This is a genomic window from Streptomyces sp. NPDC045287 (assembly GCF_056432325.1).
Genome location: NZ_JBWKJG010000032.1, coordinates 1 through 42,826, shown reverse-complemented (window position 1 = coordinate 42,826; position 42,826 = coordinate 1). Strand labels below are relative to the sequence as shown.

Sequence of the window (42,826 nt, the reverse complement as noted above, 5' to 3'; positions counted from 1 at the left end):
CATCGCCAACCTCGTCTCCGACCGCAACACCACCGCCTGAAAACAGGCCATGAGCCGGCCAAACACACCTCACCCGCTATCACGCACCAACTCGTTAGGCCTCGGGCCTTGAGGGCTCGGGGTCCGGTCACGGCACTGGAGGTGGTCAGAGGCTGTCCGGGATCGTCACCGCGCCCGCCCATTCCATGCCCGGTGCGGCGCGCTGCTCCTGGTCGAGCTTGTCGCGCCTCGATTTGGTGTTCGAGAGCCATACCCCGAGTTTCACCGGCACCGGCTCCGTCTCGCCGTCGACTGTGACCTCGATGACCGCGCTGCGCGGGACGGGCCGCTTCCCCTCCTTCTCCACCCACTGGGCCAGGGTCGCGAGGCCCCGCTGGAACGCCGCCTCGGCCTTGCTTCCGGCCTTCTTCGGCCCCTTGAGGGCGGCGGCCAGCGCCGGACGGAGCTCCGTCAGGGCGGCGGCCGTCACGGGGAGGGCCGCGCCCTGCACGCCCAGCGTGGCCAGCCGGTCGCGCTGTTCGGGTAGGAGCTGCTTCCAGGTGCCTGGTTCTTGTTGCCGCCATCGCCAGGTGCCGATGTCGTCGCCGTCGAACAGTACGCCGGGTGCGATGTAGGGCAGTACTCCGTCGGCGTCGACGAGGTCGGCCAGGACCCGGTAGTGTCGTTGCCAGTTCAGTGGCCAGGGGCAGTTCCAGTCGGGGTCGATCGCCGCCAGCTGCGCCGCGCGCGCCCGGGCCCGTTCCGGGTCCTTCCCGAGGCCGCCCTTCCGGCGCAGGTTGGCCATGTGCTGCCCGATGGGCACCATCGCCTTGCCCTCGCCCCAGACCGCGTCCTGGCGGGGGGCGAGGTGACCGGTCGCCCGCCGGAACGACCGCAGCGCTGTCCGGGCCCCGCTCCGTTCCGCCGCTTCGTGCTCCTACCGTGCTACCGTTCCGCCGCCGCGGTCCCCTGACGGCCGCCCGTGCTGCCCGCCCCCGCCGCGTCGCTGCGGCGCCCCCGCCGGGCCGCCGTCTGTGCGCCCCCCGCCGCTGTGCCCCGCCGCAGCGCCGCCGTCCCCCGCGGCGCCGCCGGGGCCGCGCTGCCGCCACGGACTCACGTCGGCCGTGGCTGTCCCTCCGCGGCGGCTCCGTCCCGCCGCCGCGCCGTCCTGCTGCGGTGCCGCCGCCTCTGCTGCGGTGCTCGGGCCCCCCGCGGCACCGCCGGGCCACCGTCGCCGCGCCGCCCCTGCCGCCTTGACTGTCGCGAGCCTTGCTGCTGGCGCCGCCGTTTCGGCACCGCTCGGCTGTTCCGTCGTTGGCTGTTGTAGGTGGTGTTCGACCGTCCCGGCTATCGGGGCTCGCCCGTCGACCACCACCGTCGTTGACCTTCGTACGGCGTTCCGCTCTGTCGCCCCGCTGCCTCGTCGTCCCGTTGTCGGCCGCCGTCCTGGCGTCCCCGTCACCGCCCCCTCCCGGGTGCCGACGCTCGCCCGTACGGCCTTCGCCTCCTGGTCGACCGTGGATAGGGCCCCGGCAGCGCCGTCGACCGCTGCTCCGGCTGTCGCCGTCGCCCGCCTCCTCGCCTTGCTGCTGGCGCCGCCGTTCCACCGTCCCGTCGTTGGCGCGGACGACGTCCCCGGGTTCCGGGCTCTGGCTGTCGGTTTCGTTGCTTCGACCGCGCAGGGCGGTGCTCTGCTGTCCTGCCCCGTCGTCTTGCTGCCGTCGCTGTCTCGCTGGCTTCGCTGTGTTGGGTGTCCGGCGCAGTCCTGTAGTTGGCGCTTGGTGTCGTACGGGTTGTGGTGCGATGCCAGGTGACTGTCGGGTTCAGGGGTTGTGCCTGATGGTCTGCCGGATCCAACCGGCGTAAGCGGGCACGTTGGTGTAGAGGCCCGGCCCGGCTGAGCAGGGGACACCGGGGCTGCCCGGTCCCGAGGTCACTCCGATGAGCTCCCACCGCCCGTGTCGGCCCTTTTGGAGTTGCGGCCCGCCGGAGTCCCCGAAGCACGCCATGGCCGCGGGCACGCGGCTGACCGTGCACAACCGGGTCCGATCGGCGTGTCCGGGGGCGCATTCGGTCTCGGCGCCCCGGCGCGTCCAAAGCTCCCGCAGCCGCTTCGGGAAATGCAGCCCGGTGTCGGAGGTGGTGCCGAAACCCAGGATCCGCGTCGGGGTGCCGGGACGTCCCGGCCGTTTCGCGATCCGGACGGGCTTTTCGGAGACGGGGCGGTGCAGGCGGACCAGGGCGATGTCGTTTCGGTTGGCGGCCTTCCCGTCACCGTTCAGGTAGCCGGGATGGATGAAGGTCCGCGCGATGGTTCGAACGGTCCCCCCGGACTTTCGGTCCGTGCTGCCGATCCGGACGTAGCCGTCCAGCTCAAGCCCGTCGCCCTGCAAGCAGTGGGCCGCCGTCAGCACCCACTGCGGATCGATCAGCGAGGCTCCGCAGTTGCCGTCGTACAGCCCCTGCTCGGGCGCCGACTCCGGGATCACCGCCATGAACGGGTAGCGTTGCCTCGGCTCGGTCCCGTTGACGATGGCTCCCGCGCTGCCGGCCATCAGCGTGGCGCACGTGGTCACCGCGAGCGTGCAGACCGCTACCGTGCGGGCCGCCCGGCGCCGGACCGTCTTCATGCCGAACATTCGGGGTTTCCTTCCTCCGTACTTCCTGATGGTTCAACCCTGTTTGTTCCGGTGTCAGCCGGACCATCCGGTCGGCCCCCCAAGACGGTGGGGACGATCCCCCGCCCCTTGCAGGGGAGGACCCCCGGAATAAGACGGCGGGGGGCCTCAGCGCCCTCCGCGCCGCAACGCATGAAGATCACTGCATCGGCTCGGGGAGCCGCCGCACACGAGGAGTGATCACCATGTACGGGAACAGGAAGTCCATCGGCCGGCGAGGACTGCTCGCGCTCACGGCAGCGCTCGCCACCACGGCGGTGACCGCCCCGGTGGCCTCCGCGGCCCCGTCCCCACCCTTCGTACCCGGCGCCACCCCCGCGTCCCCCGCAGGCGTCGTACGCTCCCTGGAACGAGCCGCGCACCCGCTGCGTTCCACGCAGCCCGGCGGCTCGACGGCGGACCTGCGGGCGCTGGACGCCATGGTCGGAGACGCGAAAGTGGTGGGCCTCGGCGAGGCCACGCACGGGTCACACGAGTTTTTCACCATGAAGCACCGCGTCTTCCAGCACCTCGTCGAGGAACGCGGCTTCACCACCTTCGCCCTGGAAATGAGCTGGTCGGCCGGGCTCAGGATCGACGAGTACCTCCAGGGCGGCCCCGGTGATCCGCGGCGGATCGCACGGGAGACGCTGGCCGGATCCCCCTGGGAACGCGAGGAGTTCGTCCGTCTGATCGGCTGGATGCGCGACCACAACACCCGCCACCCCGACCGCCGGGTCCACTTCATGGGCGACGACCTCGGGGCACCGAAACTCGGCGACCACATCTTCGAACGGGTCCTGTCGTCCGTCGCTACGGCCAGGCCGGAAGCACTGCCCCGGCTCCAGGAGCTGTACGCGGGACTGCGTCCCTTCGACGACGTCTTCGCCCACCTGCGCAAGCCGCTTCCGGAACGCAAGGAGAGCGCCGCGCGGGCGCAGGAGGCCCTCGACCTGGTGGCCGGGCGCCAGGAAGCCGGTGGTGAGGACTACGCGTGGACCGTGCAGCACGCCCGGAACATCGCGCAGACCTTCGCCTTCGCCACCGTCGACCTCACGGACCCGGCCTCGGTCACGGCCGCGGAGCGCCTGCGCGACCAGGCCATGGCCGACAACGTGCTGTGGTGGCAGCGCCAGACCGGCCACAGGATGCTGCTGTCCGCTCATAACGGCCACGTCGGCTACCTGTCCACCCATCCCGACATGTACCCGCGCACCCAGGGCACCGTCCTGCGCGACTGCCTGGGCCGCGACTACGCGGCGTTCGGCTTCACCTTCGCCGGCGGCTCCTTCCTCACCAAAGACACCTCCCTCGACGGCGACTGGAAGCCGGTCACCGTTCCGGCGGCGCGCCCCGGCATGCACGAGCACACCCTGGACCAGATCGGGTACCGAGACTTCTACGTGGACCTGCGGGCGGTACCCGCCAAGGCCCGGACCTGGCTCAACCGGCCCCGGCCGGTCTACGACGCCGGCTCGACCTTCACCCCCGACCCCCTGCCCACCCTCGCGATCGGCCGCGCCTACGACGCCCTCGTCCACCTCCACCGGGTCCGGGCGGCCGACAAGCTCTGACCCTTCCCGGCCCCGGCCGACCGCAGGGAACCGCTTCGCGCCGTTGACGCCTCACGGTCGGGTCCGGCAGGGAGGGAGGCGGACCGGGGGCTATCGCTTGTTGTGGGCGTGCGGGCAGCCTGACCCCGCTGTCCTGGCGGATCCGTTTCGGCGGCACGTCGTCGCCGGGCGCCACTCGGCGCCCAGCGCCGTGACCGTACGGGCGCCTCGGCCACCAACGCTTGCCCGTCGACCACCAGCGCCGTCGACTCCCGTACGGCGTCCCGTCCCGCCGTACCGCCGTACCGCCGTCCCGTCGCCTCGTCTCCCTGCCGCCGCTCCATCGTCCCGACGTCCCGTCACCGCCCCGTCCCGGGCACTGGCGCTCGCCCGTACGGCCTTCACCTCCCGGCTGACCGTGACAGGGCCCGGCCTTGTCGTCGATCGCTGCTTCGGCCTGCCGTCGCCCGCCTTCTCGCCTTGCTGCTGGCTCCACCGCTCCACCGGCCGCCGTACGGCGTTCGCTCCGCCGGCCCGCCGCTTCGGAGGGCGGTGTCCGGCCGTCCCGCCGCACCGGTTTGTCGTCGGTGCGGACGACGTCCCCGGGCTCTGGCCGTCGGTTCCGTTGCTTCGCCGCGGAGGGCGGCGTCCTGCCCCGCCGCCGTCGCTGTCTCGCCGGCTTCGTCTCGCCGGCATCCCGGCTCCTCGCCCCGCTGCTGGCTGTCGACTGCTGCCCCGTCGCCCGTTGCCCCTGGCGTCGGTGCCGTGCGCGGTGTCCGGCCGCCCGGCCCGTCGTCGACCACCGCTTCGACACTGCTCTGCCGCTCCGTCGTCGGTTGCTGTCGGGGGGTGGCGTTCGACTGTCCCGGCCATCGGGGCTCGCTTGTCGATCACCACCATCGACCGACCGTCGTCTGCCCCGCCGTACGGCGCCGCCGTGCTGCTGCGGAGAGCGGTGTCCGGCCGTACGCCGTCTTCCCGCCTCCGCTGGCGTCGACCCGTGTGGCGCGCTGCTTCGGCTGCGATCTTTCGGTTTTGTGACAGTGGGGTGGGAGACAGTGGGGTCGGGGTGTGTTGGTGCTGGTCGGTGGTGGTTTCGGGGCGCGGGGTCGCTGTCTTGGCGGTGAGAGATCCGTGGGGTATTGCTGTCCCGGGGTGTTATCGCATTGGAGGTGACGCTGTCTCGGTTTGGTGAGTTCTGATCGTCGTCCTGCCGTCCTGCCGTCGCGTCCGGCGTCCTGGTGTGCCGCCCGCGGCACCGGCGTCCCGCCGCTTCGCGGTCCTGCTGTGGCGCCGCGCCGCTGCTGTCCTGCCCCTGCCGGGCCGCCGCGCCGACACCCTGCCGCCGCCCTGGGTCTCGGCCGTTCCGCTGCCGGGGTGCCGTCGCGGTCCTATGCCGTCCGCAGTGCCGCTGGCGCCCGTCCCGCGTTGCTGTGCCGTCTGCCGTCTGCCGTCTGCCGTCTGCCGTCTGCCGTCTGCCGTGCTGCCCGCGGTACCGCCGTGCCGCTGCGACATCCCCGTTGCTGCCCGCTGCTGTCGTGTCCCCGCCGGGCCGCCGCTGGTGCCCGCCCCGCGGCGCGGCCGCCCGGCGGCGCCGGCGCGCCGCCGCCATCCCGCCGTCGTGCCGCCCCCGCCGCCGCTCGGCCCGTCGCCCGGCCCGTAGCCCGGGCCGCCGCCGTGCGGCTGCGGGCGACCGCCGCCGCGCCGCCGCTGCCCCTGCTGCGGTGCCCGGGCCGCCCCCCTGCGGCACCGCCGGGGTGTCCCTGCGGCTGGCGCGTCGGCTCCCTGCCGTCGCGGGCTCGCCGCGGCTCGGCCCGCCCACCTCCGCCGCTGCGGCGCCCCCGTCGCCGCTCGGTCCGCCCTGTGCCTCGGCTGTGTCGCCTGCCCGTTCCGTCGTGGTGCAGGCGTCCCGCCGCCGTGCCGTCCCGCCGCTTCATGGCCCTGTTGTGGCGCCCCTGCCGCCCGCGGCTCGCCTCTGTGTCTCGCGCCGCGGCCGCGCCGCCCCTGCCGCTTTGACTGTCGCGAGCCTGGCTCCTGGCGCCCGTCCTGTGTCACCTCGCCCGTCCGCCGCGCCGCGCCCGCCCCGCGGCGGCGCCAGCGCGCCGCTGCGCCAGCCGTCGTGCCGCTGGCGTCCGTCCGGCTGCCTGGCGCTGTCCGCCGCCCTGCCGCCGCAGCGGGCCCACCCGCCCGGGGCGGCGCCGGGCCGCCGGGCCGCCGCTGCGGCGCCTCCACCGCTGCGCCCGCCGCCATCCCACTACCGCCTCCGCCCAGCCCGGCCCCAGCCGACTTCGCACAGGAGACGCTCGACTTCGGCTGACCCGACGACAGCGGGGCCGGGCAGGATCACCCTGTCCGGCCCCGCTGCTGGTTCCGGGCTGTTCACCGGCTGAGGCGGATGCGTGGCCCCCACGCGAACTCGAGGTCGTCCAGGAAGACGGTCTCCAGCTCCTTCTCCCACTCGCTGTGCAGATCGAACGGGTTGGCCTCCATCCGCTCTGGGACGACCAGGGTCTCCGGCTGCCCGATCAGCGCGTACCGGCCGTGGGAGGCGAGCCGACTGCCCCGGCCCGTACGCCCGCAGCAGCTCCTCCAGGCGGGCGCGGTGCTGCTCCACGAACGCCTCCAGGCGCTCGATGTACCCCTGGCGTTCCTCGGGGCGCACCGCGCTCAGCGCGACGTCCAGGAACTCCCCGTCCGGCCAGTGCCGCGTCCCGGTGCGGCCAGGGCCCACGGGAAGCTTTCCGCGGCCGCCAGGACGTCCTTCGCGTCCAGCGCCCAGACGTTCAGCAAGCGCTACACCGGCGTCTTCGGGCAGACCCGTGGCACCGTCACTGGCGGAGCCTGGCCCGACGACAAGGGGTTCCTGGGGAAGACCGTCGACACCACCACCGGGCTGACGCATGTCGGCGCGCGGCAGTACGACCCGACCATCGGGCAGTTCATCAGCGCCGACCCGAAGCTGACCCTGGACCAGGCGCAGTCGCTCAACGGGTACGCCTACGCCAACAACAACCCGGTCACGTATGCCGACCCGACCGGCGAGGGTGTGCCCGAGTGCATGGAGCCGCAGAAGTACGGGATCACCTGCAAGGGCGGCATCCCGGTCTCCAGCGGCGGTAGCGGCAACGGCGGCAACGGCGGCGGTGGCGGCGGCTGTGACGCCCCCTGCCAGCGCGCGCTCGACAACATCGCCAAGAAGTGGAAGGGCGGCCTCTACAAGGCGCTCGGTGTCGACCTGAAGAAGTACGTCCAGGTCATCACCCAGGAGACCTCCCCGTGCGTCGAAGGCGCCATGGTCTCCTCCGGCGTCGCGGCGGGCTGTGACGACCTCGCGGGCATCGGCTCCACCGACACCTGGAACGACCTGCTCAACGAGTGGCTGAACGGCAAGGGCGGCAACCGGGCCTTCGGCGCCGGCAGCCACATCACCCAGCAGCTCGCCACCAACAAGCACAGCCTGAACGTCCTCGCCCAGCTCCGACAGCAGATCCAGGCGGCCGACTACGACATCGACCCCGCCTCGATGGGCGGAAGATCCTCCTACAAGGACCCCAAGACCAACTTCTTCAACGACATCACCGGCATGCTGACCGACGGCGCGAAGGGATCCGGGGTTCCGGAGGCGTTCATGGGCTCCTACGATCAGATCCACCAGGTCATCAACGTCAACAAGCGGGAACGCACCTTCACGGTCGCCTTCGCCGCGTACAACGAGACCGGTACGGAGTCCCTGACCCACGTCGTTCCGGACATCGGGCAGGGGAAGCAGATGGGCACCCTGCACCAGACCTACTACTGGACGATGACGGTCGATTTCTGACCGTCGCCGACTGATGACAAGAGAGGGGACAGGAGTGGCCGTGCGTGCACTCGACCGTCTTCCCGTACGGGCCCGAGGCCCGGTGCACCGGTCGCTCCGGGCGCTCGCGCTGCTGCTCCTGCTCGCCGCGGTCGTCGACCTGCTGTCGAACCTGGTGCCGCGCCAGGCTCCGCTGCGGGATCTGCTCGACGACGTGCGCGCCGGCCGGACCTCGGTGGTCCATGTCTTCTACACCGCCCCCGACGCAGTGGGGGTGCGGTGGACCACCGGGTTCGCCGGCGACAAGGAGCTGACGCACCGCTTCGAGACCCTTCCGGGGGGCGAGGGCGGTGAGGCGGCTTTCGAGGCGTTGGTGCGGAAGGAACTCGCGGGGAAGGGCGGCGGCGGTGTGCCGGTCGCCTTCGACAGGGAGGATCCGCTGGAGAGGCTGGGCGGTCTCTCCGCCCTGGTGCCGGTGCTGTACTGGCGGTTCATCTCCACCGCCTGGCTCGCCTGGGCGGTTCTCGTGGCCGGGGCGACCGTCCTGGTCGACATCGTCGTCCGGGCGCGGCTCCGGGTGCCGAGCGCCGGATACTGGCTGACCGCGTGCCTGGTGTTCGGCGCCGGCTTCCCCGCCTACCTGTGGTCGGAGCCGGCGGCGCTGTGGCGCCCGACGGCGGACGGCCGCATCGGCGGCGGGGGAGTCGTGGGCCGTACGGCTCTGTGGGCGGCCGGGGTCGTGGCCCTGGCCGTGACCATGGCCGCGACGCGCTGACGCGCGGCTCGCTGTTCGTGTCGCGTTCCGTGTGAGGAGCGCCGTGGCCGAGGGTGGTTTCAGTCGCCCTCGGCCACGGCGTCGCCCAGACAGTCGGGGCACATGCCCTTGAAGACGATCTCGGCGTCGAGCGGCCGCCAGTCGGGGAGGGTGCCGCGGGGCGGCTTGGGGGCCGGGGTGTCGACGTTGTCCGCCTGTCCGCCGGCCGTCCCGCTGTCTCCGCGTCCTGCTGCGGCGCCCTCGCCCCGCCGTCGCGCCCGGCGTGCCGCTGTCCCGCGCCGTCCCGCTGCTGCTCGGCCCGCCCGGGCCGCTGCCGGGGTGCCATCGAGGTCCCATGCCGGCTGCCGTGCCGCCGGGGTGTCGTCCGGCTGGGGAAGGGTGCCGGGCCGGCGAGGGTGGGTGTCGGCGCTCGTGACTGCGCGGGTTCGTTCGGCGTTCCACCGCTGACGGCCGCCCGCCCGCCCGTCCGCCGCTGTGCCGCCGCGGCCCCGCCCCCCCCTGCCGCGCCCGGCGTCCCGGCGTGCCGTCCTGCGGCACCGGCGCGGCGCGGTCGTCCTGCCCACTTCGAGGTCCTGCTGTCACGGGCCCGCCGCCTCGCCGTGCCGTCCCGCCTTGCCGCCCCTGCTGCCGCCGCCCGCGGCCCCACGCCGCCCGTCCGTCCGCCGGCCGCTCGGCCCCCTGTCGTGTCACTGTCGTGGGTCTGGCTCTTGGCGCCCGCGCTCGTGACTGCGGGGCGGGCGCCGGTCCCACTCGCCCGTGCCGCCGCCGTCCCGACCATCGGGGCTCGCCCGTCGATCACCACCGTCGTCGACCGTCGTACGGCCGCGTCGTCGACCGCCGTCTCGCCGCGCCGTTTTGCCGTCGACGATGGCCGCCGTCCCGCCTGGCCGCCGTCCTGGTCGGCCGCCGGCGTGGGCAATGTCTCCGTCCGTCGCCTCGTCGTGGGTGCTTGTCCGTACGACTGCTGCCTTCCGGCCGGGCGCCGTCCGGCCCCGTCGTCTTGGCGCCGCGCCGCCCGTCGCCGTCGTCGACCGTCGCTTCGGCACCACTCCGCCATCCCGGCGTCGGCCGGCTTCGCGCAGGAGACCTTCGACTTCGGCTGACCCGACGGCAGCGAGGCCTCGCCGGTGAGCGTGAGGACATGCCCGTTCCAGGCGGGGGGAGGAGGCGAGCCTGGTTGCGTTGTGCGACCGGGTCCGTCGTCCCGGCCTGCTGCCCCGGCCCGCCATCGCCGCCGACCGGCCGTCCTCGACCGCTGTCTCGCCGCGCCGTCCTGCCGCCGACTGCTGCTGCCGACCGCCGTCGACGCCGTCTCCGTCCCGGCCGCCAGCACTCGGCCCTGCGGCCCTGCTGTTCGGGGATTCGTCGTTTGGTGAGCGGTGAGGGTAAGTGTGCAGTCTTTCGGGGCGGTCAGGGGCGGTCAGGGGCGGTCAGGGGGCGTGGGGTGTCGGGCTGCGCCACCTGCGAGTAACTCCGCACGCCCCTGCGGGTGCGCTTGTGGGGTTGGCATGTCCATCGAAGGATGTGGTGTGCCGGGCGCTCACCGCTTCAGTGATCCGAGTGCTTTCCGTCCCTTCCACGGGAGAGACCGTATGCGTTCCATACGCTTCGTCGTTGCCGCAGCGCTTCTCGCCACCACCGGCGCTGTCGCCTCGCCTTCCGCCTCCGCCGCTCCCTCTGCCGAGCAGGACCTCCTCACACTGGTGTCCTGTCCGCTCGGTGACCAGGCGGTGAGGTTCCAGCCGGGCCTGACCTACGAGCCCAAGCCGACCAACGTCCACATCGAGGGGACGATGGGGCCGTGCGCCTCGCTGTCCAACCCCGAGATCGCCTACGCCACGTTCACCGTGAACGGATCAGGCACGGCCAGCTGCCTGACCGCCCAGTTCGACAGCACCATGGTCGTCGACTGGAACGACGGCCCCAACAGCGTCATCCGCTACAACCTCACCATCAACGCCAAACCCAACGGCGAATCGGTCTTCATCAGCGAAGGTGAAGTCGTCAGCGGACAGTTCGAAGGCGCCCAGGTGGTACGCACGACCGTGGCCGCCACCCTGGAAGTCACCAAGTGCCTGACCGAGGACGGCCTGGAGCACGCCTCCGGCCCGGTCACCCTCACCCTCGCCGGCTGACACGCCCGCCACGAAGAACCACCATCGGCCCGGCCCGGCCACCACCGGTCGACGTGTGCACAGGCTCCGGGCGGGGCGGTGGTCGTCGGGCCTCGGGCCGAACGGCTCCGGCGCGTGCACGAGCTGAACGCTCCGCTCGGTTGACGTGCTCAGACGCCTGCGCAACGCCCTGGTCCATCACCGGCTTGAGTGACGCCCGGTCGAAGTCGGTGGCGCCGCCGCCGTGCTGTTCGCCGGCCGGCGCGGGCGGCGTCTTTGGTCGCACGTCGTTCTTCGTACTTCGGTCCGTCCTCTTTTGGTTTTCGGCTCCGTCCCGGCCCGCCATCGTCGTCGACCGGCCGTGCGTCGGCCGTCGTACGACGCTGCCGCCGTGTCCGGCCCCCGCGCGCGGTGTCCGGCCCCCGCGCCGTCCCGCCGTCGGCGCGGGTGCTCGCCGTAGGGCGCGCCGTGTCGGCGCCGCGCCGTGAGGACCGGTGCCGCATGCCGGGCACTCGGATCGGGCCCCGACACCCCTTCTCGAATCACCTGTCCGCGGCCCGCGGGCCCGCAGTGCCGCTGTTGGACTACTGAACAGGAGCAAATGCGTGACCGCTGATCTCACGGCCGTTCTGTACGAGGGGCGCGCGGGCCCGCATCCACGTCATCTACGACGGCCCCACCACCGTCGGCAGCCGCCTCGTCCCCGGCGTCCGCGAGTAGTTCGCCACCGTCATCCTCGCCCGGGTCAGCGCCGGTACCTGGCAGGGGCTCGCCCCGAGAGTCGACCTGACCGATGGGCGTGGTGCCGTTGAGGTCTGCGGCTTCACTGGTAACTGTTGAGCTTGCTCCCGTCAGCAACCGCCCGGGCCCACCCCGTCGATCCGGCCGCCGAAGTCGCCGAGGTAGCGGGAGCGCCAGTCCCCGTTGAAGACGTCTCGCTTCTGCACCGGGCTCCAGTTGATGAAACAGGCGCGGGTGGACGAGACGAAGGAGCCCACGTGGTCGCGGAGGGACGGCGGCATGTCGCGGTAGCCGCTGCTGGCCGTCCACTCCCAGTAAAAGCCGCTGAAGCCCTCGCCGCTCCAGAAGCAGACGGAGCCGACGGGGCAGGAGGGCTGGGCGGCCTTGGCGGTCGCGGTCTGGGTGGGCAGGAGTACGGCGGTCAAGGCGAGGGCGGCGGCCAGCGTCCAGGAGCACAGCTGCTTCATAGAGCTCTCCAGGAAAGGGAGTCAGGGGGCCGACAGGCGGTGCGTCGGGCATCCTCATGATGAGGGCGGGCTGGTTTGACACGCCCGGGGGCGCATCCCCCTTCCCTGATGTGAGGGAAAAAGTGGGACTAATAGGACTACACGTGTGTTCCCGGTCGCGGCCCCGAGGGTCAGTAGGGATCGTCCAACCGTTTGAAGACCACGCCCTCCATCCCGACCTACGCCCATGTCAGCCACTCACGCACCATGGCCGCCTCGGTGGTCGACGGGCACAGCGCCCCGGCGCCGACAGCCGCCGCGCGGCGAACACGAACTCCAGCGCCGCCGGTACGGCCACGTGGTCGCGTCGGTCCCTGACCACTTGAGCAGATCGAACGCGACGAAGTGCGCCGGTCACTCGCTCGCCGCCCGGGCCGTACCGGCACGAGTACATCCTGCAGCTGACTGGCGCCCCTCGCCCCGGCTCCGGCAAGGAGCCGGCCTCCCCGGCCGCCGACCTCGCCTCCGCCGCGGACCAGGTCCTCACCAGCGACTCGAGCCACTCGCAGCACGCGACGGCCGAACTCCTCCACTACATCGCGGCCACCTGGGACCAGAAGAACCCGCAGCTGCGCCAGCCGCCCAGACTGTCGCCCGCACCCTGCACACCCGGTAGAAGGGGATCGCCCCACGCTGGACACCGCCGCCGGCCACCCGTGGGGCTGTCGCCAGGGGAACACCGACGACCCCGGAGGCGAGGACATGCGCTACGCCTCCGTCGGCCAGCTTCCCTCACCTACTGGATCAACCGGCCCCTGCGCCGCCTGACCGCCCAGTCGACCGCGCCGTCCTCGCGCGGCAGATCGCCCGCGAGGAACAACAGCGCCGTGCCGTGGCCGACTTCTTCGGCGGCCGGGGCACGGCGGGCGGAACATCTGCCTGACCGACACCGGGGGCGGGGGGAGCCGGCCTGTCGGCCTTTAGGGGGGCGGAGCCCTCGCCGGTGTCGTCCATGGCGGTGCGGCACCATTGTGGTCCGGTGCCGTGAAGGACCAGGAGGTGACTGCCCGGGACAGCCGCGGCCGTAGTCATGGAGGACAGCAGTTTGTCGACCAGCGCGGTGCCGTCCTCCTTGGCTCCACCAGAGGCTTCGCATGTTTGTCTACCCGTCCGGCGTTGAGGTGCCCAGCTCTTCTTTGCGTTTCTTGTCCGCCCGTCTACGGCAGCACCCTCGTGCGATCGGCTCCCGCCGGCGGCGTCTGAGCCCCGGCCGCCGGGCCCTGTTCACCCTCGCCCACCTACGCAACGGCCACCCGTACGTCCAGCTCGCGGCTGGGTTCGCCATCAGGACCACCACCGCCTACCGGTGTGTCACCGAGGCCGTCGAACTTCTGGCCGCCCTCGCGGACGCGACTCGGACGGCTTCGACGAAGGCATTCGTGCTGCTGGACGACGCCCCGCTGTTCATCGACCGCATCGTCGCGGACCGTTCCTCCTACTTCGGCTAGCACAAGAAGCATGGGATGAACGCCCAGGTTCTCGCCGGTCCGTCCGGTCGGCTACTGGGGGCCTCACCCGCCCTCCTCGGTGCTGTTCACGATGTCCGGCCGCCCGTGAACACGGCACCGTCGACGCCCTCGCAGAAACCGGCGTCACCTGCTGAGCCGACAAGGGCTACCGAGGTGCCGGGAGCCCGGTCCGGGTCCCGTTGGCTCTGTTCACGAGAAAGGGGTTCTGGCACAGATCTTGGGGAGTCGTCACGGAGGGTGACCTGTCGTTCGATTGGGGGCGCGGGTCCGGGTCCCGTCAGCGGTCCCGGATTCTGGTCCACCACCAGCCGAACACCGCCAACTCGATGTTGTTGGGGTCGGGCAGGGTGCGGCGCTCGAGTTCCTCATCGATGCGTGTGATCAGTCGGCCCAAGTCTCGTTGTGCTCCGGGAGGAAGGTGCCGCATCGCCCACTCGAGGTCATCACGGGCATCTCCCACCCCGGGCGATTCGAACTCGGAGGCGTCCAGGTAGCGTCCCGGCTGCTTAAGGGCCCGCTCGAAACACGAGAGCGCATTGGCGACCGCGTTGGGCCACATCTCCTGGCCTTCGACCCGGCGGATCGCTGCACGAGTCCGCGCGGAGACACCGCGGACTCTCAGGACCGAACACTGCCATCGTGGCCGCCACCGCTCTGCGCGGACGGCCTTGGGACGCCTACGCGGCATCGCCCTTTCGGATCAACATTAGGCCATCCTGCCACGGGTGGGCAGCTGCTCGCGCAGTGTTACTGGAGCAGGATCATCTTGCGGAGGAGTTCGAATCCGGCGCGGCCGTAGAGCTGGCGCTTGATCTCCTTGATGCGGTTGACGGCGCCCTCGATGCTGCCCGAGCTCCAGTCGAGAGTGAGGCCGGCGGTCACGGCGTGGAGGTCTCGGAGCAGGTGGAGCGCGAAGCCGGTGAGGCCGGGGAGCTGGCTGGCGTCGACTGCGTCGATCCAGGTGGGGAGTGTGACGCCGAGGCGGTCGGTGAGGATCTCGCCGAAGTCGCGGACGTGTCCGGCGGCTGTGTCCAGTTCGGGGCAGCGGGCCAGGACATTTTTCAGGCCGGCCCGGTCTTCCTCGCCCAGCGCGGTGGGGTGTCGGGTGAGCCAGCCGGTCACCTGACGCACCGTCGGAGGTCGGGGTGGCGTGCCGGCGGGAGTCCCGCGGAGGGTGGCGATGTGGGCGCGGACCATCTGGTAGGTAACGGGCGCGTTGTCGGCGACGAGTTCGCTGTGGAGCTGGGTGACGCTGGTGCATCCCTCAGCGAAGCATCGCTCCAGGTAGGGCTTGTAGGGGTCCAGTCTGCTGGGCCGGGGCCGGTTCTCGCGGAAGGTGTCCTGCCAGTGTGCTGCGTTCGCGTACCGGAGCACGGTGTTGAGGCCCCAGCCCAAGTGTCGGGCGATCGCCCGGCGTGAGTGACCTTGAGCGAGGAGCTCGTGGACCAAGGCGTGAGCGGCCTTCTTCCGCTCGGCGCGCCGGCTGGCAGGCTCCGCGTCGTCCTGCGGCCGACCGGGAGCCGGTCGGGTGTCCTGCGGCGGGATGTCGCTGGGTGAGGGCCCACGTAGGCAGTCGCGGTGGGCGGCGACGCAGGTCTCCACAGCCCGGCCGAGGCCCTGCCACAGGTGGAACCGGTCGGCGACCTGCAGAGCGTCGGGGGCACCGCGGCGGGCGCCTTCGGCGTAGGCGCCCGCCCGGTCCCGGCAGATGATCTCCACGCCTGGGTGACGGACAAGCCAGGCGGCCAGTGGTCCGGGTTCACGGGTCGGGAGTACATCGACCACGCGGTGGTCTTCGACGCTGGTCAAGACCGTGGAGTAGGTCTGGCCGCGACGGATCGCGAAGTCGTCCACACCCAGCACACGCGGCGTGCTAAACGCGGGATCGGGCAATGCCATGCCCCTGCGCAACAAGGTCATCCGGCCAGCTCCGAAGCCCAGCTGGGCCGCCAGCGGGGCGCCGGCGCGCCCGGCCAGCGCGAGCCCTACCCGTTCCAGGGCGCGGTTGAGCCGTATGGTGAACCGTGCGTGCGGGACGGTCAGCCGGGAGAACGGTTCGGCGAACGTCCGGCGCGGGCAGTCCGCCGCTCCGCAGATGAAGCGTCGCACCGTCAGCCGGATCACGAAGCCCTGCTCGGTGAGTGGAAGGTCCCTCAGCCTGCGCTGGTATCGGTCGTGGACCCGGCCCGAGAACCGGCCACAGTCCGGACACGCAGCCCCGGCCGCGCGGCCTCTCGCCATCACCTCGACCGTGCCGAACGCGGCCGTAACCGCCTCGACATCCAGCTCGTCGATCCCCTGGAACACCAGTGAGCCCCAGAACGGTGTATCGGTCTGCATGACCAGCACCATCACCGTCCACAACCGACCGCAGCAGCGATCGGCAGACACCTGAGGGAGCGTCAATTCTGTCCGCGGGGCGACAAGGCGTACGCCGTCTCACACGAACCCGTCTCCTCACAACCGAACGTCGAGGTAACGCTCCGCGACGACTCCCCAAGATCTGTGCCAGAACCCGGAACTCGTGAACAGAACCATCCCGTATTGGGGACGCTGGGATACCCTTCCCGCAGGCCGGAAGGCGGTCAACCGGTCCCACGCGAAGATCCGAGCTCTCGTCGAGCAGGCCATCACCACCCTCAAGTCCTGGTGACTCCTCCGCAAACTGCGGTGCTCGACCACCCGCATCACGAGCCTCCTCCGATTCGTCCTCCGCCTACATCTGACCAGTTCAGACTGAGGATGGAAAACCCTCAGTGTGTCTGGGGTGCGTGCTGATCTTGTTCCTGACGACCTGTGGGAGCGGGTGGCCCTGCTGCTGCCGCCCATCCCCGAACGGCGCCATCGCCACCCGGGGCGGCTGCGTGTTCCCGATCGAGTGGCGCTCGCCGGCGTCATGCACGTGTTGCGGACCGGTGTCGCGTGGCGTGACGTCCCCGCGGAGGCGGTGGGCTGTTCCGGGGTGACGGCCTGGCGCCGACTGTGGGACTGGACCGAGGCCGGCGTCTGGCCGCGCCTGCACGCCGCCCTGTTGACCGAGCTTCGTCGCGCCGGCCTGCTGGACCTGGACGACTGCTCCGTGGACGGATCGCACGTCCGGGCGCTCAAAGGCCAGGGGGGATCCAGGCATTCGCTGTCCTGTGCGAGCAGTTACCCCGGGGCGTTGCATGGTCCGGGGCCGTCTGCTTACGCACTGGATTAGGAGGGGATCACACCGGTCCCTTGCCCGTCGACCGCACCCGTCGTCCACGTCGCAGGGCGGTCAGCTTCTCGGCCGGGAACCGCAGGGTTGAACTGGAGAGATCGAGACCGGATAGGTAACAAGCACACGAAGCTCCGAGCGGCCAGGTTGGAACGGCTCACTTGGCACATCACAGTTTGTATGTAAATCCTACTTGTCACCCCATCGGGTTTAATTTTCACTATTACTTCAGCCATTTGGGTAATCACCCGGCGGGGCGATTTGCGCTCCAGAGGTCGAGCCCCCCGGCGAGGAAATGCAAACGCGTCATCTCGGGCGGGCCAGGGTGCTGGACCGGCACGGCTGCTGCGGCAAGGGCCCGGCACAAGCACGTCTCGGGCAGTCGCAGCGGAACTGAAATCCGCCCACCACCACACCGAAAGACGGCCGGGCCACCCCCTGCCGCCACACAAGCCCGGAGGCCTGCATGTGCAACACCCCTGTTCCCTGCGCACCGTACGGCGGCCGAACGCCGTGCGCCGGCCCGTGCCCGCCGCCGTACGGCGACCGAACGCCGTGCGCCGGCTCGTGCGCGCCGCCGTGCCGCAGCTCTTCGACGCTGCTGCTGTGCGACACCGCCACCACCCCCACCCCGGTCAGACTCACGGTCGTCGACGACGATCTCGCCGCGATCGGTGGCGGCGGCGCGTCGTTCGTCCAGGACCTGCCGGGTTCGCATGCGGCTCTGTGGTCCGGTGGCGCCCTCACCTACCCGGCCGACCCGAACGGTTCCGCCGGTGACGGCGCCCAGGTCTACCGTGTTGCCGTCGGCCGCATCACCGCCTCCCCGTCCAACTGCGAAGGGGCCACCGGAACGCTCACCGTCTCCGTACGCGTCACTCAGAACGGGCCAGGTGCGGGCCTGGCCAATGTCGGTTCACTGTGGCTGTATCGCAACACCACACGGATCGCCCAGGACAACGTGATGCCGAACGCTCCCGTCGGCCACGTCGAGACGCTGAGCGTCTCCACATCCGTCACAACGGCGGACCTCGCCAGCGGTGACCTCTACGTGGCTCTGTCCCTGGAAACCTTCCACGCCACCAGCAAGTCGTGGACCGCGGATCAGTTCTCCATCACCGCGCAACTCAACGGGTGCACGGTGCAGTTCCTGCGGACCTTCGTCATCGACTGCAACACGGGAGCCGTCCTCTGCCACTCGGACACCACCCTGGACGGACGCCCGTACACACCCACCGGCCAAATCGGCCAGTGCAGCACACCCAACAGCACGACGAGCTAGTGCCGCATCAGGAGTGCGGCGAGGGTCACCTCGCCGCCGGATACGCCGGGAGGCGTCCATGTGCAACACCCCTGTTCCCTGCGCACCGTACGGCGGCCGAACGCCGTGCGCCGGCTCGTGCGCGCCGCCGTGCCGCAGCTCTTCGACGCTGCTGCTGTGCGACACCCCCACCACCACCGCGACCCCGGTCAGACTCACGATCGTGGACGACACCGTCGCCACTCTCGGTCTAGAGGCGAGATTCCCGGACCTGGCGGGTTCGCACGCCGCCCTGTGGTCTGGCGGCGCCCTCACCTACCCGGCCGACCCGAACGGCTCCGCCGGTGACGGCACCCAGGTCTACCGCACCGCCGTCGGCCGCATCACCGCCACCCCGCCACCCGGCTGCGAAGGAGCCACCGGAACGCTCACCGTCTCCGCACGCGTCACCCAGAACGGACCAGGTGCGGGCCAGGCCCAAGTCGGTTCACTGCGGCTGTACCGCAACACCACACTGACAGGCTTCGACAACGTGATGCCGAACGCCCCCGTCGGCCACGTCGAGACGCTGAGCGTCTCCACATCCGTCACAACGGCGGACCTCGCCAGCGGTGACCTCTACGTGGCCCTGTACCTGGAAACCTTCCACGTCACCAGCAAGTCGTGGACCGCGGATCAGTTCTCCATCACCGCGCAGCTCAACGGGTGCGCGGTGCAGTTCCTGCGGACCTTCGTCATCGACTGCAACACGGGAACCGTCCTCTGCCACTCGGACACCACCCTGGACGGACGCCCGTACACGCCCACCGGCCAAGCCGGCCAGTGCAACTCACCCAACAACAGCTCGATCTAACGCTGCCTTCCCGGCAACGTCTGCCCCATCGCGATGTCACGCGCGGGCCTGTCTGAGGGGTACATCCCCCATCAGGCAGGCCCGTCGTTCGCGCGCTCGATGACGGCGTCCGGGCCTGGGTGCACCAGCCCTGTGTGGCCATCGTCGAAGCGGACGACATAGGGCGGGCCTCCGTCCGCACCGCGCAGTTCGATGATCTCGCCCGTTCGATCGGGCTGTCCCATGATCTGCACGAGGATGCGATCGCCTGCACTCGCCTGCATCAGCTATGTCCCTACCTGCCGCCTGTGAGTGGTTGGCGGTAACTTCCCCGGGGACCCGGCCCGCATACGTTCCTCGCGCATGAACACTCCAGACAGGTGATGGTCCGATACCGCTAGGGTGTCCGAAGGCGCTCCACCCACCGGACACGCTCCAGTCATGACCGACCAGGGCGGTGACGAGGAAGCTGAACAAGATCCCGCCGAACCGGCTGGCGGCGCTGGCCCGGTACGGGCTCGTCGACGACCCAGTTGCGATGTGCCGGGTTTGTGTCAGTGGGGTGGTGGGCGATGGCTGGCGGCTGCTTCTTGTCGTCTTTTCGCTGGTCATGGAGGCGATGAGCGGCTGTCCGCTGCTGACATGGGGGTGACACGGGCAACGCGTCTTACTGTCACGGCGCGGTATATCCCATGGTGGGTCACTGACACGAGGCCGAGACATCGCCGTGAGCAGCACCGCACGTCGCCGGGTACTCGGGCCCGGCCCCGACATCCCTTCCGAGGCCCTTGTCCGAGACCCTGGTACGTGACTCGCGGGCCCGTACCGCCGCCGAGCGCGCGGCCGGCGCCGAGTGGACCGTCGAACCGGTCCCGCCCCGCCCGGCGTCGCCGCGCGCGGGGCGCTGGGCGCTGGCCCGGCTGATCCCGGCACCCCGAGGATGTCGCCCGGCTAGGATCGCGGGCAGTCCGTGCCGGTAGGGAGTGTGCGGGTCAGGCCCGGTGCCCGGACACGTCCGGGGGCAGTACCACCGGGCCGCTCCCACGGGCAGCGCTGCGCCGCCGGGCCCCTGACTCGCCGGGCAGCCGGGCCGCCGGGCGAGGAGCCCGTCAGCGGCCCGGTGGCGGCCTCACCGGCACCCCCGGGCCCCCCGCGGGGGGCTTCGGTGGGCCCGTGGAGGCTTCTACGGGCCGGTGGAGCCTTGTTCCTGGCCCCAGTCGTACGGGCGGCACACGGCGGTCAAGGGGCCGTCGACGTGCGGGGGAGGCGGGGCGCAGGGTCGGTTCCTGCGTCCCGGTGGCGGCCGGGGTGCCGGCGAGGGCGACGGCGCGGGTGAGCAGCAGCGAGGCCGCCGCTCTGGCACCCTGCCGCCGCGCCACCTTCGCCGCCTCCACTCCAGCCGACGGGTGCAGCCGGCGCACGTCCGCCGCGGCTTCCGCGAGCGCTCCCGCCTCGACGTGGCGCACCAGGGAGGCCGGGCCAGGGCAGTGCCACCGGCCGCTGAGGGACATCGGCGTCAGCACGTTCCACGCCCGCCGTGCCGCCGCTCTGTGCCGCTGGATGCTCACGGCCGGATCGTAGGGCGGGTGCGCCGCCGGGGGAGTGCGCCGCGCCGCGTTTTGTAGCGCCGGCCCTTCCTGACTCGCTCCTCAAGCCCGGCCCCGCGCCGAGTTCACCCGTTTCCGCAGCATCGGCCGGGGTGCCCCAGCGTGTGCGGCACAGGCATGGGCCGACTCCGTGCACAGTGAGAAGCGCAGAGCGCCGGAGCCGACCAAGCCCACACCCCCGGCCACCTGGAAGCCCCTGAAACAAGGGGCGCGAGATGTGATCCATAAGGATTCGTGGCACCAAGGAGTTGAGATGCGAACCGAGTTGACCTGCCCACAAATGGGCGACGTTGGGACCATCACTCTTACCAAGTGGCTCAAACGAGAGGGCGATCATGTGGCCAGGGACGAGGCGGTGGCCGAACTCTCGACCGACAAGGCGGTCACGGAACTGCCCGCCCCCGTGGACGGAATCTTTACGCCAGCAGCCTTCGAAGGGACAGTCATCGCGCCAGGGGCAACCCTGGGGTTCATCCGCTCACCAGGAGAATCCTAGGCCACCCTTCGTTTTCGGCCCGCCGACTATCAGGCTGCCGAGCCCACGTGTGCCGGAGGCAGTACCACCGGGCCGCTCCCACGGCCAGCGCCGCGCTGCCGGGCAGCCGGGCCAGGAGCTCGTCAGCGCCCCGGTGGCGGCCTTCACCGGCATCCCGGCTCCCCGAGGGGCCTCGATGGGCCCGGGACCGGCTTCTACGGGCCGGTGGGTCCTTATTCCTGGCTCCAGTCGACGTACGGGCGGCACGCGACGGGCGAGGGGCCGTCGACGCGCGGGGATGCGGGGCGGGGCGCACGGCCGGTTCCTGCGTCCCGGTGGCGGCCGGGGTGCTGGCGAAGCCGCCGCTCCGGCCCCCTCCCGCCACGCCGCCCGCGGACGCCGGGGCCGGTGAGCGCGCGCTGCGCCGGATCGTCGCGGAAGGGCTGCAAGAGGTCTACTTCAAGGACGGCGGCCGTCGCGTCGACGACCTCGAGGTCGCATTTTCCGACATCGACTACCTGGACCTCGACTACTGAGCCCCGCGCCGCCCTGCACGGGCGGCCCGCCCATGACCGGCACGCGGTGGGGGAGGGGCCGTTCGTGTGCGGGGGGTGGCGGTCAGCTGTTGGTGCTGTGGGTGGCGGCGTGCAGTGCTCTGCCGCCTTCCTGCCCCTCGAGAGGTGGGAGATCCAGAGGTGCCCGGACGACTGTTGCACGGGAGCGGGGTGCCCGATGACGTGGGATGCCCTCATTTCTGGCAGCACCAGTTCGGCCTTCGAGAGGTGATTCCCGGACGTTCCTTGTTTTCTCTCGCTGCCCGTATGAACCTCACGTCCTTCCTGTCTCTCAGATAAGCCGAAAAGTCTCCTCGCCGGTACAGGCTGTACGTGCCGCTGAAAGGATTCTCTGTTTGCTTTCCCGTCAGAGGATTTTCGCAAGAGGACCCGGTGGCGCGTGGGACCGATCACACTTCGAGGAAACGGGATGCCCAGGCACCTGCTACAGGCGAAGAGCAGATGGCTGGAAGACGATCACTCGTTCGCGCGACAAGCACATAATCCGTTTTTCCGTTGAGCAGAACCCTTTTGACCGCAATGACCGCGGTTAAACACCAAAGTCAGACGACCGAAAGGGACACCATGAGCATGACTCTGACGGGGCAGGTCACCCTCGACTCCGACCACCCGGTGGAGACCCAGGGCGGTGACCTCTCGACCTTCACCCGTGTCACCTTCCCCACTCCCTTCCCCGAGGGGAGCCAGGTCATCGTCCTCGCCCAGGTGCAGACCTTCAACGGCCCGCACACCCCCGGCGTGCGCATCGCCAACGTCAACCGCAACGGTTTCCACATCCGCATGAACGAACTGTTCGGCACCAACATCATGAGCGACGGCGTCCACGCCACAGAGACCATCGGCTGGCTCGCCACCACCGTCTGATCCCCTCACCGGCCGGATGCATCCCAGGAGATAAACGGAAATGCATCCGGCCGGCACACAGGCGGCTGACCAAGACCGAATTCACCGTCCGTCCCCGGGCAGGTAGGTAGACCCGAACCCGCCACACCTGCGCTTTCCACTTCTGGAAGACGGTCGACTAAGACCGTTTCCTACGTGGTGAGGCGGACGAGGCGCTTGTAGCAGCACAAGGCCGCGGTGAGACCGAGAAACGCCAGGTAGTTGCGGGGGTTGCGTTCGTAGCGAGGGCTGAGTCTGCGGTAGCCGGACAGCCACGACATCGTCGTCGACCGCCGTCCCGCCTCGCCGGTGAGTGTGAGGACCTGCCCGTTCCAGGCGGGGGGAGGAGGCGAGCCCGGTTGCGTTGTGCGACCGGGTCCGTCATCCCGGCCTGTTGCCCCGGCCCGTCGTCGACCGCCCGCCGTACGGTATCGCCGTGCTGCTGTACGCGCCGTTCTGGCCCCCGGCTCGGTATCGCCGTCGTACGGCCCCGTCGTCGAGCGCTGTCTCGCCGCGCCGTTTTGCCGTCGATGACGGTTGCTGTCCTCGCCGCCGCCGTGCCGCCTGCCGGCCGTCGGCGCTCACCCGTCGACCAACCACCGTCCCCGCTGCCGAGGGGGCCTGGTCGTTTCGTCGTCGTGTTGCTGCTGCGGGCTTGGGTCCCAGGCTCTCCGCGTCGTCCCGTCGCTTCGTGTTTCTGCCGCCCTCTACTGTCGTCGTGCGGCCACCGTTCCTCGGCCGTGCGCCGCCGTCGTTCCGTCGGGCGGTGCCTGTAGTTCTGACCGCGGTCGCTTGCCGTCGGTGCCCCGCGCTCCGCGTCACGTGCCCCCGTGCCGGGTGTCGGTGCCGTACGTGGTGTCCGGCCGCCCGTCGCGGTCGTCGACCGCCGCCGCGCCGCCGTTGCTGTCTCGCCGGCTTCGCCCCGCCAGGATCCCGGCGCGGCGTTGCTGTTGTGCCACTGGGTGGCCACCGGTTTCGTCGTCGCCCCGTTGCCGGCGCTCGCCCGTATGACCGCCGCCTTCCGGCCGGGCGCCGTACGGCCCCGCCGTCCTGCCGCCGCGCTGGGCCGTCGCCGTGTGTCGCCCCGTCCGCCGTCGCGACGCTGTCGCGGATCTTGCTCTTGGCGCCCGCGTTTGTGACTGCGGGGCGGGCGCCGGTCCCGATCGCCCGTGCCGCTGCCCGGGGTGCCCCTGCTGCTGCCGTGTCGGCACCCTGTCGCCTCGACGTTCTGCGTGCCACGTCCGGCCGGGGTGGCGAGGGCATGAGCATTCGCGGCGCGGTCGCCCTGGCCGCTGTCCAGCTCGGCCCGTCCGCCACCGCGGGTCCGCTGCCCGCGGCGCCGCCGGGCCGCTCCGGGCTGCGGCTCGGTGCCTCTCGCCGCATATGGTGCCCTGCTTGCCTACGGGCCGCCGGGTCGAGTGTCAGTGGCCGGCTCTACTGTGCCGGTCATGACACCGCCCCGGTTCAAGTTCGCGTACCTGCAGCCGCTGTTTGCCGACCTGGAGAGTCTGCGTGGCGAAGGTGCCTACCAGCAGCTACCGGCAGCGCAACCCTTGAGCAGCCTGGCCGCGGACGACGCGCCGTTGGGCACCTACTCAGCGTCGACATTGATCCGGGCCTCGTTCACGGCGGGGGTGGCGCATGCGGACGCGCTGCGCAGGATTGTGTTGCACGGTGAGGTGGACCCCACCAGTCCTTGGACGCTGATGCGTGGCGCCCTGGAGAACTTCGCCACGGCGGCCTGGCTGCTGGGAGGCAACGACCGCACCGAGCGTCGGCGCCGGAACCTGCGGCTGTGGCGCGAGGACATGCGAAACCGCGCTCAGCACGAGGAGGACACAGATCATGTGCCGGGGCCAGGCGGCAAGACGGGGCGGGAGCGCGTCCAGGAGATCGAGAACCTTGCTGTGTCGCTGGGCATCCCGGACAAGCTCGCCAAGCCGGAGGCCGGGAAACTGATAGCGGAGGCAGCCGCCGGCATTGGCCTGGATCCCCGGCAGGTCACCGCTGCCTGGCGAGCCGCGTCAGGGTTCGCCCACGGCCGCTACTGGCCCAACCTTCGCGCGTCCCTGGCGCGCGACGCCGTACGAGGTGGCCCCGACCACTACCTGATGGCGCTGGTCATCGATGAGAACCAGCACCGGCCGCTGACCGACCACACCCACGCTCTCCTCCGGCATGTCCAGGCTCGGTACACGGCCAGAGCCACGGCCCCGTGATCACCCATCGCGGCCTCGGGGGGCTCGCACGGTGCCGGGAAACGACCGGACGGCCGCGGCGCTCATGCCCAGGCGATGCCTAGTGCTGTGACCGCATAGGTTCACTGGGTTGCTCGTTGTGCTGGTTGGAAGTGACGGTTTCCAACCAGCAGGGGAGGTGGGATGGCGCCACCAGTTAAGGTCCGGAGGCTGACGGAGCAGGAGGGGCAGAAGCTCCAGCACATCGTTCGGCGGGGCAGTACGAGCTCGGTGCGGTTCCGGCGGGTGATGATGTTGCTGGCTTCGGCCGGTGGCGGCACGGTCCCGGTGATCGCGCGGCTTGTCCAGGCGGACGAGGACACCGTCCGGGATGTGATCCACCGCTTCAACGAGGTCGGGCTCGCATGCCTCAACCCTCAGTGGGCGGGAGGCCGTCCCCGCCTGCTGAACAGTGACGACGAGAACTTCGTCATCCAGACGGCCACCACTCGCCCCACCGTGCTGGGCAAGCCCTTCACCCGCTGGTCCCTCCGCAAGCTGGCCGATCACCTGCGCCGGAACATCACCAGGCCCGTCCGGATCGGCCGCGAGGCCCTGCGGTGCTTACTGGCCCGCCGCGGGATCACCTTCCAGCGGACGAAGACCTGGAAGGAGTCCCCGGACCCGGCCTTCGACGCCAAGCTCGCCCAAATCGAGTACGCGCTTAACGAGCGTCCGGACCGCACGTTCGCCTTCGACGAGTTCGGCCCCCTGGGCATCCGCCCCACCGCCGGTTCCTGCTGGGCCAAGCGGGGCAGCCCCGACCGGCTGCCCGCCACCTACCGCCGCACCCACGGCATCACCTACTTCCACGGCTGCTACTCGGCCGGCGACGACAAGCTGTGGGGTGTCAACCGACGCCGCAAGGGCATCGACCACACCTGGGCCGCCCTGCGATCCATCCGGGCCGCCCGCCCCGACGGCGGACCGATCTACGTGATCCTCGACAACCTCTCCGCCCACCTGAACTGGAAAATCCGCAGGTGGGCGGCCCGCAACAAGGTCGAACTGTGTTTCACCCCGACCTACGCGTCCTGGGCCAACCCCATCGAGGCCCACTTCGGGCCGCTGCGGCAGTTCACCCTGGCCAACTCCCACCACCCGAACCACACCGTCCAGACCCGGGCCCCGCACGCCTACCTGCGCTGGCGCAACAACAACGCCCGCCACCCCGACGTCCTGGCCGCCCAACGACGCGAACGCGCACGCATCCGCAGCGAGAAAGGCATCCGCTGGGGCGGCAGACCGCTACCGACCGCGGCCTGACCACCCAACCCGGCAAACCTTCCCAGTCACAGCACTAGGCGGTGGTCACCCGCTGCGTTTGAGGCTCTTGCGTGTTTCCTGCAGGTAGTCGTGTACTGCCTGTTCGGGGACTTTGAAGCCCCGCCCGATGCGGATGGCTGGAAGCACCCCTTCGTGTACCAAGCGGTAGACCGTCATCCTGGACTTACGCAAAGCTTCGGCCGTCTCCTGGACCGTCAGGAGCCTGGTCTCGCTGGGCGGTGTGTCTCCGGCGGTGGCCGATGTCTGGGTGGGGCCCGGTTCGGGTGACCGCCGTCCCGCGGTGGAGGTTTCGTTGCCGGCCGCACCTGAGGGTTCAGACCGGCCGCTTTGTCCTGCACGAGATGCGGGTTTGGCACCCCGATTCTGCGTACGCCGGGTCATCTGCTGCTCAAGCTCGGCGATTCGTGCCCTCAGGTCGCGATTGATCTCGAAGAGTTCATGGTGGGTCTCCATCAGCTCGGTGATTCGTGCCCTCAGGTCGTGGTTGGTCTCGAGGAGTTCCTGGTTGGCCTGCATTAGCTCGTTGGCCCGGATCAGGGCTAGGTGGACAAGCTCGGCGGGTACTTCCTCGCGCCATGCGAAGCCGAGAGTACGCAGGAGGCCCATGAGTTCATGGGCCGCGGACAGCCGGTCATGCGTGTGGCCGTGGGCGATCTCGTTTCGGAGCCGGGCGATCCGCCGAACGGTCTGGGCGTGCTCTGGTGTGATGCGCTCGGCGATGTGTCGGGATGCGGGCGTCCCGAGCGAGGACTTGTTCATCAGCTCGGCGAACTTCTCGTTCTTATCCACGGTCCTCACTCCTTTCCTGCCGGTTCTTCACGCTGGTCTTCTTGCGCCAGCGGTGCAGGACGCCTTCGATCACCCGTACGGATTTCTCGCCGAGGATCTCCCGGATCTCCTCCTGGGTATAGCCGTCCAGGGTCAGTGCCACCACCGCCCGCTCTCGCTCCTTCTTGGGGTCGATGTTCTTGAGCGCGTCGCGCAGTACCTCGCGGCCGATGACCTCGCCTTCCACGCCGGGCAGCACCTCGTCGTCGAAATGGGGGTGGAGGAGCGCCTGGCGCTGGGCCGCCTCGTGGTTGCGGTGCCTGCGGAACTCGTTGGGGAAGTCGTACAGGCAGGCGCCCATGAAGTAGGTCGTGATTCCGGCGCCGCCGGCGAAGGTCCATCCGCCTTCGACGAGGGCCTGTTGCCGGAAGCGGGGCAGGGCCAGGGCGACGGTCATGCTGGCGAGTTCCTCACGCAGGTCGCTGTCGGCGGCCAGCCGTTCGAGTTCGAGTTCGTGCGGGTTCAGACCGAACCCGCGGCTGGAGGTCATCTTGAAGATGTAGCCGGAGTACATCCACGCCCGCAGGACGGCGATGGCGTAGCGGGCCAGGTCATTCTCGAAGGCCTCGTAACGCGGGCCGGCGAAACCGTCCTGGGCCAGTAGCTGTACGAGCTGCTGGTCGGCCATGCGCCGCTCCAGGCTCTCCTGGAGCCGCTGGGTCTCTTTCCTCTGCCGGGGGTCCATCTCTTCCCAGCCGGCGGCCGTAGATGCGTCGAGGGCGATGTTCTGGGCGGCGTCGCCGGAAGGTTGTAAGTCCCAGGCGTGTGCGGGCGCGTCCTCTCCGCCCGCGTCGTCGCCCCGCATGCCCCGTCCCCTCTCTTCCGGTTGTCGTCCGCCCGCCATGGATACATGGGGCTGGCTCCGTCACCGCCCGGCGCCACCCTCCGCAAGCTCCGGGCACCGCCGCCCGCTGACGCAGACGACCCCTTGTAAGTCGCTGCTCCCGAGGTACCCCACGGACTTTTTCAAGATTTTTTAGGCGACGGGAAAATCACGAGATTCCGTGGGGGGACCGGGGCGTCGCGACATAGAAGCGGTACACGATCACCGCACTCGGGAGGAGCCCCGTGACCCACAACCTGACCCCGCCCACCCCGCCCACCACTCCGGTTCAGGCACCTCCGGTCCCGGCCCTGGAACCGGAGAGCTCCGGCCCCCTCCTTACCGCCCACGCTGCGCTCGTCTTCCTGGCGGCGGCCTTCATCGGCGCGGTGGCCGGCGTCCTGACCTCCTTCAGCACCGGCAACACGGCCGCCGCGCTGCTGGCCGGCCTGACCGCCTGCGGTTTGAGCATCCCCGTCCTGCACAAGCTCATCCACCCCTGACCCCAGCCGCACCAGGCGAACATGGCCCCGGGAACCTCCCGGGGCCGTTCTGCTGCCGTACACCCGAGAACGGCCGAACCCAGCATCCCGCCGAGGTCCGGCACCGCTGCTCACTACTGGCCGAGCACCTCGACACCCGGGCGCTGGCTCTCGAAGAGGTACAGCTTCTTGCCGAATAGCTCCTCGTGGCCGGTGGAGAAGACGGCCTTGTCATGGAGGGCGTACTGGCAGATCATCGAGCAGTCCGCCGCAGACAGCTGAAGTCGGTTCGCTTCTCGGTCGGTTCGGCACGAGCTGGTGGCCACCGCCCTGGCGGGTGGTTGCTTCGGTTGCGGCGCTCGGTCTGCCAGCCGGCTCCGGCCGCGTCGATCTGACTACGGCGAAGCGCTCGCTGCCGGGGCGGCTCCGGCCGGCTTAGAGCCTGCCGCTGGCGACCTCACGCGGCAGGCCAGGGAAGGCCGGGCGCTGGCCAGCAGTCCCGTAGCAGCCCACCGTGGTGGCCACACCGTGCTCCTGAGCGGCTCCGGGTGGTGGCGGCTTTTCGTCCCGCCCGGGTTCGGGTCCGGCCGTGCCTGGGAGTACCCGGCCTGGACCACGTCGAAAATGTCGGTCTGGTGCGCTCATCAGCGCCCGGACCACCGTGCTCGGTGCTGTACCGGCGCCGACCGGATCTTCGGAAGCTGTGGCAAGGAGGGCAGTTCCTGTGATGCCCGGGGAGCCGCTGTCCGGCGTTCTCCCGTCCGTTCGCCTCGCCCCCCGGGACCCGGGGGGCGAGGCGAACGGACGGGAGAGGCACTCAGGCGGTGTCGTGTGGGGTCTGGTGTTTGGAGTCGGTGGTTTTGTCACCGTGAAGGTGTGTGTTCTGGCTCCCGGTGCGGGGTGTGGGGTGTCGGGAGCCAGAACGTTGGGGTTGGGGGTCAGCGGGCCTTGCGGCCCTTGGTCAGGCGGTGGTCGGTGGTCCAGAACTTGGTGGCGGTGGAGGTGCCGGCCTTCACCCAGGTGTTTCCCTTGGGTCGGCACACGAAGTTGAACATGCCCATGGTGGTCATCTCGCCGGGCCTCTCGTACACGTCGAAGCGGTACTCCTTGTAGACCTCTCCCGCCCGCAGCTTGTAGTGCGCGTGCTTGCGCAGGGTCGCGGTGAAGCCGAAGTTCTTTCCGATGGTCTCGGTGACGTCGAAGCCGACGGCCGCGCTGACTGCGCCCTTGGACAGGCCGAAGGTGCCGCCGACCTTGTTCGACGTCTCGACCTTGTAGTCGATCCTGAGCTGTCCGGGACCCCACCCGGCGATCACGTACCCGGGCTTGTTGGGCCAGACCTTGATGGTCCTGGTGAACTTGACGTTCCGCGCCTGCCGGTCGGCCACGCAGGGCCGGCCGTTCTTGCCGGAGGCGGACGCGTTGCTGATCCGGTCGGCGGGCGGGGCGTCGTTGCCCAAGAGGTCCGTGGTGCTGGTGGTGATACCGCCGGCGAGCAGGCCGGTGGCGACGGCGGCTACCGCCATCGTGCGGGTCTTTCGCGTTCGCATGCCACGCATGGTGGTTTCCCTTTCGGTGAGCAGACGATGTGGGGCGCCTGAACCGGCGTCCGGCCGGAAGGCGCTGAGGGGTTGGGAGCTCCCTTGTGCCTGCGCGCTCGCGGTCGTCGACACCGGCGTGCGGCAGGTCTGGCCCGGCAGCGTGTGGCGGCGCCTTCGACTGGGGGCGTCGCCCGGCAGTGCGGGGCGGTGGAAGAAGCGTTGCCCGCGGGTGGAAGGCCGGGCAACACATTGCGGTGGCCGGGACAGTCCTGCCTCGTCTGCGCAGGTCACAGGGGTGTCCGTCTGCGTCTGCCCCACTGGTGAGGAAGGCCGTGCCAAGGGCGGACGCACCCGGACGGTCCAGGACGCCCGAAGGTCTGGCGAGACACCCGGAGGCTGAAACAGCCTCCTTGCGGGCCGTGTGTTGCGGCCCCGTGAAGGAGGTTGTGATGGCACCGCAGACGTTGACCCGACCCACCCAGCAGGCACCGAGCCCGCGGCAGGGGCGGGCGTCGACCCCGGTGAGCAGGCCGGCCCAGGGGGACAGGACCGCCCAGGCGTCGGCCGCGCACCGCAAGCCCCGCCGTCGCGGTATGGGCGCGGGCCGTGCGGGCGGCGGCCGTCGGCGCTGGGCCGTGGCGTCGCTGCTGGCGGTGTTCGTACTGGCCTGGCTGGCAGGGGCACTGCTGGCCGTTCACGGCCCCTCAGAGGTCTCGGCCCGGCAAGACCACCCGTCGCTCACCCTCACCCCGCCGACCCCGCCGACCCCGCCGACCCCGCCGACCCCGCCGACCCCGCTGACTTCGCCGACTCCCGAGCCCGAGGCCGGGCCTGAGCCTGGGCAGAGCGGGACCGAACCGGAAACCAAGCCCCTCCCGTCTGACAAGCCCCGCCGGCCGGCCCACGGCGCGCCTGAGGCGACCAGGAAGATCACGTTGCGGCCGGGAGACACCCTCTACGCGCTGGCCCTTACGCACGGCACCACCGTCAAGGCCCTCCAGACGCTCAACAGCCTTGGCACCTCGACCCTCATCTACGCCGGCGACACCCTGCTCCTGCCGGCCGGTCACGGCACGGTGCCTGCCGCGGCCACGAGCTCCGCGGGCAAGACCACCCCCGCCCCGCGGCCCGTACCGAGCGACACCGACACCCCCGGCAAGCCGGCTCCCGTGGTGAAGAGCGGCGGTGCGAAGGCCGTCGCGTTCGCCCGGGCGCAGCTGGGCAAGCCCTACCTCTGGGGCGGCACCGGGCCGCACGGGTACGACTGCTCAGGCTTGGTGATGCGGGCCTGGCAGAAGGCCGGCGTCAACCTGCCGCGTACCACCTGGGACCAGATTCGGGCGGGGAAGACCACCACCCGTACCCGTCTGCTCCCCGGCGACCTGGTCCTCTCCCACGGAGGCAGCCATGTCGCGCTCTACATCGGTGACGGCAAGGTCATCCACGCCCCCCGCCCCGGTCGCACGATCACCATCGCGCCGCTGCCCCGCCCCTCCGACGTCGTCGCCTACCGCCACATCGCCCGGTGACACACGCGAAGGCCACCGTGCACCCACCTATCCTTCTTCATCTTCAGCACGCCTGGGACAACCTCTCAACTTCCGTTCGCACTAGGCTCTTCGGAGCGCGTGAGCGATCAGGAGGAGACATGGGGACCGGGCCGGATCCGAAGGCCGCGAAGACACCGGCGGAGTTCGTCGCCACGATGCGCCAGCTGCGCAACTGGGCCGACCTGAGCTACCGGCAGCTCGAACGCAAAGCCGCCGACGCCGGCGACGCCCTGCCGCGGGCGACGCTTGCCAGCGTGCTGGCACGGCAGGACCTGCCCCGAGAAGAACTCCTGGCCGCCTTCGTCCGTGCCTGCGGAGGCGACGCGGCCACCGTCGACGCCTGGATCGACGCCCGCCGCCAACTGGCCATGAACGCCGAACCCGCGGCCCCCACACCCGACAACCCCCATCAGACTCCCTTACCTCCCGCGGTCGAGGAACCCGGCCCGGGGGACCCCAAGGAAGAGGACCCGGACACCCGCCCCGCGGCATCGGCACCCGACGACCCCCACGAGGCACCCTTGCCCCCGCCGGCGGAAGAGCCCGCCCCGAAGAACCTCAAGGAACAGGAACCGGACGTCGAAACAGCCGCCGCACCCGACCACGGCACGACGGCGACGCGCCCCGAACCCGATGAGCCCTCCCGCAGCCGGTACCTGCCGATGTCCCTCACCGGGGCCCTGGCCGCGGCAGCCGTCCTGCTGCTCGCCTTCTGGCCGAGGGGAACCACATCCGACACCACCCTGCCCGGCGACGGCCCCCGCGCCACCACCAGCCCCACCGACAGCAAACCGTCACCGACCCGACCCTCCGCCACCCCGTCCGTGCAGACGCCCTCCCCACCCCCCGCCTCCGCCTCGTCCGGCACCGGCAAGACCTCCGCCAAGCCCAAGCCCAAGCCCCGGCCCACGACACCACCCGCCAAAACCCCGAGCAAAGCCCCCACCACACCCGCCCCCGCCACGATGCCCAAGACCGGCTGGGTCCAGATGCACCCGGCCGGCTCCTCCAGCCTGTGCATCACCGAAGGCCGCGAACGCAACGGCCGCACTGATCGCGAGATCGCCGTCCAGCGCCCCTGCGCCGAAGCCCCCCAGCCCCGGGTCTACCTCGAATCCCTCGGCAACGGCACCTACCGCATCCAGTGGCACCACCCCGAATTCGGCCAAGGCTGCCTCGGCGTCGACGAAGCCCCCACCGAAGGCTCCCAACTCCTGTCCCCCGGCGACTGCACCGACGCCCCCGGCATGCGCTACCGCTTCGAACCCTCCGGCAGCGGCTACCGCCTGCGCCCCCTGGACAGCGGCATGTGCATCGGCATCCTCCCCCCTCGCACCAGCGGCGCCGAAGCCATCCAGGCCCACTGCACCGGAGCCGCCGACCAGGTCTTCCGCTTCAACCCCCTTTGACCAAGCGCCTTTCGCGTTCGAGCGGGACTGGGCCCGAAAGCGCCTAGGCCGACGCCTTGGACGACACCGAAGGGCGCGCCCTTCCCACAGTGACGGGCGTGGGCTTGGCACGGCGATCAGGGAGCGGTCCCATGAGGGTGCCTGGTGGTGCCCGTGTCCGGTCCACCGGAGGGACCAGCTCACCCGACCGACCGCCTGTTTCGGCTGTCCGCCGGGCGCCGGCCGAACACCCGTGTGCGCTCGTAGGGGTCGTTGCGGGCCGCTTACCGGCCTGGGCGTCGACCTGCTCCCGCCGCCCCGGCTCGCCATCGCCGTCGATCGGTCGTCGTCGATCGCCGTCTCGCTGCGCCGTCCTGCTGCTGTCGACCGCCTACGGCGCCGCCGCCATCGGTCGCCGTACGGCGCCGGCATCCCGGCGTCGACCCTCGTACAGCGTCCCGCCCCATCGCTCCGCTGCCTGGTCTCCCCGTCGGTTGCCGCCCCGCGCCGCCGAAGGCAACGGCCAGCCGTCCTGCCGCACTGGTCCGTCGTCGGTGCGGACGGCGTCCCCGGGCTCCGGGCTCTGGCCGTCGGTTCCGTTGCCGTTCCACCGGCCAGCTCGGGCACCACGACGGATCGAGGTCGTCCAGTTGCTCGCGCCGCTCGCACGACAGCGCGTCGGTCGTCGACTCCATGGGCAGGCCCTCGGCATGCCGCTGTCGTCGTCCCGCCGGCCTCGCCGCGTCGGTATCCCGGTGCCCCGCCCCGCTGCTGGCCGTCGACCGCCGTCCCGCCGCCCGCCGCCCGTCGCCGCGTCGTCGCCCCGTCGCCGCGTCGTCGCCCTGCCACCGCGCCGCGCCGTGCCGCTCGTCGCTGTCGTCCTGGCGCCGCGTCGCTCCGCTGCTTCGTCGTCGGCTGCCGCCGGGAGGTGTCCGGCCGTCCCGGCCACTGGTGCTCGTCCGTCGACCACCACCGCTGTCGACCCCGTACGGCGTCCCGCTTGGGCACTGCCGTCCCGCGGTCGTCGGTCGTCGTTCCGTCGGCCGCTCCGTACGGCGCCGTCCCGGCCCCCGCCGCAGCGCCGGCCAGCTCCGCCGGCCGTTCAGTTCCGCCGCGCTGGTCGGGTCCCGGCCGACTGCCGTACGGCGTCACCGCCGTGTCCGGCCGCCGCGCGCGGCCCCCGCGCTGTCTTGCCGCCGTGCCTTGTTGCCGGCGCGGGCGTCGTCCCGTCGTCGACCGCCGTACCGCCTCGCGGCTCTCCCGGTCGGCCGCCGGCGCAAGCGATGTCTCCGGCCGTCGTCGGGTCGCCGTGCTGTCGCCCCGCTGCCCGTGCCGCCCGCCGGGCCGCGGGGGCGCCGCCCCACCCACCCGCGCCGCTGCCCCGGCCGCGGCGCTGTGCCCGGCGTCCCGGCGGCCGCTTTGCGGTGCCGGCGCGCCGCCGGCACGCCGCCGCGCCGTCCCGCCGCTTCATGGCCCTGCTGTGGCGCCCTGCCGCCCACGGCCTCGCCGCTGTGCCTCGCGCCGCGGCTGCGGCGGGCCACCGTCGCCGCGCCGCCCCTGCCGCCTTGACTGTCGCGAGCGCGAGCTCCTGGCGCCCGTCCTGTGTCACCTCGCCCGTCCGCCGCGCCGCAGCCGTCCGCGGCGCCGCCCGTCCGCGGCGTCGCCGGGGTGCCGGGCCGCCGTCCGCGGCGCTGCGGCCGCCGTGCCGCTGTGGTGTCGTCTGGCTGGGGAAGGTGCCGGGCCGGCGAGGGTGGGTGTCGGCGCTCGCGGCTGCGCGGGTTCGTTCAGAGTGCCGCCCGGGCCGCCGCTTCGCGGTCCTGTCGGGCCGCCGCCGTCCCGCCCGCTCGGCGCTGTCCGCCCGTCCGCTGACCGTCCCGCCGCCGCGCCGTCCCGCTGTTTCCGCGTCCTGCGGCGGTGCCCCTGCTGCGGCGCCGTGCCGCCGCTGTGCCTCGCCCCTGCCGCCGCGCCGGGCCGCTGCGGCGCCCGGGGCGTCGCCGGGTCGCCCCTGCCGCTTCGAGGTCCTGCTGCGGCGTTCCCGCCGCTGTGCCTCGCGGCGCCGTCGGGGCGCCCGCGCCCTCGCCGTGCCGTCCGCCCACCGTGCCGCTGCGGCACCCCCGTTGCTGCCCGTCGTGTCCCGTCTCCGCCGGATTGCCGCCACGGTCCTGCCCCGCGCCGCCCGCCGCCGGGCTGCCGCTGCTCGGCCCGCCCGGGCCGCCACCGCTGTGCCGCCGTCGCCGCGCCGCCGTCCGCTGCCGCGTCGACACCCCGCCGCTGTCCCGTCGCTGGGCCGCCGGGTCTGTGCGGTGCCGGCGCCCCCGCCGTTGCGTCGTGGCGGTCCTGCTCCGCCGCCCCGCTGCTCGCCCAACTGTGTGCCGGCCGCCGCGCCGAGCGGTGGGTGCCGGCATTCGAGCAGGACTGGAACCGCGCGCTGGACGATGCCCGGCGCAGTTACAGCCTCCCCCCTGCACGACGTCGTCCGCACCTGGCATCTGCGGGTCGCGGCCGCTCGGGCCGTCGATGCCTACCTGCACTCGGGCCGCGACGAGACCAGCTTCGTGGACCTGAACGACGTCTTGGGCGCCCGCCGGTGGCCGGTGGTTCCTGGGCAGTGCGCCTGTCCGGGCAGGCCGCCAAGACGCTCACCGGCCTGCCCGAACACGCGAAGGAAACAGTCCGCGCCGTCCTGGACATCGCGATGCGCTCTCCCTGGGGATGGCCGCAGCGGGATGCCGGCGATGCGGAGGGCGAGGACGTCCGCGTCGTGTCCGTCGGGCAGCTGTCCGTCGTCTACGCGATCAACCGCCTCACCCGGCATCTGTCCGTCCTGGACATCGTCTGGCTCGGTTAGGCGCTTCCCGGCGGCCACGTGAACGGTTTCGGATCCGCCTGGCCGGTCGCGGTGCGATCCTGCACGGATGAATCGTGTGCGCAGGGTGGGGGCGCTGGCGGCCGGTCTGGCCGCGGCGGCGCTGGTGACGGGATGCGGTGGGAGCGGCGGCGCCGAGGCGGGGCCGGGTGCGCCGGCCAGCCCACCGGAGAGTGTGGAGGTGCCGGACGGCCCGGTGGAGGCGCCGTCGATGGAGCCGGAGTATCCGCCGACGGCCGAGGGTGAGATCGACAAGCTCGCCGATGAGCGGGGCTGGGTGGTCGATGACCTTTACAGCAGTGCTGCGGCGTTCGTGCAGGACATGTGCGATTCGCTGCCGGTGAGCGCGGTGGAGGGGATGTCGCGGCCGCAGTGGCTGGCTGAGGGCGGATACCTGGAGGGGGACGGGGCGGCGGTGTTGCAGGCAGGGGTGCCGAAGCTGTGCCCGAAGTGGACGGCGACGGTGAAGGCCGCGGTGTCAGGGCGCTACGAGCGGTGGTTCACCGATGGCACGTATGTGGTCGCAGCCGACAAGCCGAAGGCGAGCACGTTGGGGCCGCCGGACCCGGACGACTTCGTCACCGGCGAGGACGGTGAGCGGTCGGTCGGCGAGGAGGCGGAGGAGACGATCCTGCCGGGCACGTACCGGGCGAAGGGCCGGATGAAGGACTGCTACTGGGAGCGGACGGCGAAGGACGGGGAGATCATCGACAACCAGTTCGCGACATCGGCACAGGACATCACGGTGACGATCCGCGCGTCGGACGGACAGTTCACCTCGACGAACTGCGCGGTGTGGAAGCCCGTCAAGTAGACGGTGCGGGATGTGAGCGGGCCCCGCTCCTCGGGGGTGTGGGAGCGGGACCCGCGGGTCGTACGGATCGGGCCGGGCTGGCGCGCGGGGACGTGTGTAGGAGCCGGTGCGCTCCGAGTGCCGCCGCTCCCCCGGCCTCGGGGTGCTCTTGGACTAGCGCGTCGACGTCGGCCGTCCGGTACAGCGCCACGTCGACCGCCCCGGTCCGCGAGATCTCGAAACGTCCTTGAACCGTTTCGGCGGGGTTCACCCAGCCAAGACGGACCATCCAGTCGCAGTCGGCCCGGTGCACCCCCAGCCGCGCCGCCGCCTGGTCCGGGCCGAGCGGCGTCTCGGCGGCGACCAGCTTCGCCAAGTCCTCGCGCCGGCAGCCCCCTGCGGCCTGGCCGGGGTGGTGCAGTGTCCTGTCCGGTTCGCGCTCAGGTCGACCAGGAGGCCGCAGCCGACGAACCGCCGCATCAGAAACGCCGTCACGTGCCCCTTCTCGCCGACGACGTTCGGGGCGCCGAAGGCGTCGGCGCCCCGGTTTGCCGCCGCGGGAGCCGGAACCGTGGGATTCGCCGGTGCTGTGTCAGACCGGCTGAGAGGATGGGAAGAGGGTCAGCTCATGATCAGGGCACAGCAGTGGGGGCGGCGATGGACGAGAAGAAGACGGTGCGCGCGGTCGCGATCGACTACAAGGCAGTCCTGCACGGGCCCGGGCGCGCGCACGAGGGGATTGCTGAACTGCTGCGGTGGCTCGATCAGCGCGATGTGGCGTGGGTTCTGCTGACCAACGAGCCGATGGACGCCAAGTCGGCCCTTGCCGCGGCGGGCCTTCCCGAACCGGCCCTGCATCTGTGCCGCGACGACATCCCGGACAAGGCGAGGCGCGGAAACAAGGCATGGCTGGAGGCGGTCGCGGACCGACTCGGCCTCCGCATGAACCAGCTCATCCTCATCGGGACCTCGCAGTTCGACTGGTACACAGGCATCCACGCTGGCGTCGTTCACATCCACGCCCGCTGGGCCAGCCGGCTGGGAGCGCAGATCACTTCGTTGATGTCCGACGAGCCGGCCGATGTCATCGAACTCTTGGAGTACTTCCTGCTGCACGAGCCCCGTTGGGCGTTCCGTCTCGATGACGAGGACCGCGCCTTCGCGATCCGCTCGATGCTGCCCTTCAACGCGCGGTTCCCCCGCGGTGGCGGCCGGACCTTCACGATTAAGGACATCTTCACCTACGAGAACACAGTTAAGGTCGGCGACGAGGACGCGCGCGATGTCCTGATGCTGCACCTTCTGTGTGCGGCCTACCTCGATGGTGCGCTGCCTGGGCAGAGCTTCTTCTGCGTGTACCCCAGCAGCACACCCGCTAAGGGCAACCCGCAGCTGGCCGGCTTCCTGGACCGCGCCAAGGTCATGACCGGCTCCTCCTACAAGGAGGACCTTCTCGAACGCGTCATCCAAGCCCCAGATACCAGTCTGGAGCGGTACAAGAGGAGCGTCGGCCAGTCGACGGGCCGGGACATCTCCATCGCCGCCCAGGCCCGCACCGTACGAGTCAACCCGGCCTACAGGAAGAAGATCGTCGGCAAGACAGTGATCGTCTTCGACGACTTCACCACCGAGGGCAAGTCCCTGGAGTGGGCCCGCACCCTCCTCAGCGAGGCCGGAGCAGCACAGGTCATCGCACTGACCATCGGAAAGTACCCCTCGCGCCACACCGTCTACCGGTTGCGCCCCGATGTCACGATCGATCCCTTCAGCACCAACGACGTCACCCTGGCGCATTTCCAGACGACCACAGGTCCTGGGGGAGCGGAGGAAGGGCCGTCGGTGATCCTGACAACTGCTATGGAGCACTTCGCCGCCGTTGAGGAGCGCGCCGCCGAACCTCCAACCCCTGAGGCGTCCTCTGCCCGGATGGCTCATCCGGCACCCCGCCCCGTTCCTGCTGGCACCCGCTCTCCCATGACCGCCTACAGGATCGCCCGGCAGCGGCACCTCGCGGACATGCTCACCCACCTCCAGCAGCATGCGTACCCTCTCGTCTGGCGCGGCGAGTACCTGATGTCTACAGGGAAGACGACGACCACCGCCTTGTGGTGGATCGCCCTGCCAGGGCAGGTCGAGCAGTGGTACGACACCAGCGAGGCTGAGCGTCTGGTCAGCGGCATTTGTCTAGCGGTAGGGATCATCTGGGAACCGGTCGCGGCGCCCGGCGGGGCCACCCAGCTCGCTGAAGCCCTCGCCCGTATGGAACAGCGGCGGCAGAGCTGAGGCACCGGCCCGACGGCCCCCTTCCTGTCCGTACGGGGGCTCCGTACGCCATGATGGGAAGTGGCCCGAGAACCCTCGCTTCATCCTTCGAACATCCCGGGGCCACGAGTAGAAGGACACCAATGGACCTCGATATCACCGCTGAGCAGCACGATCTGCTAACCCTGTGCGCGTTGCGCGCCGGCGACGCCACCCTCGACTGGAACCTGATCGCCCGCGGCGCCCAGAGCCCCGAGGGCCTGGCCGCGCTCATGGACGGACAGGTGCACGAGGACTCCCGTGCCGCGACGAAGAACCGGCCCCTGCTGCAGCAGGCCTTGGCCGCAGGGCTGGACGACGCCCGTGCCCGCGTCGACGACGAGCTGGACGCGGCCGCCAAGGCAGGCGCACGCCTGGTCACGGTCCTCGACAAGGACTATCCGGTAAACCTCAGGGTGATTGGCAACCTGCCGCCCTTCCTCTTCTACCGCGGCGAGCTCGACCAGCGCGATGCCCGCTCCATCGCCGTCGTTGGCACCCGCCAGGCCTCCGAGGCTGGGCTGCGCCGGGCGGCCCGAATGGCCCGCGAACTTGTCCAGCACGACGTCGTGATCGCCAGCGGACTCGCCAAGGGCATCGACGCAGCCGCTCACCAGGCCACTCTCACCGCTGGCGGCCGGACGTTCGCCGTCATGGGCACCGGCATCGCCGCCTCCATCTATCCGGCCGAGAACCGGCCGCTCGCCACGGCTATCCTGGGCGCGGGCGGGGCTCTGCTGAGCCAGTTCTGGCCCACCAGCCCGCCAGCGAAGTACACCTTCCCCCGCCGCAACGTCGTCACGTCCGGCACCACCCTGGGAAGCGTCGTCATCGAGGCATCCAGCACTTCCGGCGCCAAGATGCAGGCCCGCCTGGCCGCCGAGCACGGCAAGCTCGTCTTCCTGATCCGTTCCCTCGCCGACACCCAGCCCTGGGCGAAGAAGATGCTGGACGAGGGCCGGGCGATCCTGGTCACCGCCTCCAGCGACATCACCGACTGCCTCGGCCAGGCCGCGGACATCCAGGCCGCGGGCCAGCAGCGCCAGCAACTTGCCCTGGCCGGCCTGTGACGGCAGGCCTCCCAGACCCGGCAGGCTTCCCCGACTGCCCGGTGTGCGCCTACCGCATCACCGGCACCGCCCGCCTGTGCTCCGACTGCGCCGGCCGCACTCTCCAGCCCGTCGCCGAGCCCCACTGCCCGGTCTGCTCCCAGGCCCTCGCACCCGGCAGGCCATGCAGCAACCGAGTGTGCGGGCTACCAGAGGCCGAACGGGGGTTCTCCCGCGTCGACGCGGTGGCCATGTACTCCGGCGCCCTGCGTGACAAGATCCACAAACTGAAGTACGAGGGGAAGACAGGCTGGGCGATGATCTTCGGCCGCCTCCTCGTCGGCTGGATGGATAGCCACCCCGAGGCTATGCAGGGCGTCGACTATGTCGTCGGCAACCCGACCCACAGTGATCGTCAGCCCATCCAGCACATCGAGGCGATCATGGATGCCGCCTACACAGAGGACGTGACCCGTGCCTTCCCCCTCAGCCCGCCAGGCGGCCACCGGCTGGTGAAGTCGGTCGAGACAGCCCGGTCCGCAAATCGCACCCTTGACGAAAAGCGCGCGGCCGCCGCCGCCCACGCCGCCGCCCTGACCTGGACCGGAGACCCCCGCGACATCAAAGGGGCCGCCCTCCTCCTCGTCGACGACGTCTTCACCAGCGGATCTCAGCTCCAGCACGTCGCACGCCGGCTCCGGGCAACGGGCGCTGCTGACGTCCGCGGACTCGTTCTCGCGCGCGTCCCCTGGGGTGGATGACGCCGCTGGAACTGCACCGACGGCAACGTACGTGCCGCCAGGTTGGGCTAAAGCCGTCGCCGCCCGCATCCAGGTTCCTAGTACGAGGGCGGCCACGTCTACGTCGTCCTCAGCGAGGAATCCGTCCTGCGCTACCGAACCGCCGACCCCGACATGAGTGCGCGGTCAGCTGCGCCACCTCCTGGCCGTGATGCCGTTCGCCTCCATCTCGCTGGGGATCATCCCGTTCACCGCGCAGCGCATTGTGTGGCCGCTGGAGGCGTTCTACGTCCACGACGACACCATGGCTGTAGTGATGTCGCTGCCTGGTCTTCGGCTCCCGGGAGCGGACCAGACCGTGGACGACGCCGTCGTGCAGGACCAGCATCGTGTGCACGAGGCGGCCGAAGTCGGTGAAGGGGTCGCCGTCGATGACGGTGAGATCGGCGATCTTCCCGGGTTCGATGGTGCCGAGGTCGCGGTCGACCCCGGGCAGCCGTGCCGGGACGGTGGTGGCGCAGTGCTGCGCCCGGGTGGCGGTGAAGCCGTGCTGGTGCACGGCGTGCAGGCCCAGGTGGAGGGAGAGGCCGGGCGGGACCAGGGGTGCGTCGGTGCCCAGGGCCGCCCCTGCTCGGCCAGCGCCCTTGCCACAGGTGAGGTCCTGGACGAGGCGGTCGCCTCCGTGGCGCTGACCGGTCTGCCTGCGCTGCAGGAAGTGCGCGCTGTGTCTGATCCGAGTACGACGGTGAAGCTCTGCCTGAGCGCGATCTTTCGGTCAGCCGCGCCCCCGCCGCCCCACGCCGTCCGTGCCGCCCCCGCCGCCGCTCGGCCCGCCCCGTCCGCCGCCTTCGTGGTTCTGCCGCGGCGCTGCCGCCCGTCGTGTCCCGTCCCCGCCGCCATCGTCCCGCTGTCTCCACGTTCTGCTGCGGCGCCCCCGCCGCCGCGCCGCTCCGCCGGCGCGCCGTCCCGCTGTGGCGGCCCGGGGCGCCGCCGGGGCGCCCCTGCCGCGTCGATACCCCGCCGCCTCAATGTCTTGCGCGCCGCGCCCGCCCGTCCCGTCGCCGGGCTGCCGGACCTGCGCGGCGCCGTCCCGCTGTCTCCGCGCCCCGCGGCCCCACGCCGTCCGTGGCGCCGCCGGGCCGCCGTGCCGCCCGTCCACGGCCGCCGCCCCGCCGCTGCGGCGCCTGTGGCGCTGTGCCTCGCGGCGCCGCCGTCCGCTGCCGTGCCGTCCCGCCGCTCGCGGGGCTGCCGGGGCACCCCCTGCCGCTGCCGCGTCGATACCCCGCCGCCTCGATGTCCTGCGCGCCGCGCCCGGCAGGGGCGCCGCGGCGCCGTGCTGCCCGCCCGTCCGCCGGCCGTCGCCGGTAACGATCGTCGGGTCGCTGCGGCACCCCCGCCCCCGCCGCCGCTGTGCCCGCCCCCGCCGCCGCTGTGCCGCCCGCCTGTCGCGGCGCTGTCGAGGGCCTGAGCATCCGCGACGCGGTCGCCCTGGCTGCTGTCCAGCGCGGCCCGTCCGCTGCGCCGCCGGCCCCGCTCCGTCCCGCCGCTTCGTGTTCCCGCCCCGCTGCCGTCCCGCCGTACGGGCCGGGGACAAGTCCGTGTGCGGACCTTGCCGCGCCGACGACGTCGCCCGCGAGGAAGCCGCCGCCGAAGCCGCCCGCCGCCAGGCCGCCGCGCCGCCGGATCCGGAGGACGAGCCTGGGCCGGGGCGGGGCCGCGGCTGGTTCCGCCGGCGGCCTGATGATTCCCTTCGCACCCGGGGGAACGCACACACCGGCCACAAACAGCACCGGCGCAACCCTCTGGAACACCTCGGGGCCCCGGGCTTCGCACAACGCCAGGGGCCTTCCCGGTCTGCTGCCGGATCAGGACCGCTCCGGGGCCGGGCCGCAGTCGACCCGGCCGGTCGTACATGGAGCGTGTGCCAGCGCGGGCCCTGCGGTCTCCTCGACGATGCTGGCGCCGCTGAGGTCCTCGCACACCCGCAGGTCCAAAGCGACGGCGGCCGCGTCGATACGCGTCCACTGTTCGTCGGTGAGGTCGGGCAGGAGCGGGCGTAGGTGGTGCAGGGCGAACGCGACGATGCCCGGCGTCACGCTGTGCAGGAGGTTGGCGACGGCGGCGCTGTGCGCGTCGGGATGGAGCTCGCCCCCGCCCGACAGGGCGTACGCCAGCCTGTACGCGTAGTCCGCCTGCTCGGTCAGGGCGGCGTTCGCGGTGGCGCGCACGCCCGTGAGCCAGTCAGCGGTGAACAGCAATTGCTCGATCGCGGCACCCGGCACCGTGGTCCCGGCCGCGGCGGTGATGTTCTCCATGCCCGGTCAACCCCCCGACCGTCAAGGCGGATACGGTTCCGCTCCGGCCACCGCGCAGTGCGGGTTACTTACCTGCGGCGTCAGCTGCGATGTGTCGGTTTAGTGGCAATACCGGTGATTTAGGTTGTTTTCGTTCGCCTGCTGGTTGGTTTGGTGGGTGGAACCGGTGTGACGGTGTGAGCCGGTGGTGGGGGTGGGT

The 42,826-nt window shown here is 71.3% G+C and carries 30 protein-coding genes and 7 pseudogenes; 24 read left to right on the top strand and 13 right to left on the bottom strand.

Features of this window, described 5'->3' with window-relative positions; all coding sequences use genetic code 11:
* Nucleotides 1-145 precede the first annotated feature (145 nt).
* Nucleotides 146-880, bottom strand: a pseudogene (locus AC07D6_RS32135) (helicase associated domain-containing protein); the annotation flags it as partial.
* A gap of 922 nt (nucleotides 881-1,802) precedes the next feature.
* Nucleotides 1,803-2,618 carry a S1 family peptidase gene (locus AC07D6_RS32130; RefSeq protein WP_479050260.1) on the bottom strand — a complete coding sequence of 272 codons (816 nt, stop codon included), beginning with the start codon at nucleotides 2,616-2,618 and terminating at the stop codon, nucleotides 1,803-1,805.
* Nucleotides 2,619-2,842: 224 nt separating this feature from the next.
* Between AC07D6_RS32130 and AC07D6_RS32125 the strand changes: the two genes are divergently transcribed.
* From AC07D6_RS32125 to AC07D6_RS32110, 4 genes are all read left to right on the top strand, one after another.
* Nucleotides 2,843-4,210 (top strand): erythromycin esterase family protein, encoded by a 1,368-nt coding sequence (locus AC07D6_RS32125; RefSeq protein WP_479050258.1) that lies wholly within the window; start codon nucleotides 2,843-2,845, stop codon nucleotides 4,208-4,210.
* 2,458 nt (nucleotides 4,211-6,668) lie between these two features.
* A complete protein-coding gene (locus tag AC07D6_RS32120; protein WP_479050256.1) occupies nucleotides 6,669-8,009 on the top strand; it encodes an RHS repeat-associated core domain-containing protein in 1,341 nt (446 codons plus the stop codon).
* Nucleotides 8,010-8,049: 40 nt separating this feature from the next.
* On the top strand, nucleotides 8,050-8,763 hold the full coding sequence (locus AC07D6_RS32115) for a hypothetical protein (protein ID WP_479050254.1): 714 nt from the start codon (nucleotides 8,050-8,052) through the stop codon (nucleotides 8,761-8,763).
* A 1,592-nt stretch (nucleotides 8,764-10,355) separates the two neighbouring features.
* Entirely contained in the window at nucleotides 10,356-10,898 is a 543-nt protein-coding gene (locus AC07D6_RS32110) for a hypothetical protein (RefSeq protein ID WP_479050252.1), read from the top strand.
* A gap of 830 nt (nucleotides 10,899-11,728) precedes the next feature.
* Here the strand turns inward: AC07D6_RS32110 and AC07D6_RS32105 are convergent.
* The gene (locus tag AC07D6_RS32105) at nucleotides 11,729-12,085 is read right to left on the bottom strand and encodes a peptidase inhibitor family I36 protein (RefSeq protein ID WP_479050251.1); all 357 of its coding nucleotides are present in this window, start codon (nucleotides 12,083-12,085) and stop codon (nucleotides 11,729-11,731) included.
* 1,133 nt (nucleotides 12,086-13,218) lie between these two features.
* Between AC07D6_RS32105 and AC07D6_RS32100 the strand changes: the two are divergent.
* A pseudogene (locus tag AC07D6_RS32100) lies at nucleotides 13,219-13,724 on the top strand (transposase family protein); the annotation flags it as partial.
* A 146-nt stretch (nucleotides 13,725-13,870) separates the two neighbouring features.
* Here AC07D6_RS32100 and AC07D6_RS32095 read toward each other — a convergent pair.
* Together AC07D6_RS32095 and AC07D6_RS32090 are read right to left on the bottom strand one after the other, a co-directional pair.
* Nucleotides 13,871-14,152 carry a hypothetical protein gene (locus tag AC07D6_RS32095; RefSeq protein ID WP_479050249.1) on the bottom strand — a complete coding sequence of 94 codons (282 nt, stop codon included), beginning with the start codon at nucleotides 14,150-14,152 and terminating at the stop codon, nucleotides 13,871-13,873.
* A 188-nt stretch (nucleotides 14,153-14,340) separates the two neighbouring features.
* Complete coding sequence (locus AC07D6_RS32090) at nucleotides 14,341-15,984, bottom strand: ISL3 family transposase (RefSeq protein ID WP_479050247.1); 1,644 nt, start codon at nucleotides 15,982-15,984, stop codon at nucleotides 14,341-14,343.
* Between the two features lie 145 nt (nucleotides 15,985-16,129).
* Here AC07D6_RS32090 and AC07D6_RS32085 point away from each other — a divergent pair.
* The 4 genes and pseudogenes from AC07D6_RS32085 to AC07D6_RS32070 all read left to right on the top strand — a co-directional run.
* Nucleotides 16,130-16,333, top strand: a pseudogene (locus AC07D6_RS32085) (IS5/IS1182 family transposase); the annotation flags it as partial.
* A gap of 27 nt (nucleotides 16,334-16,360) precedes the next feature.
* Nucleotides 16,361-16,735, top strand: a pseudogene (locus AC07D6_RS32080) (transposase); the annotation flags it as partial.
* Nucleotides 16,736-17,261: 526 nt separating this feature from the next.
* Nucleotides 17,262-18,077: a hypothetical protein gene (locus AC07D6_RS32075; protein WP_479050245.1), complete on the top strand. Its 816-nt coding sequence runs from the start codon at nucleotides 17,262-17,264 to the stop codon at nucleotides 18,075-18,077.
* 202 nt (nucleotides 18,078-18,279) lie between these two features.
* Nucleotides 18,280-18,909, top strand: coding sequence for a hypothetical protein (locus tag AC07D6_RS32070; protein ID WP_479050243.1), 630 nt, complete (start codon nucleotides 18,280-18,282; stop codon nucleotides 18,907-18,909).
* A gap of 71 nt (nucleotides 18,910-18,980) precedes the next feature.
* Here AC07D6_RS32070 and AC07D6_RS32065 read toward each other — a convergent pair whose 3' ends face one another.
* Complete coding sequence (locus tag AC07D6_RS32065; protein ID WP_479050241.1) at nucleotides 18,981-19,172, bottom strand: DUF1918 domain-containing protein; 192 nt, start codon at nucleotides 19,170-19,172, stop codon at nucleotides 18,981-18,983.
* Between the two features lie 173 nt (nucleotides 19,173-19,345).
* On the opposite strand from AC07D6_RS32065, the gene AC07D6_RS32060 reads away from it, so the two are divergent.
* The 4 genes from AC07D6_RS32060 (at nucleotide 19,346) to AC07D6_RS32045 (ending at nucleotide 22,409) form a co-directional block, all read left to right on the top strand.
* Nucleotides 19,346-19,540 carry a hypothetical protein gene (locus tag AC07D6_RS32060; RefSeq protein ID WP_479050239.1) on the top strand — a complete coding sequence of 65 codons (195 nt, stop codon included), beginning with the start codon at nucleotides 19,346-19,348 and terminating at the stop codon, nucleotides 19,538-19,540.
* Nucleotides 19,541-20,748: 1,208 nt separating this feature from the next.
* Nucleotides 20,749-20,991 carry a biotin/lipoyl-containing protein gene (locus AC07D6_RS32055; RefSeq protein WP_479050237.1) on the top strand — a complete coding sequence of 81 codons (243 nt, stop codon included), beginning with the start codon at nucleotides 20,749-20,751 and terminating at the stop codon, nucleotides 20,989-20,991.
* A gap of 326 nt (nucleotides 20,992-21,317) precedes the next feature.
* Nucleotides 21,318-21,506, top strand: coding sequence for a hypothetical protein (locus AC07D6_RS32050; protein WP_479050235.1), 189 nt, complete (start codon nucleotides 21,318-21,320; stop codon nucleotides 21,504-21,506).
* A 603-nt stretch (nucleotides 21,507-22,109) separates the two neighbouring features.
* Complete coding sequence (locus AC07D6_RS32045) at nucleotides 22,110-22,409, top strand: hypothetical protein (RefSeq protein WP_479050233.1); 300 nt, start codon at nucleotides 22,110-22,112, stop codon at nucleotides 22,407-22,409.
* 170 nt (nucleotides 22,410-22,579) lie between these two features.
* Here the strand turns inward: AC07D6_RS32045 and AC07D6_RS32040 are convergent.
* A pseudogene (locus tag AC07D6_RS32040) lies at nucleotides 22,580-22,711 on the bottom strand (IS5/IS1182 family transposase); the annotation flags it as partial.
* 1,164 nt (nucleotides 22,712-23,875) lie between these two features.
* Between AC07D6_RS32040 and AC07D6_RS32035 the strand changes: the two are divergent.
* The gene (locus AC07D6_RS32035; RefSeq protein ID WP_479050231.1) at nucleotides 23,876-24,646 is read left to right on the top strand and encodes a hypothetical protein; all 771 of its coding nucleotides are present in this window, start codon (nucleotides 23,876-23,878) and stop codon (nucleotides 24,644-24,646) included.
* A gap of 162 nt (nucleotides 24,647-24,808) precedes the next feature.
* Nucleotides 24,809-25,930 carry an IS630 family transposase gene (locus tag AC07D6_RS32030; protein ID WP_479050229.1) on the top strand — a complete coding sequence of 374 codons (1,122 nt, stop codon included), beginning with the start codon at nucleotides 24,809-24,811 and terminating at the stop codon, nucleotides 25,928-25,930.
* Between the two features lie 45 nt (nucleotides 25,931-25,975).
* Here the strand turns inward: AC07D6_RS32030 and AC07D6_RS32025 are convergent, their stop codons facing one another.
* Nucleotides 25,976-26,149: a helix-turn-helix domain-containing protein gene (locus AC07D6_RS32025; protein WP_479050264.1), complete on the bottom strand. Its 174-nt coding sequence runs from the start codon at nucleotides 26,147-26,149 to the stop codon at nucleotides 25,976-25,978.
* A 583-nt stretch (nucleotides 26,150-26,732) separates the two neighbouring features.
* Nucleotides 26,733-27,584, bottom strand: a complete 852-nt coding sequence (locus tag AC07D6_RS32020; RefSeq protein WP_479050227.1) for a helix-turn-helix transcriptional regulator — start codon at nucleotides 27,582-27,584, stop codon at nucleotides 26,733-26,735.
* A 263-nt stretch (nucleotides 27,585-27,847) separates the two neighbouring features.
* Between AC07D6_RS32020 and AC07D6_RS32015 the strand changes: the two genes are divergently transcribed.
* A complete protein-coding gene (locus tag AC07D6_RS32015) occupies nucleotides 27,848-28,105 on the top strand; it encodes a hypothetical protein (protein ID WP_479050225.1) in 258 nt (85 codons plus the stop codon).
* Nucleotides 28,106-28,218: 113 nt separating this feature from the next.
* Here AC07D6_RS32015 and AC07D6_RS32010 read toward each other — a convergent pair whose 3' ends face one another.
* Nucleotides 28,219-28,341 (bottom strand): hypothetical protein, encoded by a 123-nt coding sequence (locus tag AC07D6_RS32010; RefSeq protein WP_479050223.1) that lies wholly within the window; start codon nucleotides 28,339-28,341, stop codon nucleotides 28,219-28,221.
* Nucleotides 28,342-29,022: 681 nt separating this feature from the next.
* A complete protein-coding gene (locus AC07D6_RS32005; protein ID WP_479050222.1) occupies nucleotides 29,023-29,634 on the bottom strand; it encodes a hypothetical protein in 612 nt (203 codons plus the stop codon).
* Between the two features lie 926 nt (nucleotides 29,635-30,560).
* On the opposite strand from AC07D6_RS32005, the gene AC07D6_RS32000 reads away from it, so the two are divergent.
* From AC07D6_RS32000 to AC07D6_RS31965, 8 genes and pseudogenes are all read left to right on the top strand, one after another.
* Entirely contained in the window at nucleotides 30,561-31,154 is a 594-nt protein-coding gene (locus AC07D6_RS32000) for a C40 family peptidase (protein ID WP_479050220.1), read from the top strand.
* 119 nt (nucleotides 31,155-31,273) lie between these two features.
* Complete coding sequence (locus AC07D6_RS31995) at nucleotides 31,274-32,584, top strand: RICIN domain-containing protein (protein ID WP_479050218.1); 1,311 nt, start codon at nucleotides 31,274-31,276, stop codon at nucleotides 32,582-32,584.
* Nucleotides 32,585-35,171: 2,587 nt separating this feature from the next.
* A complete protein-coding gene (locus AC07D6_RS31990) occupies nucleotides 35,172-35,411 on the top strand; it encodes a hypothetical protein (RefSeq protein ID WP_479050217.1) in 240 nt (79 codons plus the stop codon).
* A 67-nt stretch (nucleotides 35,412-35,478) separates the two neighbouring features.
* Nucleotides 35,479-36,243: a hypothetical protein gene (locus AC07D6_RS31985; protein WP_479050216.1), complete on the top strand. Its 765-nt coding sequence runs from the start codon at nucleotides 35,479-35,481 to the stop codon at nucleotides 36,241-36,243.
* 636 nt (nucleotides 36,244-36,879) lie between these two features.
* On the top strand, nucleotides 36,880-38,505 hold the full coding sequence (locus AC07D6_RS31980) for a hypothetical protein (protein ID WP_479050215.1): 1,626 nt from the start codon (nucleotides 36,880-36,882) through the stop codon (nucleotides 38,503-38,505).
* 122 nt (nucleotides 38,506-38,627) lie between these two features.
* Nucleotides 38,628-39,593 carry a DNA-processing protein DprA gene (locus AC07D6_RS31975; protein ID WP_479050213.1) on the top strand — a complete coding sequence of 322 codons (966 nt, stop codon included), beginning with the start codon at nucleotides 38,628-38,630 and terminating at the stop codon, nucleotides 39,591-39,593.
* 230 nt (nucleotides 39,594-39,823) lie between these two features.
* Complete coding sequence (locus tag AC07D6_RS31970; RefSeq protein ID WP_479050262.1) at nucleotides 39,824-40,333, top strand: ComF family protein; 510 nt, start codon at nucleotides 39,824-39,826, stop codon at nucleotides 40,331-40,333.
* Between the two features lie 81 nt (nucleotides 40,334-40,414).
* A pseudogene (locus AC07D6_RS31965) lies at nucleotides 40,415-40,637 on the top strand (Scr1 family TA system antitoxin-like transcriptional regulator); the annotation flags it as partial.
* A gap of 42 nt (nucleotides 40,638-40,679) precedes the next feature.
* Here the strand turns inward: AC07D6_RS31965 and AC07D6_RS31960 are convergent.
* Both AC07D6_RS31960 and AC07D6_RS31955 read right to left on the bottom strand, forming a co-directional pair.
* A pseudogene (locus tag AC07D6_RS31960) lies at nucleotides 40,680-40,886 on the bottom strand (amidohydrolase family protein); the annotation flags it as partial.
* A 1,291-nt stretch (nucleotides 40,887-42,177) separates the two neighbouring features.
* Nucleotides 42,178-42,627 (bottom strand): hypothetical protein, encoded by a 450-nt coding sequence (locus tag AC07D6_RS31955; RefSeq protein WP_479050211.1) that lies wholly within the window; start codon nucleotides 42,625-42,627, stop codon nucleotides 42,178-42,180.
* Between the last annotated feature and the right edge of the window lie 199 nt (nucleotides 42,628-42,826).

Excerpts from the sequence above, each read along its gene's own strand:
- AC07D6_RS31975 (WP_479050213.1), top strand. The coding sequence starts at position 38,628 with ATGGACCTCGATATCACCGCTGAGCAGCACGATCTGCTAACCCTGTGC.
- AC07D6_RS32095 (WP_479050249.1), bottom strand. The coding sequence starts at position 14,152 with ATGTGGCCCAACGCGGTCGCCAATGCGCTCTCGTGTTTCGAGCGGGCC.
- AC07D6_RS32045 (WP_479050233.1), top strand. The coding sequence starts at position 22,110 with ATGAGCATGACTCTGACGGGGCAGGTCACCCTCGACTCCGACCACCCG.
- AC07D6_RS32035 (WP_479050231.1), top strand. The coding sequence starts at position 23,876 with ATGACACCGCCCCGGTTCAAGTTCGCGTACCTGCAGCCGCTGTTTGCC.
- AC07D6_RS32130 (WP_479050260.1), bottom strand. The coding sequence starts at position 2,618 with ATGTTCGGCATGAAGACGGTCCGGCGCCGGGCGGCCCGCACGGTAGCG.
- AC07D6_RS32125 (WP_479050258.1), top strand. The coding sequence starts at position 2,843 with ATGTACGGGAACAGGAAGTCCATCGGCCGGCGAGGACTGCTCGCGCTC.
- AC07D6_RS32005 (WP_479050222.1), bottom strand. The coding sequence starts at position 29,634 with ATGCGAACGCGAAAGACCCGCACGATGGCGGTAGCCGCCGTCGCCACC.
- AC07D6_RS32030 (WP_479050229.1), top strand. The coding sequence starts at position 24,809 with ATGGCGCCACCAGTTAAGGTCCGGAGGCTGACGGAGCAGGAGGGGCAG.
- AC07D6_RS32075 (WP_479050245.1), top strand. The coding sequence starts at position 17,262 with ATGTGCAACACCCCTGTTCCCTGCGCACCGTACGGCGGCCGAACGCCG.
- AC07D6_RS32105 (WP_479050251.1), bottom strand. The coding sequence starts at position 12,085 with ATGAAGCAGCTGTGCTCCTGGACGCTGGCCGCCGCCCTCGCCTTGACC.
- AC07D6_RS31985 (WP_479050216.1), top strand. The coding sequence starts at position 35,479 with ATGAATCGTGTGCGCAGGGTGGGGGCGCTGGCGGCCGGTCTGGCCGCG.
- AC07D6_RS32055 (WP_479050237.1), top strand. The coding sequence starts at position 20,749 with ATGCGAACCGAGTTGACCTGCCCACAAATGGGCGACGTTGGGACCATC.
- AC07D6_RS31980 (WP_479050215.1), top strand. The coding sequence starts at position 36,880 with ATGGACGAGAAGAAGACGGTGCGCGCGGTCGCGATCGACTACAAGGCA.
- AC07D6_RS31955 (WP_479050211.1), bottom strand. The coding sequence starts at position 42,627 with ATGGAGAACATCACCGCCGCGGCCGGGACCACGGTGCCGGGTGCCGCG.
- AC07D6_RS31970 (WP_479050262.1), top strand. The coding sequence starts at position 39,824 with ATGTACTCCGGCGCCCTGCGTGACAAGATCCACAAACTGAAGTACGAG.
- AC07D6_RS32010 (WP_479050223.1), bottom strand. The coding sequence starts at position 28,341 with ATGATCTGCCAGTACGCCCTCCATGACAAGGCCGTCTTCTCCACCGGC.
- AC07D6_RS32020 (WP_479050227.1), bottom strand. The coding sequence starts at position 27,584 with ATGCGGGGCGACGACGCGGGCGGAGAGGACGCGCCCGCACACGCCTGG.
- AC07D6_RS32065 (WP_479050241.1), bottom strand. The coding sequence starts at position 19,172 with ATGCAGGCGAGTGCAGGCGATCGCATCCTCGTGCAGATCATGGGACAG.
- AC07D6_RS31995 (WP_479050218.1), top strand. The coding sequence starts at position 31,274 with ATGGGGACCGGGCCGGATCCGAAGGCCGCGAAGACACCGGCGGAGTTC.
- AC07D6_RS32110 (WP_479050252.1), top strand. The coding sequence starts at position 10,356 with ATGCGTTCCATACGCTTCGTCGTTGCCGCAGCGCTTCTCGCCACCACC.